The 52197-nt window shown below is 65.3% G+C and carries 66 protein-coding genes and 2 tRNA genes (2 of these 68 running past the window's edge); 38 read left to right on the top strand and 30 right to left on the bottom strand.

Annotated features, from left to right (window positions below; genetic code table 11):
* The 7 genes from C8J40_RS17880 to C8J40_RS17850 form a co-directional block, all read right to left on the bottom strand.
* Positions 1-140, bottom strand: partial view of a hypothetical protein gene (locus C8J40_RS17880; protein ID WP_132898142.1) — the 5' end (the start) only. Its footprint begins 274 nt before the window's first position; 140 of the gene's 414 nt are visible here — the first part of the coding sequence; the start codon lies at positions 138-140; the stop codon falls past the left edge of the window.
* Positions 137-667 (bottom strand): hypothetical protein, encoded by a 531-nt coding sequence (locus tag C8J40_RS17875; protein WP_132898141.1) that lies wholly within the window; start codon positions 665-667, stop codon positions 137-139. The genes C8J40_RS17880 and C8J40_RS17875 overlap by 4 nt, the downstream gene beginning before the upstream one ends.
* Complete coding sequence (locus tag C8J40_RS17870) at positions 657-836, bottom strand: hypothetical protein (RefSeq protein ID WP_132898140.1); 180 nt, start codon at positions 834-836, stop codon at positions 657-659. Before C8J40_RS17870 ends, C8J40_RS17875 begins: the two co-directional genes overlap by 11 nt.
* A 99-nt stretch (positions 837-935) precedes the next feature.
* Complete coding sequence (locus tag C8J40_RS17865; protein WP_132898139.1) at positions 936-1397, bottom strand: hypothetical protein; 462 nt, start codon at positions 1395-1397, stop codon at positions 936-938.
* The gene (locus C8J40_RS17860; protein WP_132898138.1) at positions 1394-1588 is read right to left on the bottom strand and encodes a hypothetical protein; all 195 of its coding nucleotides are present in this window, start codon (positions 1586-1588) and stop codon (positions 1394-1396) included. The genes C8J40_RS17865 and C8J40_RS17860 overlap by 4 nt, the downstream gene beginning before the upstream one ends.
* Positions 1585-1854 (bottom strand): hypothetical protein, encoded by a 270-nt coding sequence (locus C8J40_RS17855; protein WP_132898137.1) that lies wholly within the window; start codon positions 1852-1854, stop codon positions 1585-1587. Before C8J40_RS17855 ends, C8J40_RS17860 begins: the two co-directional genes overlap by 4 nt.
* Positions 1851-2081 (bottom strand): hypothetical protein, encoded by a 231-nt coding sequence (locus C8J40_RS17850; RefSeq protein ID WP_132898136.1) that lies wholly within the window; start codon positions 2079-2081, stop codon positions 1851-1853. Before C8J40_RS17850 ends, C8J40_RS17855 begins: the two co-directional genes overlap by 4 nt.
* A 105-nt stretch (positions 2082-2186) precedes the next feature.
* Here C8J40_RS17850 and C8J40_RS17845 point away from each other — a divergent pair, with 105 nt between their 5' ends.
* The 16 genes from C8J40_RS17845 to C8J40_RS17765 all read left to right on the top strand — a co-directional run bounded on the left by C8J40_RS17845 (position 2187) and on the right by C8J40_RS17765 (position 10448).
* A complete protein-coding gene (locus C8J40_RS17845; protein ID WP_132898135.1) occupies positions 2187-2732 on the top strand; it encodes a hypothetical protein in 546 nt (181 codons plus the stop codon).
* Between the two features lie 105 nt (positions 2733-2837).
* On the top strand, positions 2838-3674 hold the full coding sequence (locus tag C8J40_RS17840; protein WP_132898134.1) for a S24 family peptidase: 837 nt from the start codon (positions 2838-2840) through the stop codon (positions 3672-3674).
* A gap of 322 nt (positions 3675-3996) precedes the next feature.
* On the top strand, positions 3997-4323 hold the full coding sequence (locus C8J40_RS17830; protein WP_132898132.1) for a hypothetical protein: 327 nt from the start codon (positions 3997-3999) through the stop codon (positions 4321-4323).
* Positions 4320-4664 (top strand): DUF968 domain-containing protein, encoded by a 345-nt coding sequence (locus tag C8J40_RS17825; protein WP_132898131.1) that lies wholly within the window; start codon positions 4320-4322, stop codon positions 4662-4664. The genes C8J40_RS17830 and C8J40_RS17825 overlap by 4 nt, the downstream gene beginning before the upstream one ends.
* A complete protein-coding gene (locus tag C8J40_RS17820) occupies positions 4661-5107 on the top strand; it encodes a hypothetical protein (protein ID WP_132898130.1) in 447 nt (148 codons plus the stop codon). The genes C8J40_RS17825 and C8J40_RS17820 overlap by 4 nt, the downstream gene beginning before the upstream one ends.
* Positions 5104-5394, top strand: coding sequence for a hypothetical protein (locus C8J40_RS17815; protein ID WP_132898129.1), 291 nt, complete (start codon positions 5104-5106; stop codon positions 5392-5394). The genes C8J40_RS17820 and C8J40_RS17815 overlap by 4 nt, the downstream gene beginning before the upstream one ends.
* Positions 5384-5692 (top strand): hypothetical protein, encoded by a 309-nt coding sequence (locus tag C8J40_RS17810; protein ID WP_132898128.1) that lies wholly within the window; start codon positions 5384-5386, stop codon positions 5690-5692. The genes C8J40_RS17815 and C8J40_RS17810 overlap by 11 nt, the downstream gene beginning before the upstream one ends.
* Positions 5693-6203: 511 nt before the next feature.
* Positions 6204-6398 carry a hypothetical protein gene (locus tag C8J40_RS17805; RefSeq protein ID WP_132898127.1) on the top strand — a complete coding sequence of 65 codons (195 nt, stop codon included), beginning with the start codon at positions 6204-6206 and terminating at the stop codon, positions 6396-6398.
* Positions 6385-6957: a hypothetical protein gene (locus C8J40_RS17800; protein WP_132898126.1), complete on the top strand. Its 573-nt coding sequence runs from the start codon at positions 6385-6387 to the stop codon at positions 6955-6957. The genes C8J40_RS17805 and C8J40_RS17800 overlap by 14 nt, the downstream gene beginning before the upstream one ends.
* Positions 6954-7319: a hypothetical protein gene (locus C8J40_RS17795; RefSeq protein WP_132898125.1), complete on the top strand. Its 366-nt coding sequence runs from the start codon at positions 6954-6956 to the stop codon at positions 7317-7319. Before C8J40_RS17800 ends, C8J40_RS17795 begins: the two co-directional genes overlap by 4 nt.
* Entirely contained in the window at positions 7316-7882 is a 567-nt protein-coding gene (locus C8J40_RS17790) for a hypothetical protein (protein WP_132898124.1), read from the top strand. The genes C8J40_RS17795 and C8J40_RS17790 overlap by 4 nt, the downstream gene beginning before the upstream one ends.
* A complete protein-coding gene (locus C8J40_RS17785; RefSeq protein ID WP_132898123.1) occupies positions 7879-8172 on the top strand; it encodes a hypothetical protein in 294 nt (97 codons plus the stop codon). Before C8J40_RS17790 ends, C8J40_RS17785 begins: the two co-directional genes overlap by 4 nt.
* Positions 8169-8855 carry a DNA cytosine methyltransferase gene (locus tag C8J40_RS17780; protein ID WP_132898122.1) on the top strand — a complete coding sequence of 229 codons (687 nt, stop codon included), beginning with the start codon at positions 8169-8171 and terminating at the stop codon, positions 8853-8855. The genes C8J40_RS17785 and C8J40_RS17780 overlap by 4 nt, the downstream gene beginning before the upstream one ends.
* Entirely contained in the window at positions 8852-9322 is a 471-nt protein-coding gene (locus tag C8J40_RS17775; protein ID WP_132898121.1) for a hypothetical protein, read from the top strand. Before C8J40_RS17780 ends, C8J40_RS17775 begins: the two co-directional genes overlap by 4 nt.
* Positions 9319-9621, top strand: coding sequence for a helix-turn-helix domain-containing protein (locus tag C8J40_RS20815; protein ID WP_132898120.1), 303 nt, complete (start codon positions 9319-9321; stop codon positions 9619-9621). Before C8J40_RS17775 ends, C8J40_RS20815 begins: the two co-directional genes overlap by 4 nt.
* Positions 9622-9650: 29 nt before the next feature.
* Positions 9651-10448 (top strand): site-specific integrase, encoded by a 798-nt coding sequence (locus C8J40_RS17765; protein WP_243693473.1) that lies wholly within the window; start codon positions 9651-9653, stop codon positions 10446-10448.
* A gap of 54 nt (positions 10449-10502) precedes the next feature.
* Here C8J40_RS17765 and C8J40_RS17760 read toward each other — a convergent pair.
* The 3 genes from C8J40_RS17760 to C8J40_RS17750 all read right to left on the bottom strand — a co-directional run bounded on the left by C8J40_RS17760 (position 10503) and on the right by C8J40_RS17750 (position 11289).
* Positions 10503-10579: transfer RNA gene (locus C8J40_RS17760), tRNA-Arg, on the bottom strand.
* Between the two features lie 198 nt (positions 10580-10777).
* A complete protein-coding gene (locus tag C8J40_RS17755; RefSeq protein WP_031394799.1) occupies positions 10778-11038 on the bottom strand; it encodes an SWIB/MDM2 domain-containing protein in 261 nt (86 codons plus the stop codon).
* A 47-nt stretch (positions 11039-11085) separates the two neighbouring features.
* On the bottom strand, positions 11086-11289 hold the full coding sequence (locus C8J40_RS17750; RefSeq protein ID WP_056048079.1) for a DUF2945 domain-containing protein: 204 nt from the start codon (positions 11287-11289) through the stop codon (positions 11086-11088).
* Positions 11290-11408: 119 nt separating this feature from the next.
* Between C8J40_RS17750 and C8J40_RS17745 the strand changes: the two genes are divergently transcribed.
* Genes C8J40_RS17745 through fghA form a run of 3 tightly spaced genes read left to right on the top strand, consistent with a single transcriptional unit; the run spans position 11409 to position 13742 of the window.
* Positions 11409-12515 (top strand): S-(hydroxymethyl)glutathione dehydrogenase/class III alcohol dehydrogenase, encoded by a 1107-nt coding sequence (locus C8J40_RS17745; protein ID WP_120299953.1) that lies wholly within the window; start codon positions 11409-11411, stop codon positions 12513-12515.
* A gap of 10 nt (positions 12516-12525) precedes the next feature.
* A complete protein-coding gene (locus C8J40_RS17740; RefSeq protein WP_132898118.1) occupies positions 12526-12909 on the top strand; it encodes a VOC family protein in 384 nt (127 codons plus the stop codon).
* Positions 12909-13742: an S-formylglutathione hydrolase gene (gene fghA / locus C8J40_RS17735; protein WP_132898117.1), complete on the top strand. Its 834-nt coding sequence runs from the start codon at positions 12909-12911 to the stop codon at positions 13740-13742. Before C8J40_RS17740 ends, fghA begins: the two co-directional genes overlap by 1 nt.
* Before the next feature lie 213 nt (positions 13743-13955).
* On the opposite strand, the gene C8J40_RS17730 is transcribed toward fghA, so the two are convergent.
* On the bottom strand, positions 13956-16931 hold the full coding sequence (locus C8J40_RS17730; RefSeq protein WP_132898116.1) for a TonB-dependent receptor: 2976 nt from the start codon (positions 16929-16931) through the stop codon (positions 13956-13958).
* 215 nt (positions 16932-17146) lie between these two features.
* Here C8J40_RS17730 and folE point away from each other — a divergent pair, with 215 nt between their 5' ends.
* The 4 genes from folE to C8J40_RS17710 all read left to right on the top strand — a co-directional run bounded on the left by folE (position 17147) and on the right by C8J40_RS17710 (position 19787).
* Positions 17147-17773 (top strand): GTP cyclohydrolase I FolE, encoded by a 627-nt coding sequence (gene folE, locus C8J40_RS17725; protein ID WP_132898196.1) that lies wholly within the window; start codon positions 17147-17149, stop codon positions 17771-17773.
* Positions 17773-18531, top strand: a complete 759-nt coding sequence (locus tag C8J40_RS17720) for an SDR family NAD(P)-dependent oxidoreductase (RefSeq protein ID WP_132898115.1) — start codon at positions 17773-17775, stop codon at positions 18529-18531. Before folE ends, C8J40_RS17720 begins: the two co-directional genes overlap by 1 nt.
* Positions 18524-18880, top strand: a complete 357-nt coding sequence (locus C8J40_RS17715; RefSeq protein ID WP_132898114.1) for a dihydroneopterin aldolase — start codon at positions 18524-18526, stop codon at positions 18878-18880. Before C8J40_RS17720 ends, C8J40_RS17715 begins: the two co-directional genes overlap by 8 nt.
* Before the next feature lie 229 nt (positions 18881-19109).
* On the top strand, positions 19110-19787 hold the full coding sequence (locus tag C8J40_RS17710) for a type 1 glutamine amidotransferase domain-containing protein (protein ID WP_132898113.1): 678 nt from the start codon (positions 19110-19112) through the stop codon (positions 19785-19787).
* Positions 19788-19831: 44 nt separating this feature from the next.
* On the opposite strand, the gene leuA is transcribed toward C8J40_RS17710, so the two are convergent.
* From leuA to miaA, 6 genes are all read right to left on the bottom strand, one after another.
* Positions 19832-21490, bottom strand: coding sequence for a 2-isopropylmalate synthase (leuA, locus tag C8J40_RS17705; RefSeq protein ID WP_132898112.1), 1659 nt, complete (start codon positions 21488-21490; stop codon positions 19832-19834).
* Between the two features lie 194 nt (positions 21491-21684).
* A complete protein-coding gene (locus C8J40_RS17700) occupies positions 21685-22290 on the bottom strand; it encodes a YceI family protein (protein WP_132898111.1) in 606 nt (201 codons plus the stop codon).
* Between the two features lie 467 nt (positions 22291-22757).
* Positions 22758-23777, bottom strand: coding sequence for a ketol-acid reductoisomerase (ilvC, locus tag C8J40_RS17695; RefSeq protein ID WP_132898110.1), 1020 nt, complete (start codon positions 23775-23777; stop codon positions 22758-22760).
* 217 nt (positions 23778-23994) lie between these two features.
* Positions 23995-24510 carry an acetolactate synthase small subunit gene (ilvN, locus tag C8J40_RS17690; RefSeq protein WP_056048113.1) on the bottom strand — a complete coding sequence of 172 codons (516 nt, stop codon included), beginning with the start codon at positions 24508-24510 and terminating at the stop codon, positions 23995-23997.
* A 1-nt stretch (position 24511) separates the two neighbouring features.
* Complete coding sequence (locus tag C8J40_RS17685) at positions 24512-26260, bottom strand: acetolactate synthase 3 large subunit (RefSeq protein ID WP_132898109.1); 1749 nt, start codon at positions 26258-26260, stop codon at positions 24512-24514.
* 82 nt (positions 26261-26342) lie between these two features.
* Positions 26343-27266: a tRNA (adenosine(37)-N6)-dimethylallyltransferase MiaA gene (miaA, locus tag C8J40_RS17680; RefSeq protein ID WP_165911498.1), complete on the bottom strand. Its 924-nt coding sequence runs from the start codon at positions 27264-27266 to the stop codon at positions 26343-26345.
* Between miaA and serB the strand changes: the two genes are divergently transcribed.
* Complete coding sequence (serB, locus tag C8J40_RS17675) at positions 27265-28146, top strand: phosphoserine phosphatase SerB (protein WP_132898108.1); 882 nt, start codon at positions 27265-27267, stop codon at positions 28144-28146. The genes miaA and serB overlap by 2 nt on opposite strands.
* Before the next feature lie 136 nt (positions 28147-28282).
* Here the strand turns inward: serB and C8J40_RS17670 are convergent, their stop codons facing one another.
* The 3 genes from C8J40_RS17670 to C8J40_RS17660 form a co-directional block, all read right to left on the bottom strand.
* Positions 28283-28762, bottom strand: coding sequence for a hypothetical protein (locus tag C8J40_RS17670; protein WP_132898107.1), 480 nt, complete (start codon positions 28760-28762; stop codon positions 28283-28285).
* A gap of 100 nt (positions 28763-28862) precedes the next feature.
* Complete coding sequence (locus C8J40_RS17665; protein ID WP_132741422.1) at positions 28863-29072, bottom strand: hypothetical protein; 210 nt, start codon at positions 29070-29072, stop codon at positions 28863-28865.
* Between the two features lie 57 nt (positions 29073-29129).
* A complete protein-coding gene (locus tag C8J40_RS17660; protein ID WP_132898106.1) occupies positions 29130-30146 on the bottom strand; it encodes an SPOR domain-containing protein in 1017 nt (338 codons plus the stop codon).
* A gap of 177 nt (positions 30147-30323) precedes the next feature.
* On the opposite strand from C8J40_RS17660, the gene C8J40_RS17655 reads away from it, so the two are divergent.
* From C8J40_RS17655 to C8J40_RS17645, 3 genes are read left to right on the top strand one after another with little or no spacing between them, the layout of a single operon-like run.
* Positions 30324-31028: a ParA family protein gene (locus C8J40_RS17655; protein ID WP_132898105.1), complete on the top strand. Its 705-nt coding sequence runs from the start codon at positions 30324-30326 to the stop codon at positions 31026-31028.
* Position 31029: 1 nt separating this feature from the next.
* A complete protein-coding gene (locus tag C8J40_RS17650) occupies positions 31030-31485 on the top strand; it encodes a hypothetical protein (protein ID WP_132898104.1) in 456 nt (151 codons plus the stop codon).
* Between the two features lie 16 nt (positions 31486-31501).
* Entirely contained in the window at positions 31502-32818 is a 1317-nt protein-coding gene (locus C8J40_RS17645) for an SPOR domain-containing protein (RefSeq protein WP_132898103.1), read from the top strand.
* A gap of 218 nt (positions 32819-33036) precedes the next feature.
* Here C8J40_RS17645 and C8J40_RS17640 read toward each other — a convergent pair whose 3' ends face one another.
* Genes C8J40_RS17640 through C8J40_RS17620 form a run of 5 tightly spaced genes read right to left on the bottom strand, consistent with a single transcriptional unit; the run spans position 33037 to position 38431 of the window.
* Positions 33037-34257 (bottom strand): dihydroorotase, encoded by a 1221-nt coding sequence (locus C8J40_RS17640; protein WP_132898102.1) that lies wholly within the window; start codon positions 34255-34257, stop codon positions 33037-33039.
* Positions 34254-35240, bottom strand: coding sequence for an aspartate carbamoyltransferase catalytic subunit (locus tag C8J40_RS17635; protein WP_056048137.1), 987 nt, complete (start codon positions 35238-35240; stop codon positions 34254-34256). The genes C8J40_RS17640 and C8J40_RS17635 overlap by 4 nt, the downstream gene beginning before the upstream one ends.
* A gap of 41 nt (positions 35241-35281) precedes the next feature.
* Positions 35282-36814, bottom strand: coding sequence for a hypothetical protein (locus C8J40_RS17630; protein WP_132898101.1), 1533 nt, complete (start codon positions 36812-36814; stop codon positions 35282-35284).
* 46 nt (positions 36815-36860) lie between these two features.
* Positions 36861-37328 (bottom strand): Holliday junction resolvase RuvX, encoded by a 468-nt coding sequence (ruvX, locus tag C8J40_RS17625; RefSeq protein WP_132898100.1) that lies wholly within the window; start codon positions 37326-37328, stop codon positions 36861-36863.
* Entirely contained in the window at positions 37325-38431 is a 1107-nt protein-coding gene (locus C8J40_RS17620) for a DUF3089 domain-containing protein (RefSeq protein ID WP_132898099.1), read from the bottom strand. The genes ruvX and C8J40_RS17620 overlap by 4 nt, the downstream gene beginning before the upstream one ends.
* Before the next feature lie 244 nt (positions 38432-38675).
* Here C8J40_RS17620 and gatC point away from each other — a divergent pair, with 244 nt between their 5' ends.
* The 3 genes from gatC to gatB are packed head-to-tail and all read left to right on the top strand — an operon-like array spanning position 38676 to position 41945.
* Positions 38676-38978, top strand: coding sequence for an Asp-tRNA(Asn)/Glu-tRNA(Gln) amidotransferase subunit GatC (gatC, locus tag C8J40_RS17615; protein WP_056048145.1), 303 nt, complete (start codon positions 38676-38678; stop codon positions 38976-38978).
* Complete coding sequence (gene gatA, locus C8J40_RS17610; protein ID WP_132898098.1) at positions 38978-40462, top strand: Asp-tRNA(Asn)/Glu-tRNA(Gln) amidotransferase subunit GatA; 1485 nt, start codon at positions 38978-38980, stop codon at positions 40460-40462. The genes gatC and gatA overlap by 1 nt, the downstream gene beginning before the upstream one ends.
* 1 nt (position 40463) lies before the next feature.
* Positions 40464-41945 (top strand): Asp-tRNA(Asn)/Glu-tRNA(Gln) amidotransferase subunit GatB, encoded by a 1482-nt coding sequence (gatB, locus tag C8J40_RS17605; protein ID WP_132898097.1) that lies wholly within the window; start codon positions 40464-40466, stop codon positions 41943-41945.
* 287 nt (positions 41946-42232) lie between these two features.
* On the opposite strand, the gene C8J40_RS17600 is transcribed toward gatB, so the two are convergent.
* On the bottom strand, positions 42233-42892 hold the full coding sequence (locus C8J40_RS17600) for a TIGR02281 family clan AA aspartic protease (RefSeq protein WP_132898096.1): 660 nt from the start codon (positions 42890-42892) through the stop codon (positions 42233-42235).
* A gap of 153 nt (positions 42893-43045) precedes the next feature.
* On the opposite strand from C8J40_RS17600, the gene C8J40_RS17595 reads away from it, so the two are divergent.
* Positions 43046-43678, top strand: coding sequence for a hypothetical protein (locus tag C8J40_RS17595; RefSeq protein WP_132898095.1), 633 nt, complete (start codon positions 43046-43048; stop codon positions 43676-43678).
* A 3-nt stretch (positions 43679-43681) separates the two neighbouring features.
* Here the strand turns inward: C8J40_RS17595 and C8J40_RS17590 are convergent, their stop codons facing one another.
* Positions 43682-43900 (bottom strand): hypothetical protein, encoded by a 219-nt coding sequence (locus tag C8J40_RS17590; protein WP_132898094.1) that lies wholly within the window; start codon positions 43898-43900, stop codon positions 43682-43684.
* Between the two features lie 2 nt (positions 43901-43902).
* Complete coding sequence (locus tag C8J40_RS20435) at positions 43903-44058, bottom strand: hypothetical protein (protein WP_165886596.1); 156 nt, start codon at positions 44056-44058, stop codon at positions 43903-43905.
* 135 nt (positions 44059-44193) lie between these two features.
* Between C8J40_RS20435 and C8J40_RS17585 the strand changes: the two genes are divergently transcribed.
* The 5 genes from C8J40_RS17585 to clpX all read left to right on the top strand — a co-directional run bounded on the left by C8J40_RS17585 (position 44194) and on the right by clpX (position 49466).
* Positions 44194-44278: transfer RNA gene (locus C8J40_RS17585), tRNA-Leu, on the top strand.
* Positions 44279-44348: 70 nt separating this feature from the next.
* Positions 44349-45989, top strand: coding sequence for a trigger factor (tig, locus tag C8J40_RS17580; protein ID WP_132898093.1), 1641 nt, complete (start codon positions 44349-44351; stop codon positions 45987-45989).
* Positions 45990-46225: 236 nt separating this feature from the next.
* Positions 46226-47152 (top strand): glycosyltransferase family 2 protein, encoded by a 927-nt coding sequence (locus C8J40_RS17575; protein WP_060524405.1) that lies wholly within the window; start codon positions 46226-46228, stop codon positions 47150-47152.
* A 235-nt stretch (positions 47153-47387) separates the two neighbouring features.
* Complete coding sequence (locus tag C8J40_RS17570; RefSeq protein WP_056048165.1) at positions 47388-48077, top strand: ATP-dependent Clp protease proteolytic subunit; 690 nt, start codon at positions 47388-47390, stop codon at positions 48075-48077.
* 123 nt (positions 48078-48200) lie between these two features.
* Positions 48201-49466, top strand: a complete 1266-nt coding sequence (gene clpX, locus C8J40_RS17565) for an ATP-dependent Clp protease ATP-binding subunit ClpX (protein ID WP_056048170.1) — start codon at positions 48201-48203, stop codon at positions 49464-49466.
* 389 nt (positions 49467-49855) lie between these two features.
* On the opposite strand, the gene C8J40_RS17560 is transcribed toward clpX, so the two are convergent.
* Complete coding sequence (locus C8J40_RS17560) at positions 49856-50308, bottom strand: hypothetical protein (RefSeq protein ID WP_132898092.1); 453 nt, start codon at positions 50306-50308, stop codon at positions 49856-49858.
* Between the two features lie 100 nt (positions 50309-50408).
* Here C8J40_RS17560 and C8J40_RS17555 point away from each other — a divergent pair, with 100 nt between their 5' ends.
* Both C8J40_RS17555 and C8J40_RS17550 read left to right on the top strand, forming a co-directional pair.
* Positions 50409-51533, top strand: a complete 1125-nt coding sequence (locus tag C8J40_RS17555) for an ionic transporter y4hA (protein WP_132898091.1) — start codon at positions 50409-50411, stop codon at positions 51531-51533.
* Positions 51530-51922 carry a VOC family protein gene (locus C8J40_RS17550; RefSeq protein WP_132898090.1) on the top strand — a complete coding sequence of 131 codons (393 nt, stop codon included), beginning with the start codon at positions 51530-51532 and terminating at the stop codon, positions 51920-51922. The genes C8J40_RS17555 and C8J40_RS17550 overlap by 4 nt, the downstream gene beginning before the upstream one ends.
* 46 nt (positions 51923-51968) lie before the next feature.
* Here C8J40_RS17550 and C8J40_RS17545 read toward each other — a convergent pair whose 3' ends face one another.
* Positions 51969-52197, bottom strand: the 3' portion of a protein-coding gene (locus tag C8J40_RS17545) for a c-type cytochrome (RefSeq protein ID WP_132898089.1). The gene runs 158 nt beyond the window's last position; 229 of the gene's 387 nt are visible here — the last part of the coding sequence; the start codon falls outside the window, past its right edge — the gene reads right to left on this strand; its stop codon occupies positions 51969-51971.

Genomic DNA, 52197 nt, shown 5'->3' with positions numbered 1-52197 from the left:
GTCGACACACTGGTTGCACCGATTAGGCGGCATAGGTCGCTGTTGCTTGGGCATGCTTTGCCGTCGCGTGCGGCCTGCAAGAGCGCACCGTAAATGATCCCCGCGTTGAGCTTGGACCGCTCATGGCTGCCCGTGCTCATGCCGCAAGGGCTCGGCGCAGCTTGCCGGGATCCGCCGCCGGCTTCGGTGCCATGCGGGTGACCTCTCCGGCCTGGTCAATCTCGATCACGACATCGTCGACACCGAAGATCTCAAGCGAGCGCTGCTCGATCTCGACCGACAGGCGACGGATCGCCACCTCTGCATCGGATCCAGATGCCGCAAGCGCCAGCGGTTTGCCGTGCTTGGCGTTATACCCACCCGCGCCGTCCGCGTCCGCAGAGGCGATCAGCAATCCGTCGAGCATCAATTCCCACCGTCCGCGCTTGACCTTCGTCCAAGTCAGGGTGAGCGGCTGAGAAGCGGTCGAGTAGTCGGAGAACGAGATTCCCCAGTCTCGAGCGTAGTCGCGGGCGTAGCTGCGCGGCGCCAAAATTAGCGCGGCGGCCTCGTCCAGCGTCTTGCCGTCCTTCGCCAGATTGGACAGGTAGCAAGCCACCATCGCCTTATCTGTCGTTACGCCAGCCATGGCGGCGACTTGCGAATATAGGCGTCCGTCATTCTGCATGGGAACCTCCATTGCGCTTCACGATCTGGGCGACGCGCTCGGCGGGAAGCGCGTACGATCGCGCGAGCGTTTCGATGTTGAAGGGGCCGGGGTTCTTCGCGACGTGTGACGCAAGCACGCCCTCAGCGAAAAGCTGGGCCTTCTGAGCCTTGGCGTTGGTCGCCCTCATGTCGAAGGCCGCAAGAAACCGTCCGCAGAACCGGGCTCAACCGGCGCTGCGCTATTGAGCGCTGTCATTGATTATCTCCGGTACTGAATAGGTTAGGCGTTAAAACTCGTCTCGAAGGGGCGGCGCGAGCTTGGCGAGAAGGTCGTTGAGCGCGTCACGGGCGTCCTCGATGGCGACGCGGTTGGCGCGCACTTCGCTGGCGTCCACGTCGTCGTCATCTTCGAGCGCCTCGGCGACGGCGAGCGCAGCCTTGAGCAACTTGCAGTGGCGACCGCGGTCGCTGCCGGAAGCTGGGCGGCTGTCGTGACAGAGCCGATCGAGCGCGCCGGTGAACCTGCCGTTCCATTCGCGCTTGGCACGGGCGAACGAGACGAGACCCATGTCAGCCTCGCCGGCGCAATACTTCGCCGCCTGGTCCTCGCTCTTGCCCAGCACCGCGCCGAGGTCGTTGAACGTCAGGCGATCCTGCGACTTGATCAGCGAAAGCTCGGTCGCGACGGCCTCAAGAACGGTAGAGGCGGAAAAGACCGGCCGGTTGCCGTGGATTGCCGGGGAGGTCATCGCGCATTGCCCTTCTCATGAACAGCGACACCCTCAGCACCGCCACGAAGGCCGTCCGACTTGCGATCGCGCGCGCCCTGGTCGAGCATGAACATCTCGTGCCGGCAGCAAAGATCGATGCCCCAGAGAAGCACGGCGCTGCCGATCGCGATGACGACCGCCATCAGGCCGATGGACGCGAACTCGGTCACTGGGGTTCCTCGACGAACGAGGACAGGTCGGCATCGGTGAAGAGGGACTGGATGAACCGCCTGCGGGACCAGTTGGCGTGACCGTGGCCCAGCGCAAAGGCGATGGTGAGACCGGCAACGGTCAGCGCAAAATAGCCGCGGGCGCGTGTGGAGCGCGGCCCGCGACAGGGTGCGTCCGTAGTGAGTGGGTAACCCGATCCAGACAGGCGAAGGTTCTGCTTACCGGTGCCAGGAGTCGAGTCCGAATTTCGTCCCAAAATGGTCATGCGGCCTTCCGATCTCTGGAGGGGCAGTCGGGCGAGAGGCAGGCGCGAACAGCGCCGTCACCGACCTGGTTGCAGCGCTGGCAGTGGCGTACGACCACTGCGGGAATCTCGGCGCACGCGGGATCGCTAACGGTGAAACCGGCGACGCACTTGCCGTTCAGCAGCATGACAACCGTCGGCGCCGCCGCAACGCGCGCGCCCATCTCGAAGGGAAGGGTGAGCAGCATCTATGCCGCCTCCCGCATCAGGAATGAGGCCTTGGGGCGCCGACTTGCGGCCGACGCCCTTCCAGCTATCGTCGTGTTTCCACACACCGACGAAAGCGTGTTCACATGGACGGTCTCGATGTTGAGATCATGGAGTTGCGCGCCCAATTGGATCGCACCACGGCTCTTGCTCAAGAACTCGGCGCCAAGCGCATTGCCGACAGGCTCGCTATCAAGGGCTTTGCGAGTCTGCTCATCCCCAAATGCGCTGATGGAGTTGGATCCGCGATGGCCGATATCTTCGAAAACGCTGCGCGCGATTTTCGGAAGCAGGATGCGTCGAGTGTTGTCGTCGGAATGGTTGCCGATGGCCTCGAAGAATGGGCTGCCGATGTCAGAGCATTCGGTCCCGCGACGCCAAGCGCTGAGATCAAATATCTGCGCCAATCGCTTTACGAACTCGCCGCTAAACAAGCGGCTACGCGCATCATCATGGCTGGGCTCGCCGGCTACGTGGGTCGCGCGGACGGCAACATTAGCGAGATCGCGCGTGAGGTGGAGCAGACCGTCCGCGACGTTCGAGGCGCTGCAACCGGTGGAAATCGCGAAGCGTATTTCCTTATCGCCGACGAAATCGCCAGAATTGCTGACGCCCTGCGGACGCATGAGTGAGCGAGCCACTTACGCGGCCTCCCGCTGGTCAACCGACGCCGAAGCGCGCGAAACGATCACGTCAATGTCGACACCGGGCCTCTCGACTGATGCCAGGAGGCGCAAGTGAGCCAGACGGGAACGGGGTACACCGTTCTTCCGCCAGCTATGGACCGTGGAAAGGGGCGCATCCATCATACGGGACACCGCTGTGCTCCCGCCAAGTGCGTCGATGATCTGGTCAGCTACCGTCTGCATAATCAGCAATATGCGATATCCGCAGACTTTCCACAACAGAAATCTGCGATAATGGTAGTTGCGAATATCGCAGATCGCCGCTTCACCGGCACGATGAGCCCGCAAGAAATCCGCGACGAACTAGAAGCCCTCGGTTTAAAGATCCGGGACCTAGCCGAACTGTCCGGCGTCCCCGAGAATTACCTGACCAAATCGCTCGGTAAAACTGGTCGCGGTATCAAGCATGTCGAGATGGTCGCGATCGAGCGCGCTCTAGCCGCGAAGCGTGCTGAGGTGGAGGGCGACGAGGGTGAGGCGACACTGCCCGCGCTCCCCAAAATACCGCTGCTCGGCGATGTGCCCGCCGGGCCCCCTCAGCAGGCAATTGAGCTCTCGGGTAAGTGGCACCCGGTTTCCGACCCGGACACGCCGCCGCGTGCATACGCCCTCCGAGTAAAGGGTGATTCGATGGACAAGCTCGTTCCAGACGGAGCAACGATCACTATCGACCCGGACGATCGAGACCTGTGGGATGGCGCGCAGTATGTCGTCCGCACTCAGGATGGAGAGGCTACGTTCAAGGAGTACCACGCGAACCCAGCGCGGCTGGTCCCCCTATCGAGCAATCCTGCCCATACCGCGATCAAGCTCGGCGATGAGCCGATAGAGATACTGGGGCGGGTGTGGTCATGGACGGTTCGGGCGAGGCCGCGACCAGCCGCATAAGCGCGTACTGGTGGACCTCCTCGAAGTCCGCTTCACCCGACAGGTAGAAGTCACCCCACTCGTCACGGCTACCCACGCCCAGCGTCTCTGCGTCCCTCTCCGCGCGCTCCTTGCTGGTCCTCCAAGGGGATTGAGGCTTTCCGAAAACCAGCACGCGATAGTGAAGCACCGACGAACTCCCGACTCGTTGTGAGAACGTATAGAGAACACGGCACTAGATCGATGTCAATATCTGCTAATATCGCAGAATAATTGTTGACCTAATTCTGCGAATGTCGCATATTGCTGCCAACAGGCCATCCCGGCTTGTCGGGAGACGATCGTGGCCGAGCAGGCTTCTTCAGACGTATCGGGCGAGCAGTTTTCGGCCGCGGTGCTCGCCGAGATCACGCCGCTGATCACAGATGCAGTAGGGCATATCGCAGATGCGCTGCCCGAATTGCTGGTGCTGGCGCGCGGCGGGAAGAACTTCGAAACCCGTGTTCGCCCGTATCTGAACGAGGCGATCCACTGCCTTGCCAGCGCGCTTGAGGGGTGCCTGATCGCGTCCCACGACGCCGAGCGGGCAGGGATGGGCGCACCGCGGAAAGGCGGGGAGGACGCGGTTGCGATCATCCTGCGCGACTTCCTTGACCGGGCTCGCGCATGATGCGCGTCGATACCCGCCCGCGCCGGCAGAACAGCGGGAAGGCCGCGATCGAGCGCAGCCACCCGTCGCATCTGCAATGGCTTCGCGGCCGGCCCTGCCTGATCGGCGACACGGATTGCGAGGGTCGCATGGAAGCGGCGCACGTCGACCATGCCGGGGGCAAAGGCACGTCGTTGAAGGTCGCCGACTATAAGGCGGTCCCGCTCTGCCAGTGCCACCACGCTGAGCTTCACCAGGGCGCCAAGACGTTCGAGGCGAAGCACCGGATCGATCTGGTCGCTGCAGCTGCCGCCTATGCCGCCAAGTCCCCGCACCGTGGTCGCTGGGCTGACGTCGCATGACCGGCCGCACCATCAAATCCCACGATCCTGACCTTGATCAGACGATCATCGACATGTCGTCCGCATGCCACCGGCTGCGGCTGGCCGAGGATCGGGTGATCTATCTCCGTGGCAAGGAAGAGCACCCCGCGGTGCCCGCCGCGGTAGCGCACGCCGCGGCGATCCGTGACACGCTGGCGATGCGCGCCGGTCGCATGGGCATCAAGCCCGCGTCGGCACTGCGCCTGATTATCGATCAGCACGAGTTCCTTCGCCAGAAGATGGGCCGCCGCCCGAACATGGAGCAGCTGGAGGCGTCCGTCGCTGCCGCTGCCGACGTTCTCGCGCGCCAGGCCGCCGCTGACCAAGCGCTGGCGATCGAGGCAGAAACAATCGCGCGCCGCAGCCGTCATATGGACGGGGCAGGGGTCGCCGCTGTCGCCTACCTGAGGGCCTGCGCATGACGATGGTCTGCACCCCCTCATCGAACTGGCAGGGCACCGAACAGGATGGCTCGCGCTGGACGGTTCAGCAGGTCAGCGTGCTCATGAAGCTGGGCAAGGATCCGCTTGTCGTCCGCACCGCGACGATACTTCGCAATGGCGACGTCGACGCGGTCAATTGGTTCATGGCGCCCCCGAAGGTCGAGGTTGTGCTTCCGTGCCTTGCGATCACCAAAGACGGCAAGCGGGCGAAGGTCGTCCTTCCGTCGGGTTGGACCCAGTGGATGGAGCTTCCCCGTGGCCGATAAGCAGTTGATCGATCGTCTAGTCGAGACCGGCATTGCGCGCGACGCAGCGACATGGGCAGCGGACAAGGTGTTCGCCGCGGTCCGGTCGCTGCTGGTCGACGGAAAGACGGTCGGCATCCCTGACGTGGGCCGGCTGCGCGCACCGTCAAAGGTCACGAAGGTCGGCTTCCCGCCCGACTCCCTGCGCGAACAGCGGAAGGTCGTGCTGATGGCCGCGGCGACGCTCGAGCAGGGCGAGCCGTACCCCGACCCCCGCGCCAAGCCGCGCAAGGTCTCGACCTACGTGGGTGGCTACTGATCCCGCGCCCGCTTCCCCCGGTGCCCGACCTCTGCGGTCGCGTCGACCCTCAGACCCTCACCGAGCTCATGCTCGCAATCCTCAACCGCGGAGATCGTCGATGACGTGGAACCTGTTCATGCACTCGGTCGGGTGCGTTTGCCTGATCGCAATGGCCGGATGCGGCATCTGGTCCCTCTACGATTCCCTAGTCCCGAACTGGTCTCGCATCTGGCCCCGCGCCTGCGGTGCAGTGATCTTCGGCGATGGCCCCGCTTCCCCGACTGCCTCGGTCCTGCCCCTCAGGACTCGTCATACCCCGCTGCCGATCGTCGAGGCCGATCCTCAGCTAACCCGCAAGGCGTCGTAATGGGCAGCCAGTACCGACGGGTCGAGATTGCCCCCGGTCATTCGCTGTTGGCGAACCTGGCACCAGGCTCGCCTACGGATGGCGATCGCGTCTTGGTCTCCGTGCGCGGTCGCGGCCGCATTTACGTGCCGGCCGCTCGCTGGAACGCCGCGGAGGTGCACCGTGGCTGATAACGCGGATCTCGCGAACGAGTTCGTCGATGCGCACCTCGCTCGCAGCATCATCGCCGCGACGTCCGCGCCGTTTGACCCAGGCGTCGAGGGCGAATGCGACAACTGCCTCACCGACAGCAAGCGGATCGTCAACGGTCTCTGCGCGCGGTGCCGTGAACCTAAGAAGGGATATGCCCGTGGTTGATCAAGCTGCGCCGGAGGCTGTGAAGCTGCCCGATCCGAACGACCCGCGTTATGCGGCCGCGCGCGCCAAGATGGCAAACCTGTTTTTCGCGATTGGTCGGGAAGATAGCCGCAACGGTTACGGCGCGATGGCGGATGATCTGATGCGCGGCAACCTCATGCAGGTGCCGACCTGGATCGCGCTCGGCATGCTCGCGGAAGCTGCCTTCCTTCCTTGCAAGTCGGGCGAAGGTGCGCGCGCTGTTCCAGTCGAGCAGCTTCGGGAATGGTACACGGGTGCTTGGGCGACATGGCTTGAAACCATCGGCGACGCTGATGACGACGAGGAACGACCGACTCCCGCGCATCTGAACGAAATGGAAGCATTGCTCTCCGCGTCAGTTCCCGATGCCACCCAGACGCGAGAAGCGGAGGACGCGCGCATTCGCGAGATTGCTGCGGCCATCTATGCCGAGGTGGCTGACGAACCGCTCGGCGATCTTACGCAGCGCCGCCAAGCCGTTCAGGACACGTGGCACGATGCTGTCCGCGCCGCCCTCAACGCCCGAGGTGGGGCATGAGCGGGGCAGTTCTGGCGCTGGCGAGAAGTCGTCACGGCCATAGCAAAGATGACGAACTCGACGCCGACACATGGGCGCGGGAGCTGGCGTCTTTCCCTGACCGTGTGCGGTACGAAGCGGCCAACATGGCGGCGCATAGCTGGGACGTGACGTTGTTTCGCGAGCGCGTGCTGGTGTCGTGCGCTTGGTATCCGGCGAGCTATCTCTTTTGGTATAGCAAAGACGGTAGCAAGGACGCGATCACGCCGGAAGAGTTGGATCAACTCTACCCCCGCACCGACTTCGACCGTCCGAACGCGCGGGCCACTCATGCCGATGGCGTTTGGCGGCTGCGTACGATCCACACGGAGCATCTCGCATGACCCCCAATCCCAATCCGAGCCCCGAGTTGCAGGCGGTGGAAGCGGCGCGTGTTCGCGTTCGCGATAGCCAAATTTCAGCCGGTGGCGACAATGTCGAGGTGAACTTTCGAGCCCTCATGGACTTGTTTGGCGCAATCACCGCCCTCTCCCCGCAGACACTGCCAGCGCCGGGGGAGGTGGAGCGGTCTTTTCGGAATGAGAGTTTGGATCAAGCCGTACGCCGTCTCACCAAGGAAGCTATTGCCGACTCTCTGGCGGTCATTACAAAGTCTTTCGACGATTTGTTCGCGGATCGTGACGAATGGCGGACGCAGCACGAAGCGTTGCTTGAGGTTCGTCAACAAGACCTAGCTTCCCTCGCCACCGTTGCGGCAGCGAATGACGAAGCGTTTGCTCGTGGAGTCGAGGCGTCTGCGAAGGTGCTGGACGCTCGGGTGTCTCGTATCAAATCACTTTATGCAGACGAGATCGGTATGAGTGACATGCGCGTTGCTTGTGAGATGGAAGCCGAAGCTGGCGCAGCCGCCATCCGCCTCTTGTCGCAGGGAGGGGGGAAGGCATGACGCCGATCAAAGCTGGCGACACGGTTCGCTGTGTCGACGCCACCTCGCGGCCTGACTGGGCGGCGTGGTATATGGACAACGGGTACGCCGACGACATGCTTGTGCGCGGCAAGAGCTACCCGGTGCATGCTGTCGCCGAGCGTGATGGGCAGACGGGGTACGATATCGGCGTGCCGACCCCTTGGGGCGACCCGTTCTGGAATGCTGACAGGTTCGAGCGCGCCTTACTGCGCCTGCCTGTCGAAGCGTTCGCCACCTCACGCTCGCAACACGAAGGGGCTTCATCATGAACCGCCCTCGATTGCTGGATATGTTCTGCTGCGCTGGAGGTGCCGCGAAGGGATACCACGACGCCGGCTTTGACGTGGTGGGTGTCGATATCAAGGCCCAACCGCGGTATCCGTTCGAGTTCATCCGCGCAGACATAATGGTCGATCCGGTCGAAAACTTTGTCGCATGGGTGCGCGCCAACGGTTTTGCGGCGATCCACGCGTCGCCGCCATGTCAGGCGCACACCAGCATGAAGACGATGCCCGACGCCCGACCACATCTGGACCTGATACCTGGCACTCGGGAACGCCTGATTGCGACCGGCCTCCATTATGTGATCGAAAACGTCAGCGGCTCGCCGTTGCTGAACCCGGTCAAGCTCTGTGGCTCGATGTTCGGGCTTGGCGCGAAGGGCGCGCAGTTGCGTCGTCACCGCGAGTTTGAGACCAACTGGCTATTGATGGGCGCAGGTCCATGCCAACACACGTCACCGACGATCGGCATCTACGGCGAAGGATGCCGAGACAGCCGACGCAAGTACGACAAGACAATCCCCGAGTTCACGGTTGTAGATGGCCGTGAAGCGATGGGTATGCCCTGGGCATCTCTCGCCGAGATCTGCGAGGCCATCCCCCCAGCATATACCCGCCACATCGGCCAGCAGATGATCGCCCAACTTCAATCGCAAAGACTCGCAGCATGACCATGAACCCGACCACCAACACCGAGGCGGGGGCTGTTGCAGACGTGGCGGCGACGTACGCCATCGTCGATCTGCGGCTGGAGTTCCGGGGCAACCCGTACATCACCCTGTGGCGCCCGAAGAACGCGGGCTATGCGTATCCCCTGCCGTGGGCCGGTCAGTATAGCACCGAGCAACTATCCGCGCAGGCTGGCTACTATGCCAAGCGCCGGTATCGGCACGCCCGCGCGCTTGATCGTTGGCCGGTGCCTTGGTCGGTGGTCGAGCGGCTTGCCGTCCAGCCCGCCCCTGGAATGATCGATGGCGATGCAGGGCCGGTTCTGCGCAACGACGCGCGCACCCGATCAGCACTACGACGCGCGCGATACCTGCCAGTCCGCCACCACCTTGAGCAGGGGGCGACGGCGGGGGAGGTCGCCTCCGGCGCCGCCGACCACACCATCACCGCCAAAGGAGCGCAGCCATGACAGCCGCCGTCTTCAACGTCACGGGCCTCGCCGATCGGTGGGGCTGCGGGACCGACACAATCTACAGCCTGATTCACAGCGGAAATCTGGTTGCCTTCAAGCTGGGCGGAAAGCTGCTCAGGGTCCGCGCCGAAGAGGTGGAGCGTTACGAATGTCAGAATATAGCATCCAACGATACCGAGGCGTCCTCGCCATCGTCTGGTTCGAAGACGGCAAACGACACCGGCACTCGCTTGGAACGACTGATCGATCGTCAGGCGAGTCCGCAGCGCGCGCGTTCTGGCAACGGCGGGCGGTAGGCGGGCAGGCGGACACCGTCGGCGAGGCGGTGCGAGCCTATCTGAAGGCGCGTGCGGGGATGCTGTCGATCAAGCGCGCCGAGGTGGCATGGAAGGCGGCGCAGGAGTTCTGGGATAAGCTGCCGATCGGCCGGGTCGATATCCAGGCGTCCGAGGATTACCGCGCGCGCCGCGCGCACTGCCGCGCGATCACGGTCCGCAACGAGCTCGCAGTGATCCGGGCCGCGCTGAACTGGGCGGCCAAGCACAAGATGATCACGGCCGCGCCATTCATCCAAATGCCCAAGCTGCCCGCGTCTCAGGTCGGACACCTTTCGAAGGCGGACTTTCGCAAGCTGGTCGACGCCGCGGTTCGGCCGCACGTTCAGCTGTTCATGAAGCTGGCGGTCGGCACAGGCGCGCGGTCGAACGCGCTGCTCGATCTCAAATGGGATCAGGTCGACTTCGCGCGCGGGCTGATCACGCTCAACCCTGTCGATCGGGTGCAGACCAGCAAGTACCGCGCGACCGTGCCGATGAACGCCCAGCTGCGCGCCACGCTCGAGGAAGCCAAGGCGGGCGCGCTGTCCGACTATGTGATCGAGCACGGGCTCGAGAAGATCGGGTCGGTGAAGAAGGGGTTCGCCGCGGCTTGCGTTCGCGCGGGCCTGAAGGCCACGCCGCATATGCTCCGGCATAGCGCCGCCGTCTGGATGGCTGAGCAGGCGGTTCCGATGACGCAGATCGCGCAGTTTCTGGGCCACACCGACAGCCGCATAACCGAGAGAGTGTACGCTCGCTTCGCTCCGCAATTCCTATCGACCGCCGCGGATGCGCTCGAATGGTAGGCCCCTATGCTCCTAAGAGCTACAGTTGGAAGGTTCAAGAAATGGCGGAAAAGCTGGTGCCCCCGGCGAGATTTGAACACGCGGCCTACGGTTTAGGAAACCGTCGCTCTATCCGGCTGAGCTACGGGGGCATCCGGTTGCGCAGTACGACGGTCGGATGAGGTGATCAAGCGTCTGGTTCGCGATCTGCCAAGGGGCATTGTGGGGCCGCTAGGGGCCAGGGCGACCAAGTAGCCACCATCAGGTAACAGTAGTCGGGTATAGAGTATCAAGAGGCGACGGGTATCGCTGTCGATGCCCCGTCGCCGCTTGCCGTGCAGTGCTGGCGGTTAGGCCTTGACGTGCTGCGAGATGTACTTGTTCATCTCGAACATCGTGCACTTGTCACGCCCGAAGACCTTCTTCAGCTTCTCGTCAGCCAGAATCTCGCGCTTGTTCTCGGGGTTCTGGAGGTTGTGGGCCTTGATGTAGACCCACACCTTGCTGATCACTTCGCTGCGCGGCAGCTTGTCGTTGCCGACGATCTCGCCGAGCTCGGGAGAGGGCTGGACGGGGGCGTGGATGCCGCCGGTCTTGGGAGCTGTAGCCATAAGCATTCCTTCCTGTTGCGCGCGTGCGTTAGGCACTGCGCGCGTGGTCACGCCTTGGTGAGCGCGTCCGCCTTGTGCGCTGCCTTGCCGCCCTTGTCACTCCTTACGATGAACTGGGGCTCCTCCTTGGACGCCTTGACGGTGTGCCCCTTGATCTTCGTGTCGCTGGTCTGCTTCTTCTCGACCGTGCCGTGCGCCTCGCCGCCGTGCGATTTCCACGTGACCTCGTCGCCCTTCTTCGGATCCTTCACGCTGCCATCTCCTTGATTTGAAAGGATCAAGCGCGGGAACGCGACATTGGTTGCATCGCCTGCGGGTTGCGAAGCCGGGGCTCGGGGGGCATCAGGGCGGTAATCAAGGAGACCGACCGATGAAGACCCGCGCCGCCGTAGCCTTCGAGGCAAAAAAACCGCTCGAGATCGTCGAACTCGACCTCGAAGGACCGAAATTTGGCGAAGTCCTCGTCGAAATCATGGCGACGGGCATCTGCCACACCGACGCGTACACGCTCGACGGGCTTGATTCGGAAGGGTTGTTTCCGAGCGTGCTCGGGCATGAAGGCGCCGGCATCGTCCGCGAAGTGGGCGCGGGCGTGACCAGCGTCGCGGTCGGCGATCACGTCATCCCGCTCTACACGCCTGAATGCCGCCAGTGTAAGTCGTGCCTCAGCCAGAAGACCAACCTGTGCACCGCGATCCGGGCGACGCAGGGCAAGGGGCTGATGCCGGACGGCACGACGCGGTTCAGCTACAAGGGGCAGCCGATCTTCCATTACATGGGCTGCTCGACCTTCTCGAACTTCACAGTTCTGCCGGAGATCGCGGTCGCGAAGATCCGTGAGGACGCGCCGTTCGACACCTCGTGCTATGTCGGCTGCGGCGTGACGACCGGGGTCGGCGCGGTGGTGCACACGGCGAAGGTTCAGCCGGGCGACACGGTCGTCGTGTTCGGGCTCGGCGGGATCGGGCTGAACGTGATCCAGGGCGCGCGGCTTGCCGGCGCGGGGATGATCGTCGGCGTCGACATCAATCCGGACCGCGAGGAATGGGGCCGGCGCTTCGGCATGACGCACTTCGCCAATCCCAAGGATGTCGGCGACATCGTCCAGCACATCGTCGCTTTGACGGACGGCGGCGCGGACTACACCTTCGACGCGACCGGCAACACGACCGTGATGCGGCAGGCGCTCGAGGCCTGCCATCGCGGCTGGGGCACCTCGATCGTGATCGGCGTGGCCGAGGCGGGCAAGGAGATCTCGACGCGGCCGTTCCAGCTCGTCACCGGGCGCAACTGGCGCGGCACCGCGTTCGGCGGCGCGCGCGGACGGACCGATACGCCGAAGATCGTCGACTGGTACATGAACGGCATGATCGAGATCGACCCGATGATCACGCACCGCCTGACGCTCGACGAGATCAACAAGGGCTTCGACCTGATGCACGCCGGCGAGAGCATCCGCTCCGTCGTGATCTACTGAGGGGGGCGGAATGTTCACGCATATCATGATCGGCGCTGACGACGTCGCTGCCTCGAAGGCATTCTACGACGCGGCGCTGGGCGCGCTTGGCGTACCCGAAGGTGTCGTCGATGACTGGGGGCGGGTGGTCTACGCGCATGACGGTAGCCGCTTCCTGCTGACCAAGCCGATCGATGGACAGCCGGCGAGCCATGGCAACGGCAGCACGCTGGGGTTCGCTGCAGCCTCGACTGAGGCGGCCGATGCGTGGCACGCAGCCGGGCTAGCTCATGGCGGTACCGCTTGCGAGAATCCGCCGGGCGTGCGCGAGGCTACCGGGGGGCGGAAGCTGTACCTCGCGTATCTGCGCGATCCGTCGGGTAACAAGATCTGCGCGCTGCACCGGGTCGCGTGATGGAGACCGTCTCCACCAGCAAGGCGTATGGCGGCACACAGGGCGTCTACCGCCACGCCTCGACCGCCACGGGCACCGACATGACCTTCGCGGTCTATGTGCCGCCGCATGACGAGGGCGCGCGGTTGCCGGTGCTGTGGTTCCTATCGGGGCTGACGTGCACGCATGCGAACGTCATGGACAAGGGCGAGTATCGGCGGGCGTGTGCTGAGCTTGGCGTGATCCTGGTTGCGCCGGATACGTCGCCGCGGGGCGACGACGTGCCGGATGGCGATGCGTACGACTTCGGCAAGGGTGCGGGCTTCTACGTCGATGCGACCGAGGAGCCTTGGGCGAAGACCTTCCGGATGCGGTCCTATGTGGAGGATGAACTGCCGGCGCTGATCGCCGCGGAATTTCCGATGGCGGACATGGCGCGGCAGGGGATCTTCGGACACTCGATGGGCGGGCATGGTGCGCTGACGATCGCGTTGCGTAATCCGGAGCGGTTTCGGAGCGTGTCGGCGTTCGCGCCGATCGTGGCGCCGTCGCAGTGTCCCTGGGGCGAGAAGGCGCTTGGCGGGTATCTCGGGGCGGACCGGACGGCGTGGCGGGCGTATGATGCTTGCGCCCTGATCGAGGATGGCGCGCGGGTGGCGGACATCCTGGTCGATCAGGGGGATGCGGATGGCTTCCTCGTGGAGCAGTTGAAGCCGGAGTTGCTGGCGGCCGCGTGCGAGGCGGCGGGGATCGACCTGACGCTGCGGATGCAGCCGGGGTATGATCACAGCTACAACTTCATTTCGACGTTCATGGCAGATCATGTCGCCTGGCACGCGGCGCGGCTACGGTAAATTACCGTTCGCTTTTGGCGGACGGCTCTTCCCAAGCGAAAGACCCCAGCTTTCGCTGGGGTGACGGGCTGACGGGCTGACGGGGGAGTGAGTGGCCAGCACACCAAACTCCCGCCCGTCATCCCAGCGAAAGCTGGGATCTCACCGTGTAGCGAACCACGCTCGCCCCGCACGCGGTCCCGCTTAGACAGAACCGCGCGATAGTCGGCCTCCTCAGAACTTGAACCCCGCCGCGACGCCATATCGCCGCGGTTCGATCGTGAAGATGTTGGTGAACAGCCCGGCCGACTGGTCGGTCACATATTGCCCGGTCGTCGCATCGTTGTTGGTCAGATTCTGAACATAGGCGCGAACGTAGAAGCGATCCTCGCGTGCGTTCAGCTGGACCTGCATGTTGACGACTTCATACCCCTGGATCCGGTCGATCTGGGTGTTGAAGATGCTCCCCGACAGCCCGCCGGTGTAGTTCAGGTCGGCACGCGGCACGAGGCTCATGCCGTTGGCGAAGTCGATCGTGTACTGCGCGCCGACCGACCATTTGTACGTCGGTGCCTGCGGCAGGCGGTTACCGCGGATGTTGGTGGTGACGCCGTCGAGCACCGAGACGCCGCTGGCGGCTGCGTTGGCGCCCAGCGCCGAGCAGATCCCGAACGCGCCGGTCGCCGCGATCGTCGGGATCGCGGTCGGCGCGCGCAGGCCGATCGCGCGATTGACCGCCGCGACATAGCCGTTCGATAGCGCCGCATTGCCCGCCACGTTGGGCACGACGACGCAGTTTGACGCGTTGGTGATGTCCTTGATGATCACCGCATCCGAACGCCCCCCCGACACATCGCGTGGGTTGACCAGGAACTTGTCGCTCGACACCTTCGAATGCAGGTAGCTTGCGTTCATGTTGACGACAAATGCCGGGATCGGGCTCATGATCGCCTCGGCCTCGACGCCGTAGATATCGGCATCGACATTGTCGTTGACCGAGGTCCGCGCGACGATCCGGCTCAGCTGGAGGTTCTTGTACTGATAATAGAAGCCGGTGAGGTTCAGCCTGAGCTGTCCGCCGCCGAAGGTGTTCTTCGAGCCGATCTCGTACGCGTTGACCTGCTCGGGCAGGAAGGTGCTGCTGACGTTGAACATCGGCAGCAGCGGCGGATTGATTCCGCCCGACTTATACCCGCGCGAATAGGACGCGTAGAGCAGGTTGTTCTCGGTGATCCGGTAGTCGAGTACCGCGCGCCCGGTCAGCCGCGAGAAGCTGACCTGTGCATTGGCGAACTCCTGGCGCCCCGGCAGATTGGGGTCGAAATCGACCGTGCCGTAGTTCAGCCCCTGCTCGATTCCCGTCGCGCCGATCGGTGTCAGCACGTTGAGCGCGAGGTTGCGCGCCTCGTCGGTCTTCTTGTCGTGATTGTAGCGCAAGCCGACGGTCAGCTTCAGCTTGTCGGTGAACTTGAAATAGGTCTCGCCGAAGATGCCGTAGGATTTGAGGCGGAACTCGGTATCGCTGTTGCGATAGAAGGGCGTGGCCAGGAAATAGCCGTTGCCGGCGGGCAGCCCGCTCGCTGCAGCGGTCGCCGAGCCGAGGATGCCCGAGGCGTAATCGAGCCCGAACGAATTGACGAAATAGTCGGTGTTGGTCGACTTGCTGTCGACATAGATGCCGCCGAGCAGGAAGTTGAACATCCCGTCGAAATTGCTGTCGAGATGTGCTTCGGCAGAATATTGGCGGTTCTTCTGCCGCGAGCGATCGAAGTCGAGGCTTTGCGCATAACACCCGATCGAATTGCCGCCATAGATGCCGACATTGTTCGGATCCGCCGCCGACTGGCATACGCCTCCCGCCGCGCCGTTGGGGATCAGCGTTTGCCGCACGCCGTTGAGGAACGCGAACGGCGATCCGGTCCGGGCGAGCGCGTTGAGGTTGGCGAGCCCGGCATTGTTGGTCAGCGGGTTCTCGACCGCGAGATTATAGTCGGCGGTGCTGTCGACCACGTTGCGTGTGTAGCCGCCGGTGAAGTTCAGGCTGACCGGGCCGAAATCGTGGAAAATCTTGGCGGTATATTGCTCTTCCTCGGCGAAATAGGTCGGGCTGTAGTCGAGCGACACGGTCCGCACGTCGGCCGGGTTGACGACGCCCGCATAGGTATCCTGGCCGTACAGGCTCTGCAGGCCGAAGCGCGCGAGCGCGGGGTTGTTGACCGCGAAGAACTCGTTCGAGCTGAGTACCGCGGACAGCGTCGAATTGCCGTTCGCGGTCTCGTTGGCGAGCCGGTCGGGCAGGCAGCCCAGGACGCCGGTCGGATCGCGGTGGCACAGCTGCTTCTGCAACCGCGAGCGATCGTCCTTTTCGCGGAAATAATAGCCGATCAGGTCGATCCGGGTGTCGCTGGTCGGCTCCCACGACAGCGTGCCGCGGATCGAATACAGATCGCGCCCGTCGATCTTGCGGCCGTCGTACAGGTTCTTGGTATAGCCGTCGCGGTTGAGATAGGTGCCGGCGACGCGGATGCCGAGCGTGTCGGTGAAGGGCAGGTTGAACATCGCCTTCACGCGCTTCGAATCGTAATTGCCATATTCGAACTCGGCGGCGGAATGGATCGCGGACAGATCGGGCTTGGCGGAGATGAAGTTTACGACGCCCGAGGTGGCGTTGCGGCCGAACAGCGTGCCCTGCGGTCCGCGCAGCACTTCGATCCGCTCGAGATCGAAGAACTCGCTCTCGAACAGGCGGGTCGTCACCAGCGGCATGTCGTTGACATGGATCGCGGTCGCTGTGTCGCAGGTCGCGCCGGTGCACAGATCGCCGATCCCGCGGATCGTGAAGCTCGACGTGGTGAAGTTGGTCTTGGTGAAGGTGACGTTGGGCAGCGTCTGCTGAAGCGCGCTCGGGTTGACGATCTGCTGCTTGCTGAGGTTTTCAGCGGTAAAAGCGCTCACAGCAATCGGAACATCCTGCAAACGCTGCGATTGGCGTTGCGCGGTAATCACGATATCCTGCGACGCATAGGCGCTGGACGGCGTATCGGCTGGGGCGGTCTGCGTCGACGGGGTTTGCGTCGACGGGGCTTCCTGGCCGGGTCCGTTGGTCGGCGCGGTGTTTTCAGCCGATGTGGTGGTGGCGGTCTGCGCCATTGCCGGCGCGATCGACAGGAGTATCATCGCCGATGCGGCGAGCAGTTCGAACTTAGCCATGGCAGTCCTCTCCCCGATCGTGCCGGTCTATGCCGATTCACGATTTAGTTTTTCAGGTATGGTGAGGTAACGACGATTTAAATCAACCGTCAACGCTTTTTCGTCCCCTGAAAACCGGGATTTATGCCAAGTGGCCGAAATGAAACAGTTGCAAAAGAGGACCCATGTTCTGATGTTTGGGTATGCTGACAAAGGGTGTTGCGATGCGGGATGAAATGGGCGGCCCCAAGGGGCCGGCGGCTGCGGAGGACGGGGTTGGTCCCGACGGCAAGCTGAATGTGCCCGAAGACGTAGCGTCGGCGATCCGTACGCTGATCCGCTGGGCAGGCGACGATCCAACCCGTGAGGGGCTGCTCGATACGCCGCGTCGTGTTGCACGTGCGTGGAAGGAATATTGCGCAGGCTATGGCGACGATCCGGCCAAGCACCTCGACCGCGTGTTCGAGGAAGTCGGCGGCTATGACGAGATCGTGCTGCTCAAGGACATCCCGTTCCAGTCGCATTGCGAACATCACATGGCGCCGATCATCGGCAAGGCACACATCGCCTACCTGCCGCGCAACCATGTCGTCGGCATCTCGAAGCTCGCGCGCGTGCTGCACGGGTTCGCGCGGCGGTTGCAGGTGCAGGAGCGGCTGACCGCAGAGGTGGCCGACTGCATCTGGGACAATCTGAAGCCGCAGGGCGTCGCGGTCGTGATCGAGGCGAGCCACGCCTGCATGACCGCGCGTGGCGTCCGCACGCCGGGGGTGACGATGGTCACGAGCCGGATGATGGGCGTGTTCCGCGACGACGAGCGCAGCCGCAAGGAAGTGCTGGCCTTGATGGGGCGTGGCGTTTGATGCGCACCGTCCTGGTGACGGGCGGGGCGAAGCGGCTGGGTGCGGCGATCGTTCGGCGGCTCGCGGCGGACGGGCATGCGGTGATCGTGCACCAAGGGCATTCGCGGGACGAGGCGGAAGCGCGGGTGGCGGAGATCGTCGGTGAGGGCGGGCGTGCTGCTGCGGTGGCGGGCGACCTGAGCGACCTTGGCGCGATCGGCGACCTGTTCGCGAAGGCGCGGGCTGCGATCGGCGGACCGATCGACGGGCTGGTGAACTGCGCCTCGCGGTTCGAGTTCGATCGGCCGCCGAGCGTCGACCCGGTGCTGTTCGCCGAGCTTGGCGCGATCAATTGCGGCGCGCCGGTGCTGCTCGCCTCCGCGCTGGCGGCGCAGGATGATGTCGCGGACGGCGCGGTGGTCAACGTGCTCGACCAGAAGGTGGCGAACCTCAACCCCGATTTCTTCTCGTACAGTTGCGGCAAGATCGCGCTGGAGGGTGCGACGACGATGTTGTCGCAGGCGCTCGGGCCGCGGATCGCGGTGAACGCGGTGTCGCCGGGGCTGACGCTGCCGAGCGGCGACCAGACCGAAGAAGAATTCGCGGCTGTGGCGAGCGACAATTTGCTCCGGCGACCGGTCGGCGCGGAGGCGGTCGCGGACGCGGTCGCGTGGCTGCTGACCGCTAAGGGCGTGACGGGACAGAATGTGTTCGTCGATTGCGGGCAGCGGTTTCTGAGGCGCGATGGCGACGTGATGTTTGAGGGGCGACATGGCTGAATTCACGACGATCCTCGACGGGCTCGAGGTCATGATGCGGCTTGGCATCCATCCGCACGAGGTCGCGCCGCAACGCGTGGTCGTCTCGGTCGAGATGACGGTGGTGTATCCGGGGCCGCTCGACGAGGATGCGATCGAGGAGGTGCTCGATTATGATTTCGTCCGCGCTGGCATCCTGGCGATGGTCGAGGAGCGCCCGTTCAAGTTGCAGGAGACGCTCTGCGAGGCGATCGCTGCGCTCTGCCTGAGCGACGAGCGGGTGAGGCGGGTCGAGATCGAGACGATGAAGACCGACATCTACCCGGACGCCGCGATCGGTTGCCGGATAGTGCGGGAGCGACCGATCTAGCGGCAGATCGATCCAGCGTTTGGGAAAGACGTGTTTCCCCGCGAAGGCGGGGATCCAGGCTGGGCTCCCGCCTTCGCGGGAAAACAGGGGCATGGCGCCGTATGATTGCCGACCGGTCCTGCTCAGGGCGATAGTCCCACGATCGGGCGCATTTCGTTTCACACGCGTAAGGCCCCGATCTTAGAGCCGGATCGTTCTCTCCCCATAATTCCCGATCCGGAGACCAAAGTTGAAGATTCTCATTGTCCTCACCTCGCATGCCGATCTCGGCGATACCGGCCGCAAGACCGGCTTCTGGCTCGAGGAACTCGCCGCGCCCTATTACGTGTTCAAGGACGCGGGCGTGGACATCACGCTCGCATCGCCGGCGGGTGGCCAGCCGCCGCTCGATCCAAGCAGCGCCAAGCCCGACGCACAGACCGATGCGACCCGGCGTTTTGAGGGCGATGCGGAGGCCACTGCGGCACTCGCCGATACGCGCAAGCTCGCCGAGATGCAGATCGCGGACTATGACGCGGTGTTCTATCCCGGTGGGCACGGGCCGCTCTGGGATCTCGCCAACGATCCAGCATCGATCGCGCTGATCGAAACCGCGATCGGCGCAGGCAAGCCCGTCGCGCTGGTCTGCCACGCACCCGGCGTGTTGCGCGACGTGAAGGCTGCCGACGGCACGCCGCTCGTGAAGGGCAAGACGGTCACCGGCTTCACCAACAGCGAGGAGGCCGCGGTCGGGCTCAGCGATGTCGTGCCGTTCCTGGTCGAGGACATGCTGCAGCAGAAGGGCGGCACCTACTCGAAGACCGCCGACTGGGGTGTGTACGTGGTCGAGGACGGTTTGCTGATCACCGGCCAGAACCCCGCCTCGTCGGCAAAGGCGGCACAGGCGTTGCTCGCAAAGCTGGCGTAAGGAGAAACGGCCACCGGTTCAGCCGGTGGCCGTCTTTTCGAGGTTCAGGCGCGGTTGGCGGCGCTCAGGACCGCGCGAACCGAGGCCGTGGCTATGTCGGTATCCATGCCGACGCCGAACACCGTCCGCCCCTCGGCCGTCCGGCATTCGACATACGCCGCTGCCTGCGCATCCGCACCGTGGCCGATCGCGTGCTCGTTGTAATCGACCACGTCCAAAGTCGGCCCAGTCGACTCCGCGATCGCCGCGATTACGCCCGAGATCAGCCCGTTGCCACGCCCGGAGATCGACCGCTCCTCGCCATCGATCGCAACCCGGCCGATGAACACCCGCTGCCCCGACGCACCGCTTTCCTCATAGTCGCGCAGTTCGACCCGGTCGTCCGCCTGCGGCATGTACGTCCGCTCGAACAGACCCCAGATGTCCGCCGCATTCAGCTCGCGGCTGGTCTCGTCGGCATAGGACTGCACATGCCGGCTGAAGTCCGCCTGCAACCGCTTGGGCAGCTTCAGGCCCTTGTCCTGCTCAATCACCCAGGCGACGCCGCCCTTGCCCGACTGCGAGTTGACGCGGATCACAGCCTCGTAGCTGCGGCCGAGATCGGCGGGGTCGATCGGCAGATAGGGCACCTCCCACAACGTGTCGTTCTTCGCCTCCTGCGCCGCGAAGCCCTTCTTGATCGCGTCCTGATGGGAGCCCGAGAATGCGGTGAAGACGAGGTCGCCGGCATAGGGCGTGCGCGGGTGGACGGGGATGTTGGTGCAGTAATTGACCGTGTTCACGACGCCGTCGATGTCCGACAGGTCAAGCTTCGGATCGACGCCCTGCGTGTACATGTTGAGCGCGACGGTCACGAGATCGCAATTGCCGGTGCGCTCGCCATTGCCGAGCAGGCAGCCCTCGACCCGGTCCGCGCCCGCCATCATGCCGAGCTCCGCCGCCGCGACGCCGGTGCCGCGGTCGTTGTGCGTGTGCAGCGAGATCGCCACCGCCTCACGGTTGCGGATGTTGCGCCCGAACCATTCGATCTGGTCGGCATAGATGTTCGGCGTCGCGCACTCGACCGTCGCCGGCAGGTTGAAGATGATCGGGTTGTCGGGCGTCGGCATGAGGACGTCCATCACCGCCTCGCAAACTTCCAGCGAGAAATCGAGCTCGGCGGTCGAGAAGGTCTCGGGGCTGTATTCGAACTGCCAGCGGACGTTCGGCTGCTTGGCGGCTTCGTCGCGCAGCACCTTGGCGCCGTCGATGGCGATCTGCTTCACCTGCGCGCGGTCCATCCCGAACACGATCTTGCGCCAGGCCGGTGAGACGGCGTTGTAGAGATGCACGATCGCGGTCTTCGCGCCGACCAGGCTGGCAAAGCTTGTCTCGATCAGGTCGCGGCGTGACTGGGTCAGCACCTGGATCGACACATCGTCGGGGATGCGGCCGGTCTTCACGAGCCCTGAGATGAAGTCGAACTCGGTCGCACCCGCACTCGGGAATCCGACCTCGATTTCTTTCAAGCCGACCTTGCAGAGCAGGTCGAAGAAGCGCGTCTTCTTTTCCGCATCCATCGGATCGATCAGCGCCTGGTTGCCGTCGCGAAGATCGGTGGAGAGCCAGCGGGGTGGCTTGACGATGGTCTTCGACGGCCATTGGCGGTCGGGCAGGTCGACTTGGGGAAACGGACGGTATTTGGTCGATGGGTCGCGCAGCATGGCTCGTGTCTCTCGTGTCGTCGGGAGCGTTCGGGTCAGCCCTTAGGCGCGAGGCGCGGGGCATGGCCACCGCGCAAACGATCGGCGCGCCTAAGGGCGCGTAAGTCGAAGCAGCAGGAGGCGGCCATACGTCATTGATGGCGTCCTATCGCGCGGACACGTCCCGTGTCCAGCGCGATAGAAATTTTGACAGATTATTGCGCCGAGAACGCCGCGTTGATCGTCAGGTCGACCTTGTCCGACACGACCGGGGCGTAGGCGCCGAGGTTGAAGTCGCTGCGCTTGATCGAGGTCGTCGCGCGGAAGCCGAAGTTGAGCTTCTTGTTCATCGGGTTCGCGCCCGCGCCGATGAAGGTCGCCTGCAGCACGACGGGCTTGGTGACGCCCTTCAGCGTGAGGTCCCCGGTGATCGTCGCCTTGTCGCCGGTCGCGACGACCTTGGTCGAGACGAACTTGGCGGTCGGGTAGGTCGCGGCGTCGAAGAAGTCCTTCGACTTCAGATGACCGGCGAACGGCGCTGCGGTGACCGAAAGCTGGTCGATCGCGAAGTTCACTTCGACCTTGGTCGCGTTCGGCTTGGCGGGATCGATCGTGATGCTGCCGCCCGATGCGCCGAGCTGTCCTTCGAGCATCGAGAAGCCCATGTGGTTGACCTGCCACGTGACCTGCGTGTGGTTCGGATCGACCGCGTAGGTGCCGGCGGCGACGCGTGCCTTGACGGGCGCGCCGGGGATGGCGGCGGTCTGCGCCATGATGGGGGCGGCGGTGAGGGCGAGGATGGTGGCTAGGACTAGGCGCATGCGGGGTCTCCTGTTGATCGCGCGATGCTGGCCGAGTGGGGGAAGCGCGTCAAACGACGTTATGCCAACGCTGTGTTTCGGAATTGGGTCGGTGACGGGAAGTAGGCGAGGACGCCGCTAGCTACTTGTTCCCCCGCGGACGCGGGGGCCCAGCTAAACCACGATCACCGGCCGAGACCCTGGACCCCCGCGTTCGCGAGGGAACAGGGGAGGGGGACTGGCCCCCACCTCACAATACCACCCCGGCGAAGGCCGGGGCCCAGTTGGAAAGGTCGAGGTAACGGAGCGTCGTCTTCCGTTAGCAACGTCCCCCTAGGCCCCGGCCTTCGCCGGGGTGGTAGGGTAGCGGCAGGCTTCACGCTGACCTCAGCACGTTCCCCACGCCAGCCCGTCGGACCCGGCGAAGCCGTGCCCTATGGGCAGGCTCCGTCGTGCCGGCCGCGCTCACGCGCTATCGCGCGCTCGCGTCAGTTCTTAGCCTTGTCGACCAACGCATTCTTCCCGATCCAAGGCATCATCCCACGCAACTCCGACCCGATCTTCTCGATCGGATGTGCCAGCGCCTGCTTCCGCGCCGCCTTCAGTTCCGGCTGCCCCGCACGATTGTCGAGGATGAAGTTCTTCACGAACCGGCCCGACTGGATGTCCGCCAGCACGCGCTTCATCTCGGCTTTGGTCTCCGACGTGATGATCCGCGGGCCCGTGGTGATGTCGCCATACTCGGCGGTGTTCGAGATCGAATAGCGCATGTTGGCGATGCCGCCCTCATACAGCAGGTCGACGATCAGCTTGGTCTCGTGGAGGCACTCGAAATACGCCATTTCGGGCGCGTAGCCGGCTTCGACCAGCGTCTCGAACCCGGCCTGGATCAGGTGGGTGATGCCGCCGCACAGCACGGCCTGCTCGCCGAACAGGTCGGTCTCGCATTCCTCGCGGAAGTTGGTCTCGATGATCCCCGAACGCCCGCCGCCGACGCCCGATGCGTAGGCGAGCGCGATGTCGTGCGCGTTGCCCGACTTGTCCTGGTCGATCGCGATCAGGCAGGGGACGCCGCCGCCGCGGACATATTCGCTGCGCACGGTGTGGCCGGGGCCCTTGGGCGCGATCATGATGACGTCGAGATCGGCGCGCGGCTCGATCAGGCCGAAATGCACGTTGAGGCCGTGGGCGAACGCGATCGTCGCACCCTGCTTGAGGTTGTCGTGCAGGTCGGCGGCATAGATCGCCGCCTGATGCTCGTCGGGTGCGAGGATCATGACGATGTCGGCCCAGGCGGCGGCTTCCTTGTTCGACTTGACCGCGAAGCCTGCCTCGATCGCCTTCTTGGCGGTGGTCGAGCCTTTGCGCAGTGCGATCGCGACGTCCTTGACGCCTGAATCGCGGAGGTTCTGCGCGTGGGCGTGGCCCTGCGAACCGTAGCCGACGATCGCGATCTTCTTGTCGGTGATGAGGTTCAGGTCGGCGTCGCGATCGTAATAGACACGCATTGGAAAGGTCCTTTCTGGAAGAATTGGGTCTTGAAGCGTCGGTGCCCGCAAATCCGCCACGCCAGCGGCAAATCGCGTCATGCCAGCGAAAGCTGGTATTACATGCGGCTCTTGCGGGACAGGAGCCGGGGGAGACCCCAGCTTTCGCTGGGGTGACGGATGGGGGCGGTGACGGGTTTGGTGGAATTGGGTGTTGATGAAGCTTGGGTAGCGAAACTCAGGCCGGCTCTTTGCCGCGGGCGATCGCGACGATGCCGGTTCGGGCGACTTCGATCAGACCGACTTCACCCATAAGTTCGACGAACTTGTCGATCTTGTCGATCCCGCCGGTGACCTCGAACACGAAGCTGGACGTCGTCGCATCGACCACGCGCGCGCGGTAGACGTCGGCGAGCCGCAGCGCCTCGATCCGGTGGTCGCCAGTGCCGCGGACCTTCACTAGCGCGAGCTCGCGTTCGACATGCGCGCCCTGTGCGGTGAGGTCGGTAACCTTGTGCACCGGCACTAGCCGGTCGAGCTGGGCGATGATCTGCTCCATCGTCGCGGGCGAGGCGCTGGTGACGATCGTGATCCGGCTGACCGACTTGTCCGCGGTGATCTCGGACACCGTCAGGCTCTCGATATTATAGCCGCGCGCGGTGAACAGGCCGGCGATCCGGGCGAGGATGCCCGGTTCGTTGTCGACGATGACGGCGAGCGTGTGCCGCTCGGCCTTTTCCTGGGAGATGTGCATCTTAAACCAGCGCCTTCGCTTCGTCGTCCATCGTGCCGGACACTTCGTTCGCCTGCAGGATCATGTCGGTATGCGCCGCCCCCGACGGGATCATCGGGAAGCAGTTCGTCAGCTGCGACACGCGGCAATCGACGATCACCGGGCCGTCATACGCCAGCATCTCCGCGATCCCGCCGTCGAGCTGGTCGCGCGTCTCGATCAGAATGCCCTTCCAGCCATAGGCCTCGCCGAGCTTGACGAAATCGGGCAGCGAATCCGAATAGCTCTCGGCATAGCGGCTCTCATAGGTGAGCTCCTGCCACTGGCGGACCATGCCCATATACTGGTTGTTGAGGATGAAGATCTTCACCGGCAACCGGTATTGCGACGCGGTGGCCAGCTCCTGGATGTTCATCTGGATCGACGCTTCGCCGGCGATGTCGATCACCAGCGCGTTCGGGTTGCCGAGCTGCGCGCCGATCGCGGCGGGCAGGCCATAGCCCATCGTCCCGAGACCACCGCTCGTTAGCCACTTGTTCGGCTTCTCGAACCCGAAATGCTGCGCGGCCCACATCTGGTGCTGGCCGACCTCGGTCGTGATGATCGGCGAGCGCGCGTGCGTCGCGTCGAACAGCGCCCGGATCGCGCGCTGCGGCATGATCTCGTTCGGATCGTTCTCGGGGAAATCGAGACACTTCACCGCGCGCCAGCCGGCGATCCGCCGCTGCCAGTCGGTCGTGTCGGGCTTGGGATGCTGGCGGCTCTTCCAGATCCGCACCATGTCCTCGAGCGCATGGCCGACATCCGCGATGATCCCGAGATCGACGCGCACGGTCTTGTTCACCGACGAGCGATCGATGTCGATATGCACCTTCCGCGAGTTCGGGCTGAACGCGTCGAGCCGCCCGGTCACGCGGTCGTCGAAGCGCGAGCCGAGCGCGACGACGAGGTCGGCCTGGTTCATCGCCATGTTCGCCTCGTACGTGCCGTGCATCCCGAGCATGCCGAGCCACTGCGGCCCGGAGGCTGGATAGGCACCGAGGCCCATCAGCGTCGACGTCACCGGCGCGCCGGTGATGCGGACGAGTTCGCACAGCAACTGGCTCGCGGCCGGACCCGAATTGATGATGCCGCCGCCGGTGTACAGGATCGGACGTTCGGCCGCGGCGAGCATGTCGACCAGCTGCTCGATCTGCGACTGGTCGGCCTTCACCTGCGGGCGATAGGTCTTGTGCTGGATCGGCCCCGGCTTCTTGTAGCGCGCGGTCGCGACCTGCACGTCCTTTGGAATGTCCACGACCACCGGCCCCGGACGCCCCGAGGTGGCGATGTGGAACGCCTCGTGGATCACGTCGCCAAGCTTGGCGGGATCCTTCACGAGGTAATTATGCTTCGAGCAATGGCGCGTGATGCCGACGGTATCGGCCTCCTGGAACGCGTCGGTGCCGATCAGCGCGGTCGGCACCTGGCCGGTGATCACGACCATCGGGATCGAATCCATCAGCGCGTCGGTGATGCCGGTGACGGCATTGGTCGCGCCCGGGCCGGAAGTGACGAGCACCACGCCGGGCTTGCCGGTAGAGCGCGCATAGCCTTCCGCGGCATGCGTAGCAGCCTGCTCGTGGCGCACAAGAATGTGCTTGATCCGACCCGAGCGAAACAACGCGTCGTAGATCGGCAGCACGGCGCCACCCGGATAGCCGAAGACGACCTCCACGCCGAGATCGCACAGCGCCTCGATCAGGATATCGGCTCCACTCTTCTCGGTCATTTCATATCATCCTTTGCGAGAACGCTGCCTTTAGCGTCTCGTGGAGGGGCCGGCTACCGATATAAAAGATGCGTGTCAAACATCATTTGAGCAATATAGTTTCAAATTGCTGCAGGCGCGTTGGTGTGTCGAGCGCTTCGGTGCGGGTCCAGTCGGGAGGCGGCTGGTGCCGGAGCCAAGTATATTGGCGCTTGGCGTAGCGCCGCGTGGCGAGCGATCCGGCTGCGATGGCGTCGGGTTTCGAGGTCTCGCCGCGGACGAGCGCGGCGATCTCGGGCACACCGATCGCGCGGCGGATCGGGGCGTCCTGCGGGATATCGGTGCGGGCGAGCAGCGCGGCGATCTCCTCGCGGCTGGTGTCGGCCATCTTGGCGAAGCGCTGGTCGATGCGCGCGTTGAGCCAGTCGCGGTCGGGGATCAGGATGAGCGCGCGGACGTCGATCGTATCGCCGATGCCGCCGACCTTCTCGGTCTGCCAATCGGCAAGCGCGCGGCCGGTGCCGCGGACGACTTCTAGCGCTCGGGCGACGCGGGTTGTGTCGGCGGCGTTGAGCTTGGCCGCGGCTTGTGGGTCGAGTTGCGCGAGCGCGGCGTGCGCCTCTGCCACGGGTAGGGCGCGCACCTCCTCGCGAAGAGCCGGGTCGATTGCGGGAACGGGCGCGATGCCGTCGAGCAATGTGCGGATATAGAGCCCGGTGCCACCTACCAGGATCGGGAGCTTGTCCTCGGCCAGCGTGTCGAGGATCGCCTGCGTCGCTTCGGCCGCCCAGCGCGCGGCGGAGTAGCTTGCGTCGGCGGCATCGACATGGCCGAACAGGCGGTGCGGGGCGCCGGCTTCTTCCTCCGCCGACGGGCGCGCGGTGAGGATGCGGAGGTCGGCATAGACCTGCGCGGAGTCCGCGTTGATGACGACGCCGTCGTGGCGCGCGGCGATGGCAAGCGCGAGCGCGGACTTGCCGCTCGCGGTCGGCCCTGCGATGAGCGCGACCTTCGGGAGATTATTCATGTTCACGGCAACGCTTATAGCCTCGGGCACGCTGACCGCAGGCGATATTTCGACCGCGATGGACCGCCTGCGTGACGCCGGCTGCGCGCCGGGCGTCAGCGGCTGGATCGACGAGGGCGATGCCGCCGACCTGATCTTCGGCATGGCGCCGGATGCGGCGCGGGTCGCGCTTGAGGGTGCTTTCTCGGGGGCGGACGTGGTCGTGCAGTCGAGCTTGTCGCGGACCAAGACGCTGCTGGTCGCGGACATGGACTCCACCATGATCACCGTCGAATGCATCGACGAACTGGCGGACTATGCCGGGATCAAGCCGCAGATCGCGGAGATCACCGAGCGCGCGATGCGCGGCGAACTCGATTTCGAAGCCGCGCTCGATGCGCGCGTAGCGCTCCTCAAAGGCCTGGCCGAAAGCGACATCGAACGCTGCTTAGCCGAGCGCGTGACGATCATGCCTGGCGCCAAGGCTTTGGTGCGGACGATGCGTGCAAGGGGGGCGCTGGCGGTGCTGGTGTCGGGCGGGTTCACGCGGTTCGCGGAGCCGGTGGCAAAGGAGATCGGCTTCGACCGGGCGATCGCCAACGTGCTGGAGATCGACGGCGGCGTGCTGACGGGGACGGTGACCAAGCCGATCGTAGGCTCGAACACGAAGCTGACGACGTTGCGCGCAGCAATCGCCGAGCGGGGGATCGCGGTCGAGGAGTCGCTTGCGGTCGGTGATGGCGCGAACGATCTGGCGATGATCGAGGCGGCGGGTCTGGGGGTGGCGTATCACGCCAAGCCGATCGTCGCGGCGGCGGCGGCTGCGCGGATCGATCATGGGGATCTAACGGCGCTGCTTTATGCGCAGGGCATTCCGAAACGCGATTGGATTGCAGAGTAACCCAAGTCCGTCATCCTGACGAAAGTCAGGATCCAGAGCCACAGGCGATGTTCCCCTTGGTACTGGATCCTGGGTCAAGCCCAGGATGACGGAATAGGGTGGTCGGCGGCGTGTACGATCGCCGACCTGGATTTGGTTACCCCTTCGCCAACGGTGTGCCGCTCGCTTCACAGACATAGGTTGCCAGTTCTTCACGCAACGGCAGGCCCTTGATCGGCCGCAGCGGGCCGTCATGCGCGACGTTCGTCTCGACCAGAGCGCGGTTGGGGCCGACGCCCAGCACATGGAACAGGCGGTTGGCGCAGTCGGTCTCGGTTCGCGCATAGGCGACCTTGCCGTCATGCTCCTGGCGCAGGATCGCGATGATCGTGCCGCCGACGGCCTTGCGTTCGCGCAGCAGGAAGTGCCGCGAGGTCGGATCGGAGGGGGTAGGGATCAGCCGGCCCTTGACCGTCAGCTGCTCGGGTTTGGGCACGGCCACGTCGGTTTCCGCGAGGTTGCGCAACGACACGCCGTTTTCCGTCATCGTATCGCTATTGGTATTTGCAGGCTGCTCGCCAGAACACGCGGCTAACAGCGTTGCGCCGGCAAATGCCAGCGCCAAGGTCTTAATCATTCATCTAGCTCCCGGTCGATGTCGAAACGAAACGACCGGTCCGGGTAATTGATCCCTGCCGCGCCAGGTCCCGCCCTCGCAACGACGGCACCGCGGTCGATCAATGCGACCGTTTGTCGGCGCCGCGATCCGGGCGTACCACGGCTTTTGCAGGCGTAGCGGGTTCGCACACTCGCCGCGTCGGCTGGCAGGCGATGCCAACCGTCGAACACCCCTTGAGGCTGCCCTCGGTCGGGCACGCGCGGCATTGCTGCTTGATCTCGGTGCAGGTCGATGGCGCCGACAGTAACGCCAGGGTCAGAAAGAACATTCGCATATCCCCGTCATGAGTATCGTCATGCGTATCACCGCGTTTGGGTCCCTCAGATCAGGGCGCGACGATCACGCAGGGCACGCCCGCCGCCGAGCAGGCGCGCGTCGCGTCCGCCTTCGATGCAAAGCCGCCGGCCTGGAGCCGCGTCACGGTGCCCGCCTTCGTGTAGAAAGGCTGCGCGCCACGCAGTTTGCCGCGAACCTTGTTCCACTGCGTCTCGGCATTGCCCTGATCGCGGAACGCACCGAGCTGGACGCGCCAATTGCCCGTAGCCTTGACCGGCGCAGGCTTTGGCGCGGGCTTTGCCGCAACCGCCTTTACCGGCGCGGGTTTCGGCGTCGGCTTGGCCGCGGGTTCACGCGTCGGCGCGGGACCGCGGGCAGGCGGCGAACTCGATGCCGAGCGCGTAGGCCGCGGCGTCTCGGCCACCCGCGACGCCGGTACGTCGTTCCGTGCGCTGGTCGCTCCGACGGTTGATTGCGACGGGGCGGCGGGCGGTGCCTGCAACGCATATTGCTGCGCCAGCGCGGTGCCCTTCTCGCGGTCGGCGGGCGAAATGTACTGGTCCATCTGCGCCAGTGTCTGCGAGGCGGACTGCAACCCGGACGCCGAAGCGCGCGTCATCAGCGCATAGGCGCGGGGGAAATCGCGCGGCACACCATCGCCGTTGAACAGCATCGTGCCGAGCACCAGCTGGGTCCGCGGTTCGCCGCGTGCGACCGACTTTTCGAGCCAGGGCAGCGCATCGGTCTTCTTCCCCGCCTGGAACAGCGCAAGGCCGTAATTGTCGCCGGCCTGGAGATGCCCCTGCAAGGCCGCCTTGCGGAACCAGCTTTCGGCGAGGCCGGGATCGAGCGGCACGCCGCGGCCCAGCTTGTACGCCTGTGCGAGGTTGAACTGCGCGTCGGCATCGCCGGCGATCGCGAGCGGTCGCCACTCGCCGACGGCCCGCGCGTAATCGCCCTTGCCCCAGGCGTCGACGCCGGCCTTCACATCGGCATAGGCGGGGACGGCGGCGAACACGCCGCTCAGTGCGATCGCACCCACCAAAAGCTTACGCCCAACCGTCATCGCTCTACCCCATATCGACTCATCGCTACCATGCCGCCGTTCGCCGCGTTAGGCAAAGGGCGTACGGGTGATTTCCGACCGATTTCGCTCGGATCAACCCCATTATGACGCGCTGTTAACCGCTTCTTGACCCGCGCCTGCCATGCCGGCTGCGACTATCGGGGGATCAGGCAGATTATGCGCGTTCTGGCGTTCGCATCGCAGAAAGGGGGATCGGGGAAGACGACCTTGACGGGTCATCTCGCCGTCCAGGCGGAGCGTGCGGGCCATGGTCCGGTGGTGCTGATCGACATCGACCCGCAGGGCTCGCTGTCCGACTGGTGGAACGAACGCACCGCCGAGGAGCCTGCCTTCGCGCAGACCACCGTCGCGCGGCTCGCCGCCGATCTCGAAATTCTCCGCCAGCAGGGCTTCAAGCTGGCGATGATCGATACGCCGCCGGCGATCACGATGGCGATCCAGAGCGTGATCCAGGTCGCCGAGCTGATCGTCGTGCCGACGCGGCCGAGCCCGCACGATCTGCGCGCGGTCGGTGCGACCGTCGACATGTGCGCGCGCGCCGGCAAGCCGCTGATCTTCGTCGTCAACGCGGCCACGCCGAAAGCGCGGATCACCGCCGACGCGACGCTGGCGCTGTCGCAGCACGGCACCGTCGCGCCGGTCATCGTCCACCAGCGCACCGACTTCGCGGTCTCGATGATCGACGGGCGGACGGTGATGGAACTCGACGCGAACACCCGCTCGACCGCCGAGATCGAGGCGCTGTGGACCTATGTCTGCGACCGGCTCGAGAAGAATTTCCGCCGCACCGTGTTCAGCGTGCCGGCCGCCGCGGGGCAGCGTCCCGTCGCAGGCGGCTTCGGCCGTCGGGGCGTCGGCTGAGATGGCCCAGCCCAAACCACGCGCCGCGCTGTCGTCGTCGCTGTTGGCGCGCAAGGGCGACGCGCGTCCGGCGATGCGGCCGCAGGATCTGAATGCGCCTTCTGATGACGCGGGCGACGATCTCGGCTGGAACGACATGGGCTCGACCGTGCCGTCGGTGCTGGTCGCGCGCGAGGCGTTGAAGGTCGAGATCGAGCGTCCGGTTGCGGTCGCGTCGGTCTCGAACGCCACCGCCGCGCGGATCGGTCGCGAGACTCGTGCCAAGACGAAGGGCGCGAAGGCCGCGTTCACGTTGCGGCTCGATACCGATCGACACCTCCGGCTGCGGTTGGCGAGTGCGGTCACCGGATCGTCGTCGCAACATCTCGTCACGCTCGCTCTCGATGCCTTTCTCCAGACCTTGCCGGAAGTGGATGCGCTCGTCGCGCAGCTGCCGCCGGCCACGCCAAAACGTTGAAACAGGGATTATCCCGATGACCACGCGCGCACTTCTCCTCGGCAGCATCTCCGCCCTCATGCTCGGCGGCACCATGGTCGGCTGCGCGGCCAATGGTAGCGGCATAGCCTCGGCCAGCGATCGCAGCACGGCGCTCGCGTCGAAAGGCGCGGCGACGGATGCGGGCAGGGCGCAGACCGCGCTCGCCAAGCGTGACGGCGCGGCGGCGATCGGCTTTGCGGAGGGTGCGGTGGCGCTGATGCCGCAATCGGCTGACTACCGTATGCTGCTCGGCCAGAGCTATCTGCAGGGCGGGCGGTTCGCGTCGGCGTCGCAGGCGTTCGCGGATACGCTGCAGCTGTCGCCGACCAACGGCAAGGCCGCGCTCAACCTCGCGCTGGCGCAGGTCGCGACGGGCGACTGGCAGGCGGCACGGCAGACGCTGGCGACGCATGCAGCGAACATTCCGGCGGCCGATCGCGGGCTGGCACTGTCGTTGGCGGGCGATACGGCGGGCGGGATCGCGCTGCTGACCGAAACCGCACGGTCGCCCGAGACGAGCGCGAAGGTACGGCAGAATCTGGCGCTGAGTTTCGCGCTGGCGGGGCGCTGGCAGGAAGCGCGCGTCGTCGCGGCGGCGGACATGGCGCCGGCCGACGTCGATCCGCGGCTCGAACAATGGGCGGCGTTCGCGAAGCCTGCCAACGCGTCGGACCAGGTGGCGAGCCTGCTCGGCGTGCGGGCGGTGGCGGATGCGGGCCAGCCGGTCGCGCTCGCACTGAACGCGCCTGCGCCCGTGGTGCCGGGTGAGCCTGTACAGGCGCTCGCAGCGGCTGATCCGGTTGCGGCTCAAGCCCCGGTCGAGGTTGCTGCCGTTCCAACCACAGCGCCGGTCGGTTTTTCGAAGGTGTCGTTCGGGCCGCGGCAGGAGGTCGTCCAGGCGTTGCCCGCGATGATGCTCCGTCCGGCGGGCGGTCCGATCAAGGTCGCCTCCGCGCCTGCCGCAACGGGCCGGGGGATGGCGAGCGCGGCGTATCAGGTGAAGACGCCTGCCACCGGCCATTGGTATGTGCAGCTTGGCGCGTTCGACAGCGCCGGCGTCGCGCGCGATGCGTGGGGGCGTGCCGCCAAGCGGTTCGCGGTGCTCGCCGGCTACACGCCCAACGGCATGACTTTCAAAGCGGATGGCGAGGATTTCTACCGGCTGTCGGTCGGCGGGTTCAGCCGGCCTGCGGCGGATTCGATGTGCCGGCAGTACCGCGCCAAGGGCGGGGCGTGCTTCGTCCGGATGGGCGCGGGCGATGCGATGGCGCAGTGGTTGCGCAAGCCTGGGATGCAGTTGGCTTCGCGGTAAGGGGGGGCGCCTACCACTCACATCATAAACGCCACCCCGGCGGAATAAGCGCCACCCCGGCGGAGGCCGGGGCCCAGTTGGAAAGGTCGGCGTAACGGAGGGCATCGCTCAGTTGGCGACGTTCCCCAATTGGGCCCCGGCCTTCGCCGGGGTGGCGTCGGTGGGTTCGGGGTGGTGTTGGGGGTTCGGGGTGGTGTTGGTCGGGTGTCGCCCGCGCCTCACCGAACCTCGCGGCCACCCTTCCACAATCGCAGCACGCGGCCCTGCACCGGCAGCCCGTCGAACGGCGTATTCCCCGCCTCGGCCTTGAACGCCTCCCCGACAATCTGCCACGGGGCCTGGCCATCGAACAGCATCAGGTCGGCAGGCTTGCCCACCTCGAGCGTACCCGTATCGAGCCCCAGCACCCGCGCCGGGTTACGCGCCAGCAACGCAAACAACCGTTCCAGCGTGAGATGCTCGTCACGCACCAGCATCAGCGCGAGCGGCAGCAACGTCTCCGCGCCCGCCATCCCGCTGCTCGAATCGGTGAACGGCAGCCGCTTCTCCTCCGGTCCGCGCGGTTCGTGACCCGAGCACAGCACGTCGATTGTCCCGTCCGCGATCGCCGCCAGCGCCGCCTGTCGGTCGCTCTCCGCGCGAAGTGGCGGTGAGAGCAGCGCGAACGATCGGAAATCGCTGACCGCGATCTCCGACAGATGCAGATGCGCCGGCGTGATCCCGCACGTCACCGACACACCGCGACGCTTCGCCGCGCGGATCAGGTCGAACCCGGCCGCCGTCGTCACCTGGCGGATGTGGAGACGCGCGCCGGTATCCTCGGCGAGCATCAGGTCGCGTGCGATCGCCAGCGCCTCGGCAACAGCCGGCGCGGCGGGCAGGCCAAGCCGCGTGGCAGTCTCGCCTTCGGTCGCGACTGCGCCGGCGGTGAGGCCGCCATCCTCGGCATGCGCGATCACCGTCACGTCGAGATCGCGCGCATAGGCCAGCACGCGCCGCATCACGCCGCTGTCCGCAATCCAGTGCTTCCCCGTGCCGACCGCTTTTGCGCCCGCCGAGAGGCAGATCGCCATCTCGGCGAGGTCATGGCCTTCGAGTCCGCGCGTGGCGGCGGCGATCGGATGGATCCACAGGTCGGGCTTGCCGATCAGCGCAGCGCGCTGGACGATGCCGGGATCGTCGAGCACCGGCGACTGGTCGGGCATGAGGCCGATCCGGACGATCCCGCCGGCGCGGAACGCGGCACGGTCGACCTTGGCCACGCCGAGATCGACGATCCCAGGGGCCACGGTCTTGCCCGCGCAGTCGACGATGTCCGCATCCGAGGGAATGTCGACGATCCCGGTAGCAACGATCACGCCGTCGCGGACCAGCACATTTCCCTTCGTCACGCCGCCGACGGGGCAGGCGAGCGTCGCGTTGGTAAGGGCCAGGATCATGCCCAACCCTCCACGCCGCGCGCTCTTCGGGTCAGCACGTCGAGGCAGGCCATGCGGACGGCGACCCCCATCTCGACCTGTTCGGTAATCGCAGAGCGCGCATGATCCGCGACCGCCGAGTCGATCTCGACGCCGCGGTTCATCGGGCCGGGGTGCATGACCAGCGCATCGGGCGCCGCCTTCGCCAGCCGGTCGAGCGTCAGCCCGTAGCGCAGCCGATATTCGCGCGTCGACGGCACGTACGCACCGTCCATCCGCTCGTTCTGGAGCCGGAGCATCATCACCACGTCCGCACCCTCCAGCGCCTTGTCGAAATCGGTAAACGCGGTCACGCCCATCCGTTCGATCATCGGCGGCATCAGCGTCGACGGCGCACACACGCGAACTTCGGCGGCGAGCGCGGTGAGCGCGAGGATGTTCGAGCGCGCAACGCGACTGTGCAGCAGGTCCCCGCAGATCACGACGCGCTGCCCTGCGATCGAGCCCTTCCGCCGCCGGATCGTCAGCGCATCGAGCAGCGCCTGCGTGGGATGCTCGTGCCGCCCATCGCCAGCGTTCAGGACGGGGCAATCGACCTTGTCCGCGATCAGCCGCACCGCGCCCGACGACATATGCCGGATCACGATCACGTCGGCGCGCATCGCGTTCAACGTCATCGCCGTATCGATCAGCGTCTCGCCCTTCTTCACGCTCGACTGCGCGGCGTGCATGTTGACGACATCCGCCCCCAGCCGCTTGCCGGCGATCTCGAACGACAGCAGCGTGCGCGTCGAGTTCTCGAAGAACGCGTTGATCTGGGTAAGACCCGCGAGCCGCTTGTCGGGCGTCGCATGCGTCCGGTTCGCGCCGACCCACGTCTCCGCCTCGTCGAGCAGGAACGCGATCTCGTGCGGCTGGAGCCCGTCGATACCGGTGAGATGCCGGTGCGGGAAGACGGCGCCACCTTCGATGAGGGCGGCGGGGCGGTGATCTGAAGTGCGCATTAAAGCCGCGGGATAGTGGCCGCGGGGGCGGGGGGCAAGGCTCAGATGGGCATGCGCGTGATCCGGTACAGTGCGCCGCGGTTGCCCGACCATATCCGATGCAGGCCGCGATCGTTCGGCCAGGCTGTGCTTGACGTATCGATCAGCCAGACGAAGTCGAACGCCGCCCTCGGCATCGTCGCGAGGGCGCGGGGAAGGTCGTACTGCGCATCGTACCGGCATCCGGCGGGGAATAGCGTCTGGCTGCCGGCATAGACGAAGCCGGTGGCGTCGGGTCGGTGCACCGTCAGTTGCGACGACGGCATGTCCCACACGCCGTTGGCGAACGCGTCGCGGCGGACGATCGCCATCAGCCCGAGATGATCCATCCGGTGACTGCTCCACGCCGATTCGCAGGGGAGCGTGACGAGCACGAACACGCGGCTGCCGCGCGGGATGTGGTCGAGCGCGGCGATCTGTTCCTGTTGCAGCGTCGCGGTGCGCGCCCAGCCGATCGTCTGGACCGCGAGCCGCAGCCCGAGAAACGCCAACGCGGCGATGGCCAGCAGATTGAGGTTACGCTGCGCCATGCTGGTCGGCGACAGCGACAGGATCGCCAGCGCCAGCGCGCAGGGCAGCACGCGCATGTCGGCGAGCGCGGAGCCCATGATCATGCCGGGCATGACGAGGAACGCCGCGAACACCGCCGCCGCCGCGCAGGCGAGGCGTGGCTCCATGCGGAAACCCAGCCCGCGCAGGCCGAACACGACGAGCGCGTAGAGCAGCACGGCGCTGGCGATATCGAACACGGCGTTCTGATCGCGCAGCACGGCTAGGACGAAGAACAGCTTCAGCGAGCCGTCGAACCAGTGCGAGAGGCCGATCGTCGACGATCCGCCCGGCTGGAGCAGCAGGAGCGCGAGCGGTGCGGCGAGCGGCAGGCAGGCGATGACCGCACGCCAGTAAGGGGCGCCATCGCGTCGCGCGGTCGCCAGTTCGATCGCGAACAGGACGAGGCAGAGCAATCCCCAGCCGGCGAGGTGCGTGATCCAGATCGCCAGGCCGATCGGCACGAAGAGCGCGGCGCGAACGATACCGCGATCCCGCCGCAACCCCAGCCGCAACCAAAGCGCGATCGCGGGGAACACCAGCGCTATCGACAGGCTGTAATTGAGGAAGCCGTAGTGGAACGGCATGCCGAACACGAGCGGCAACGCGAACGGTGCGGTCGGGGGGAGGCGGCCATGCGCCGCGCGCGCGACGAGCAGCATGCCGCCGCCGGTCAGCACCGCGGCCGCGATCATGGTGATCTTGGTGACGAGGACGATGCCGAACGCCGGACCGAAGGCGGCCGCGATCAGGTCGACGCCCAGATTGCCCGAGAGTTGCCAGTGCGTCGCGAACCACTGGTGCAGATATGGCGATGTGCCGATCCGTTCGACGATCGTGTAGCGCGCCAGATGGCCGAAGATGTCGGTCAGCGGCGGGATTGCCGGCCACAGCAGCGGGACCGCGAGCAGCAGGCTGACCAGCATGATATAGCGGCGCGTGGCCCACCATGGCTTCGGCCTGTCCTGGTCGGTCGCGTGCGGCATGAGCGGGCCATCGCATGCCATCCGGCAAGGGACGGTTAACAGCGTGCTAGATCTGTGCGGTGACCAGCGCGTCGATCGCGCCCTGGAGGATGTAGGCGGCGGCCATCTTGTCGACGAGTTCGGCGCGTTTGGCGCGGCTGGCGTCCTGTTCGATCAGCGTACGGGTGACCGCGACGGTCGACCAGCGTTCGTCCTGAAGGAGGATCGGCAGCCCCATGTCCTTGAGGTTCTGCGCGAACGCGCGCGTCGATTGCGAGCGCGGGCTTTCGCTGCCGTCGAGGTTGATCGGCAGGCCGATGACGAGACCGACGACCGCTTGAGCCTTGATGATCTCGGCGAGTGCGGTCTTGTCCTTCTGGAATTTGGTGCGGCGGATCAGGAGCGCGGGGCTGGCGAACGACCAGCCTGCGTCGCAGAGTGCGGTGCCGATCGTCTTGGTGCCGACATCGAGGCCGATCAGCCGGCCGCCGTTCGGGAGCGCGTCGCGGAACTGCGCGGCGGAGAGCGTGATCATTTGAAAGCCTTCAGGCGGCGATTGGCGTCGGCGCGGATGTTCGCCCAGAACAGGCTGTAGTCGTAGACGTGGTAGTTGTTGCCGGGCAGCACGTACGGTCCGAGGTTGGGGCCTTCGCCGATCAGCAGGAAACCGCGGTCGGCACAGCGTGCGGGGACGCTGCCGATCGCAATCGTCGCCGTCTTGAGGTCGGCGGAGGGTACGAGTGTGCCGAGATTGGCGGTGGCGGGCGCTGCAGCGTCGGCGGTGCCGGTCAGCGGGTTGGTGCAGACCATCGGCGTGGCTTTCCGCGGCTGTCCGTCGAAACCGGTGGTCTGGTCGTAGGTGTCGACGATCAACGACGGATCTGCGGGCTCGGCAAAGCTTTCCCACGACAGGATGCAGCCGGTCTGGTCCGCCGTGCGACATTCGGCGAGACCCATCTTCGGCAGGTCCGTCGTGCGCGAGACGGGCCAACCGACCACGTACGCCGCGACGATCCGCGCCTTCAGCTTCGGGTCGGTGGCGATCCGGTCGCGGAGCAGGCGGGTGAGGTGAAGCGCGCCCTGGCTATGCCCGGCGAGGATGATCGGGCGAGTCGGGCCGGCTTCCTTGAGGAACCGGTCGAACGCCGCCGACACGTCGCTATAGGCCAAGGCCAGCGCGCGTTCGCTTTCGGCGGCGCTGGTGAGGAATGCGCCGAACGTCGCCTGGCGATAGCGCGGCGCCCAGATGTCGCCTGCTTCGTTGAATGCGCTGGCTTGGCCGCGGAGGAAGAGTTCCGCCCGCGCATTGGTCTCGGGATCGTCGATCGGCGCGTTCCAGTGGTCGCGGTTTATGTACGAGGTCGGGTGAATGAAGAAGATCGCCGCGCCGGTGCCGGGCTGGCCGGGGGTGAAGCCGGGCGGCGCCCAGAGCGCGGGGTTGCCCGGCGCGTCGGGGCGGGCGAGCCACATGATCTTTCGCGCATAGATGTTGCGCGGAGCCTCGCGTTGCGCCTGAAACGTCTCGCGCGGGACCATCGCGATCCGGATCAACTCCGTCCCGTAGAGGCGATAGGCGAGCAATGCGGCGATCGCGAGGACGATCATCGCGGCGACGAAATAAAGAAACTTGCGGGCCAAGCGGGACCTTCCGTGCAGGCGGTGTCGCTCCCGTGCCGTATGCGGGGGAAGGTTGCAACGGGCGCCTTCTCGTTGGGGAAACCGGCGGCGGCCCGGAACTGGCTCGTTCCCCCGCGGAGGCGGGGGCCCAGGATCTCGGGCGGCATCCTCTGTAATCCTGGGCCCCGCCTCCGCGGGGGAACAAGAAGGGCCGCGAGCTAGAAGGGTGTTGCGCGCTCGCGCCACGCGGTGCTAGCCGCAGGCCATGTCCGTAGATACTGCAACTGTGAAGCGGATCGCGAGCCTTGCGCGCATCGCGATCACCGACGAGGACGCCGCCCGCATGGCGCCGGAACTCGGAAACATCCTTGGCTGGATCGAGATGCTCGAAGAGGTCGACACGACCGGTATCGAGCCGATGACCGCCGTCATCCCCAACACGCTGCGGCTGCGCGACGACGTCGTCAACGCCGACCCGCTGACCGGCGGCGGGATCCGTGAGCAGGTGCTGGCGAACGCGCCCGTTGCAGAGCATGGCTTCTTCGCCGTGCCGAAGGTGATCGAATAATGAGCGAACTTACCGATCTGGGCATTGCCGGCATCCGCGACGGCGTCCGCGATGGTTCCTTCAAGGCGCGCGAAGTCGCCGATGCGTTCATCGTAAAGGTGAGCCAGGCCAAGGCGTTGAACGCGTTTCTTGTCGAGACGCCAGACCACGCGATCGCCGCCGCCACCGCTGCCGATACCGCGCGCGAGGCGGGCGAGACGCTGAAGCCGCTCGCCGGCGTGCCGATCGGCATGAAGGACCTGTTCTGCACCAAGGGCGTCACGACGACCGCGGCGAGCCACATCCTCGAAGGCTTTACGCCGACCTATGAGTCGACCGTCTCGCAGAATTTGTGGGACGCGGGCGCGGGGATGCTCGGCAAGCTGAACATGGACCAGTTCGCGATGGGCTCGTCGAACGAGACCTCGGCGTTCGGCAACGTGATCTCGCCGTGGAAGCGCAACGATGGCGGTAACGCCTCGCTGGCTCCCGGCGGCTCGTCGGGTGGTTCGTCGTCGGCAGTGGCTGCTCGGCTATGCCCCGGCGCGACCGGCACCGATACCGGCGGTTCGATCCGCCAGCCCGCCGCGTTCACGGGCATCAGCGGCATCAAGCCGACTTATGGCCGCTGCTCGCGCTGGGGGACGATCGCGTTCGCCTCGTCGCTCGACCAGGCGGGGCCGATGGCACGCGACGTTCGCGATTGCGCGATCCTGCTCGAGGCGATGGCCGGGTTCGATGCGAAGGACGGCACCTCGCTGCAGCTCGACGTTCCCAAATGGGAAGCGGGTTTGTCCGGCAATCTCAACGGCCTGCGCGTCGGCATTCCCAAGGAATATCGCGTCGACGGAATGCCCGAGGAGATCGAGGCGCTCTGGCAGCAGGGCATCGACTGGCTGAAGGATGCCGGCGCGACGATCGTCGAGGTCTCGCTCCCGCACACCAAATACGCGCTGCCCGCCTATTACATCATCGCGCCCGCCGAAGCGTCGTCGAACCTCGCGCGCTATGACGGCGTCCGCTACGGTATCCGCGACCTGCCGACCGGCGCCGGCTTGCAGGACATGTACGCCGCGACGCGTGCGGATGGCTTCGGCCCCGAGGTGAAGCGCCGCATCATGATTGGCACCTACGTCCTCTCGGCCGGCTTCTACGACGCGTATTACACGCAGGCGCAGAAGGTCCGGACGCTGATCGCGCGCGATTTCGAGCGGGCTTGGGAGACGTGCGACGTGCTGCTGACCCCAACCGCACCGTCGGCGGCGTTCGCACTCGGCGAGAAGTCGGCCGACCCGATCGCGATGTATTTGAACGACGTCTTCACCGTGCCGTCGAGCCTCGCAGGCCTGCCGGCGATGTCGGTGCCGGGTGGTCTCGACAAGCAGGGTCTGCCGCTCGGGCTTCAGATCATCGGCAAGCCGCTCGACGAGCAGGGCGTGCTGAACGCAGGGCTCGCGATCGAACAGCGGGCAGGATTTACCGCGCGACCAGAGGCTTGGTGGTAACATGAGCGATTACAGGATCCAGGGCGAAACCGGCGAATGGGAGGTCATGATCGGCCTCGAAGTGCACGCGCAGGTGACGTCGAACGCCAAGCTCTTCTCGGGTGCGGCGACCGCGTTCGGCGCGGAACCCAACACGCAGGTGAGCCTCGTCGATGCGGCGATGCCGGGCATGCTGCCGGTGCCGAATCGTGAGTGCATCCGCCAGGCGGTCCGCACGGGTATGGCGATCGAGGCGCAGATCAACAAATGGTCGCGGTTCGACCGGAAGAACTATTTCTACGCCGATCTGCCGCAGGGCTATCAGATCAGCCAGCTCTATCATCCGATCGTCGGTGAGGGCGCGATCGACATCAGCCTCGACGAGAAGAATCCGGATGCCGCGGGCAAGCGGATCGGTGTCGAGCGCATCCATGTCGAGCAGGACGCCGGCAAGCTGATGCACGACCAGCATCCGACCCAGTCGTACGTCGATCTCAACCGGTCGGGCGTCGCGCTGATGGAGATCGTGTCGAAGCCCGATCTGGCATCGCCAGCGGAAACAGGGGCTTACCTGCGGAAGCTGCGTTCGATCTTGCGCTATGTCGGGTCGTGCGACGGCAATATGGAAGAGGGCTCGATGCGCGCCGACGTCAACGTCAGCGTGCGCAAGCCCGGCGACGAGCTGGGCACGCGGACCGAGACGAAGAACGTCAATTCGGTGCGCTTCGTGATGGCGGTGGTCGAGCAGGAGGCCAAGCGTCAGGTCGAGGTGCTCGAAGCCGGCGGCAAGATCCAGCAGGAGACGCGCCTGTACGATCCCGATCGCAACGAGACTCGCTCGATGCGGTCGAAGGAAGACGCGCATGATTACCGCTACTTCCCCGATCCCGATCTGTTGCCGCTGGTGCTCGACGATGCGTTCCTCGCCGAATGCCGGGCGTCGTTGCCCGAACTGCCGGACGCAAAGCGCGCGCGGTACGAGGCGCTCGGGATCACCTCGTATCAGGCGACGGTGCTGACCGCCGAGGTCGAGGCGGCGCGTTGGTTCGATGCGTTGCTCGACGCTGGCGTGAAGCCGGCGGCGGCGGCGAACTGGACGACCTCGGAGCTGTTCGGGGCGCTGAACCGGACGGGCAAGGATATCGAGAACTCACCGGTTTCGCCTGCTCAGGCGGCGGAATTGCTGGGGCTGATCGCGGACGGCACGCTGTCGGGGAGTCTTGCCAAGCAGGTGTTCGAGGTGATGCTCGAGACCGGCGACGGCGCGGCGAAGGTGGTCGAGGATCGCGGGTTGAAGCAGACCAGCGATACCGGGGCGATCGAGGCTGTGATCGCTGACGTGATGGCGGCGAATGCTGACAAGGTCGCGGATTATCGTGGCGGCAAGGACAAGCTGTTCGGATTCTTCGTGGGCCAGACGATGAAGGCGATGGGGGGGAAGGCTAACCCTGCTGTTGTTAATGAGGTGTTGAAGGGGATGCTTGCGGAGTCGGTGGCTTCGTAAGCTACCGACTTTCGCGCTCTCCCGCACCTACCGGTTTCCCGCCCATGTCCGTTCTCCCGCGAAGGCGGGATTCCAGGGTAACGAAACGCGGCGCTGCTTGATTCCTGGGCCCCCGCGTTCGCGAGGGAACTAGCAGAAGTGTGGTTCGTCCGCTCTCGACAGGCACCACCCCGGCGAAGGCCGGGGCCCAATTGGGGGACGGTGATAACGGCGGGCAGCGCTTCGTTACCGCAACCTTTCCAATTGGGCCCCGGCCTTCGCCCGGGTGGTTGTGTACGGAGGCGGCCTTACCCACCCACCTTCTGCGGATGATGGGGCACGAGGATCAGCGTGTTCTCTTCCACCCGCCACGACGCGAGGCGCGACAGGAAGTTCATCCCCAGCACGTTGGTCTCGCCAAACGCCGGCGACACCACCACCCGCAAGTCCCGCGCGACGATCGCGCCGAGCCGCAAGTTCGCGATCGTCCCCGTCTTCGCCGCTATCGAGCCATTGGCGGTCTGCAACACGATCGGCACCACCCCGACCCGCGCCTCGATCCCCGCCGCCTCTGCCGTCTTCTCCGAAATCGCGGTGATCGTCGCGCCGCTGTCGATCAGCAACCGCTGGCTCACCCCGTCGATCGTCGCGCGCGCCCAGAAATGGCCGTCCGGCGACATCCGGATACGAACCTCGCCGCCGACCACCTGCTGGTCCTCGATCTTCAGGAACCGGGCGATCTTGCCGACATACGGGTCGAACTGGCGCCGCTGGTCGACCGCGACGAACAGCAAGCCGACCAGCACGAGCGTCATGCCGATATTGACCAGCGTCCGCACGATCGGAATGCGCTGTGCGACGACAAACACGACGACGATGATGCCGAGGGCAACATAGAGCGCGGACGACGGGCTGGGGTTGGGCAGCGTGAAGATCGACGGGTCCTGAAGCAGAGGTGAATGCAGCATCTTAGCGTAGTTGCGGCAACCTGTATCGAGGCTGACCGGCGCGTGGGCGAACGGCGCTCGTGAAAGGGACCGATCCGAAACCGGCCGGATTGCCGTTCCTCGGGATTGCGCACGCCCTTCAGACTCGCTTCACTGAGCCCCGGAGGGCGGCAGATGGCGATCAGATGGACAATCACGGTCGCGATCCAGATGCTCGCCTTCGCTCAGCCGCCGGCCGCCCCAAGCCAGTCCAGCGATGCGCAGCGTCTCGCCGCCATGACGCCGTCGCAGTTCCTGGCGCGCACGACACTGCACGACGACGATCTGGACACCTTTGCGACGATCACGACCGTGAACGGATTCGTCGCGCGAAGGCCACTGCTGGGAATAGTGTCCGATGACGTCTTTCTCCGCGCGTTCATCGACAAGCGCTCGGGCCGGACCGCGTATCAGGTCTACGCCACGGTGCGGTATCGCGATTATGGCTGGGCGGACTGGCAAGCGGCGAATTACGCAACGCCGACCGGGCCACGATCGATCGCCACGCAGAGGATTGCGCGTGTCCGGGCATCGTGCGCGAGGGGCCTTGCCTGTGCCCGGTCGGAAACTGTCGGATTTACGATTGGGGAGGCGCTGCTCAAGATCAATGCAGCGCTCTATGCGACCGATCAGAGTACGGCGTGGCGCTTCAAAATCATGGCGCGCAGTGGTGCCGAGCGTCCCTTGCTGCTCACCGCAGCGGAAATATCGGGTCTGCTGATGGCGGTCGACGCTTATCGCACCGACCGCCATCTGCCGAAGTCATGACGCTTACTGCGCGTCGCCGTCCTGATTCTTGGTCACGCCACCGGTGCCGCCGACACCGTCGGGCAGGCCGCTATCGGTGAACGTCTCGGGCTCGTCGCCACCTTCACCGCGCTCGACCGCGTCGGAGCGCGATTCGACGGCCTGTTCGATGTCGCTACGCGTGTCCTCGTCGCGGTCTTCGGGCAGCGTCTCGGGGTTCGTGCCGGAATGCGGATCGGCCATGCTCAAAACTCCGGCTGCACTGGCGCGGGATCGGTCGAGGGCGCGCCCGGATCGGGATAATCGACGTCCGGCGCGGGCGGGTTGAACTCGGGTGGCGGCGTGGTCGGCTGCGCCGGCTGGCTCGGGGTAGGGAATTCTGCTGGGGGTTGGGTAGCCATGATGCTCTCTCCTTCAGCCGCATCAACGCGTGCAATCGCCCCGGGTTTCCTACCTGAGATTCCTGGTAGTTGCCTTGCGTGCTTGCCCCGACGTGCAACGTTGGTATAGACGCGCCCGCTACGGCGATGTCCTGTGCGGGCGTGGCGGAACTGGTAGACGCAGCAGGTTTAGGTCCTGCCATCGCAAGATGTGGGGGTTCGAGTCCCTTCGCCCGCACCACTCCGCCGCTCGGGCGGGGCGACAGCCAACACGAATTTATCCCGAATGCTCTTTTAGACAAAGGCCGGACATGCAGACTGTCGAGACGTTGAACGAGGGCCTCAAGCGCGCCTACACGCTCACCATCACCGCGAAGGATATCGATGCCAAGGTCGATGTCGAGCTGAAGCGCCTCGCGCCGCAGATGAAGATGCCGGGCTTCCGTCCGGGCAAGGTGCCGGCGAACCTCATCCGCAAGATGCATGGCCCCGCGCTGACTCAGGACGCGGTCAACGCCGCGATCCAGGAGGGCGTCCAGACGCTCGTCGCCGAGAAGCAGCTTCGCCCGGCGATGCAGCCTTCGGTCGAGCTCGAGGACGGCTATGACATCGGCAAGGACGCCGTGGTCAAGGTCGAGATGGAGGTCCTCCCGCAGGTCCCGGCGCCGGCGATCGACGGCATCAAGCTCGAGCGCCTGACCGTGCCCGTCGCCGACGACGCGGTCACCGAGCAGCTCCAGAAGTTCGCCGACCAGCAGAAGAAGTGGGACGACGCAGCCGACGATTATGTCGCGGCGATGGGCGATCTCGTCACCGTCGATTTCGTCGGCAAGACCGCCGACGGCGTTGCGTTCGAGGGCGGCACCGGCGCTGACATGGGCGTCGAGCTCGGCGCGGGTCGTCTGATCCCGGGCTTCGAGGATCAGCTCGTCGGCGTAAAGACCGGCGACGACAAGGTCCTCAACGTGACCTTCCCCGAGGAGTATCAGGAGAAGTCGCTTGCGGGCCAGCCGGCGACGTTCGACATCACCGTCAAGTCGGTGAAGACCGCGGGCGAGAGCAAGATCGACGAGGATCTGGCGAAGTCGCTGGGTCTCGAGAGCCTCGAGCAGCTCACGGGCCTGCTCAAGGGTCAGATCGAGCAGGAGCATAACGGTCTCACGCGCACGCACATGAAGCGCAAGCTGCTCGACCAGCTCGCCGAGGGGCACGACTTCGAAGTGCCGCCGTCGATGGTCGAGGCCGAGTTCAACCAGATCTGGTCGCAGCTCCAGCACGAAGCCACGCATGAGGCCGATCCTGAGGCCGCGATGGCCGAGATGGAAGGCGAGCGCGACGATTACCGCAAGATCGCCGAGCGTCGCGTGCGCCTTGGCCTGCTCCTGTCCGAGATCGGCCAGGCGAACGGCGTCGAGGTTTCCAACCAGGAAATGCAGCGTCTGCTCGCGCAGGCAGCTCAGCAGTATCCTGCCGAGCAGCGCCAGCAGTTCATGCAGTACATCCAGCAGGAGCCGATGGCGGCCGCCCAGCTGCGTGCGCCGCTGTACGAGGACAAGGTCGTCGACTTCCTGTTCGAGAAGGCCGAGATCACCGACCGCGAAGCCACGCGCGAGGAGCTCGAGGCAGCAATCGAGAGCGAGGACGGTTTCGCGAGCGGCACGCACACGCATGATCACGACAATCACAAGCCTAAGAAGAAGGCCGCGGCCAAGAAGGCCAAGCCAGCTTCGGACGAGGCTGTGACGGAAGAAGCACCGGCTTCGGACGCAGCGGACGAGGCCAAGCCTGCGAAGAAGGCAGCTGCAAAGAAGAAGGCGGCTCCGGTCGAAGCAGAGACCGCTGTGACGGAGTCGTCGCCGGTTGCTGCCGAGAACGCAGAGGGCACCGAAGCTGCCGACGCACCGGCGAAGAAGCCGCGCGCGAAGAAGGCTCCGACCAAGACCGAGGCGTAATCGTCGTGCGAGCGCCTCAGGGTTGAGGCGCTCGACCCATAATCGGGTCACTTCCCCGGCGGAGGCCGGGGCCCAGTTGGAAAGGTAGCTGTAACGGCGCGCAAAGCTCCGGTATGGACCTCCCCCAACTGGGCCCCGGCCTTCGCCGGGGAAGTGCGTTTTGGGATGGTTCGGTGACTGACGTTTTGCCTGCTGCTCGATCTCCGATCCCGTCTATCAACTTCGCAGGACAGGCCATGACCGAACCGAGAATCGCCGTCCTGCTCCCGTGCTACAACGAGGACGCTGCGATCGCGCAGACGATCGCGGGCTTCCGGGACGCGCTGCCGGGCGCCACGATCTACGTCTACGATAACAACAGCGCCGATCGCACGATCGAGGTCGCGCGCGCTGCGGGCGCGGTCGTGCGAACCGAGCGCATCCAGGGCAAGGGCGCGGTCGTCCGCCGCATGTTCGCCGACATCGACGCCGACATCTACGTCATGGCCGATGGGGACGCGACCTACGACGCCGCCTCCGCCCCGAATCTGGTCGCTCGCGTCCTCGACGAGCAGCTCGACATGGTCGTCGGCTCGCGCATCAGCCAGGTCCAGGAAAGCTATCGCCGCGGGCACCGCTTCGGCAACGCGCTGCTCACCGGTATGCTCGCCCGCCTGTTCGGCCGCAGCTTCACCGACATCCTCTCAGGGTATCGCGTCTTCTCCCGCCGGTTCGTGAAGAGCTTCCCTTCGCTGTCCGCCGGGTTCGAGATCGAGACCGAGATCAGCGTCCACGCGCTCGAACTCAAGATGCCGATCGGCGAGGTCGAGACGCCCTATTACGCGCGTCCCGAAGGCTCCGAATCGAAGCTCAGCACCTACGGCGACGGCTGGCGCATCCTCCGCACGATCATGACGCTGTACCGGATCGAGCGCCCGCTCTGGTTCTTCGGCGCGATCGGCAGCGTGTTCGGCCTGCTCGCGCTGATCCTCGGCATCCCGCTGGTGCTGACGTACATCGAGATCCACCAGGTCCCACGCTTCCCGACCGCGATCCTGATCACCGGCCTCGGCATCTTCGCCGCGCTGAACGTCTTCACCGGCCTGATTCTAGACACGGTCGTAAGAGGCCGCCGCGAAGTCCGTCGCCTAGCCTACCTGGCCTACCCCGCCCCAGGCATCTAACTCCCTCGCCCCTTCGGGGAGAGGGAAGGAGGAGCCGCTTTGGCGACGGGAGGGTGAGGGGAGGTTGGCGGATCCCAACATCCCCTCACCCTCCCACCCGCAAGTGCGTGCGGGCCCCTCCCTCTCCCCGGAGGGGCGAGGGTAAGCAGTCCCCGCGCCGACGGGCAGGCAGGGCTTGAACTCCCCTCCCGGACCGCCGATGTTAGCGGTTCACTGGGGCATAAGAGAGATTTCCATGCACAATCCGTTCGAGACCGGCGATTTCGCGAGCCCGTTGGCCAGCGCCGGGCTCGGCCTGCAGCAGACGCAAGCAGGCCTGGTTCCCATCGTCATCGAGCAGTCGAACCGCGGCGAGCGTTCGTTCGACATCTTCTCGCGCCTGCTCCGCGAGCGCATCATCTTCGTGACCGGTGGCGTCGAGGACGGCATGGCCTCGCTGATCACCGCACAGCTGCTCTTCCTCGAGTCCGAGAACCCGAAGAAGGACATCTTCATGTACATCAACTCGCCGGGCGGTGTCGTCACGGCGGGCATGGCGATTCACGACACGATGCGGTACATCCGTCCGCGCGTCGGCACCGTCTGCATCGGCCAGGCCGCGTCGATGGGCAGCTTCCTGCTCGCGAGCGGCGAGCCCGGCATGCGCGTCGCAATGACCAACGCGCGCATCATGATCCATCAGCCATCGGGTGGTGCACAGGGCATGGCCAGCGACATCGAGATCCAGGCACGCGAGATCCTGCGCATCCGCAAGCGCATGAACGAGCTGTATTCGCAGTATACCGGTCAGCCGATCGAAGAGATCGAACGCCGGATGGACCGCGATACGTTCCTCGAAGCGAACGAAGCGAAGGATTTCGGGCTGATCGACGAAGTGTTCGACAAGCGTCCGGCGGTATCCGAGGATGCCCCGAAACCCGCTTGAACGAGACGGGCATGGGGTGAATCGTAAACCCCGCCGGTTTATTTGATTGTAGGAACTCCGGGGTGCGTTACGGTAGCGGCCCCGGAAACGGCACGTGCACCGACATGCGCGAGAGGTGATTGAATGACGAAGCTGAGCGGTGGCGACTCGAAGAGCACCCTCTATTGCTCGTTCTGCGGGAAGTCGCAGCACGAGGTCCGCAAGTTGATCGCCGGGCCGACGGTCTTCATCTGCGACGAGTGCGTCGAGCTATGCAACGACATCATCCGTGAGGAGACGAAGTCTGCGCTGGTGTCCAAGAAGGACGGCGGCGTGCCGACTCCGCAGGAGATCTGCGACGTCCTCGACGATTACGTGATCGGCCAGAAGCGCGCCAAGCGCGTGCTGTCGGTGGCGGTGCACAATCACTACAAGCGGCTCAACCACGGCGCCAAGGGTGCCGATGTCGAGCTGTCGAAGTCGAACATCCTGCTCGTCGGGCCGACCGGGTGCGGCAAGACGCTGCTCGCGCAGACGCTCGCCCGCATCCTCGACGTACCGTTCACGATGGCCGATGCGACGACGCTCACCGAGGCGGGGTATGTCGGCGAGGATGTCGAGAACATCATCCTCAAGCTGCTCCAGGCGTCGGACTACAACGTCGAACGGGCGCAGCGCGGGATCGTCTATATCGACGAGATCGACAAGATTTCGCGCAAGGCCGAGAACCCGTCGATCACGCGCGATGTGTCGGGCGAAGGCGTGCAGCAGGCGTTGCTCAAGCTGATGGAAGGCACCACCGCCTCGGTTCCTCCGCAGGGTGGCCGGAAGCATCCGCAGCAGGAATTCCTGCAGGTGGATACGACCAACATCTTGTTTATCTGCGGCGGTGCGTTCTCGGGTCTCGAGAAGATCATCGGCGATCGCCTCCAGGGCAAGTCGATCGGTTTCGGCGCGTATGTCGCCGGACCGGATGAGCGCAAGACCGGCGAGACGCTGAAGTCGGTCGAGCCCGAGGATCTGCTGAAGTTCGGGCTGATCCCCGAGTTCGTCGGCCGCTTGCCGGTGATCGCGACGCTCGAGGATCTCGATGTCGACGCGCTGGTGAAGATCCTCAAGGAGCCGAAGAACGCGCTGGTCAAGCAGTACCAGAAGCTGTTCGAGATGGAGGACGTCGCGCTCGGCTTTACCGACGATGCGCTGGTGTCGGTCGCCAAGAAGGGCATCGAACGCAAGACCGGCGCACGCGGGCTTCGCTCGATCCTGGAGAGCATCCTGCTCGACACGATGTTCGACCTGCCCGGCATGGACGGCGTCGACGAGGTGATGATCGACAAGGACGTGATCGAAGGCCGCAAGGAACCGATCCGGGTTTATGCGGAGAAGAAGAAGACCGGCGACGCCGCTTAAGCGCTGGGTTGGTTCGAGATACGGGAGAGGGCGTCGAGCGATCGGCGCCCTTTTTCGTTTGGGGCAGACGCGCCCGAAAACCCCCGTCCGTCATCCTGACGAAAGTCAGGATCCAGAGACACAAAGACCAGCCCGTTTTACCCTGGATCCTGACTTTCGTAAGGATGACGGGTGGCAGCAGCCGGGCTGAGATCACTTCGTTCCTCCCCTGCAAGGGGAGGTGGCGCGAAGCGACGGAGGGGTGATGGCCTATCGCGAGCGGGTCACCCCTCCGTCAGCGCCCTGCGCTGCAACCTGCCCTTGCAGGGGAGAATTTCTCGGCGGGCCTGATCGACCTCTCGGTCGTCACCCATCGTCAGGGGAACGGTGAGAGCGGCTCCGATGCTATCTTAAGAAGCCAAAAGCCGAACCCGCTCCAGATCCTTTGGGCGCCCGAACAGCCTGAGCATTCCGGCTAGCTCCTCTCGCTCAGGCACGAAAACGACGGCCCCCTCGACAAGGAGAGGCACGCGCATGCTCGGCAAAACCTCCGTCCACTTACCTGCTGTCTCAACATGAAACCCCGCCATGATCTCGACGACCAGAGGTGGCGTCTCCCACCGTCCGAACAGCGTCGACCGAAATAGCGAACTCGCGCCGTCCTCGATCGGTGTGATGCCTAGCGCATCCATCAGTCGCCGGGCATCGCCCACGCTCATAACAACATCGACATCGCCAACCTCGATCGGCGTCACCCCGTGAAGCGCCACCGCCGCGCTGGAAATGACCCACCACGGGTCCCGCGCATCCCGCATCGCCTCCGCCACCATCACCAGCGATTTGCGAAGATCGGGCGCCAGCATCGCCGCAACCTACCCGATGCTGACCGCCCCGCAATCGCTCCGACTCGGACCCTTATCGCCCCTCACGCATTCGTTATCCAAGTGGAACGAGGGAGCATGCATGACGATCGAAGTGGCCGACCGACCGAACGAACACGTGGTAGAAACAATGCCGGACCGCATGGCCCTTCCGATCTGGACGCTGATCGCCCCGGTTCTTGGCCTCGTCGCCGTCCTCGTCGGCCTCGCCAAGATGGGCACGCTCGGCACCGCCACCGCGATCATCGTGCTGATCGGCAGCGTGCTCGCCGCCGTGCATCACGCGGAAGTCATCGCGCACAAGGTCGGCGAGCCGTTCGGGACGCTCGTCCTCGCGATCGCGGTCACCGTGATCGAGGTGTCGCTGATCGTCTCGCTGATGCTGTCCAACGCGGGCGACGCGACCACGCTCGCGCGCGACACGGTGTTCGCGGCGATCATGATCATCCTCAACTTCATCATCGGCATCTGTCTGCTCGCAGGCGCGGTGCGGCATCACGAACAGCGCTTTACGTTGAAGGGCATGACCGCGGCGCTCGGCGTGCTGGCGGCGATGGCGGTGCTGTCGCTCGTGCTGCCCAACTACACGTCGTCGACGTCGGGGCCGACCTACGCGGCGTCGCAGTTGATGTTCGTCGCGGTCGTATCGCTGATCCTCTACGGCACGTTCGTGCTGGTGCAGACTGTGCGTCATCGCGATTATTTCCTGCCGTCGACAGACGACAAAGACGATCATGCCGCGCCGCCATCGGGTCGCGCGACGGGGATCGCGTTTGCGGCATTGCTGGTGGCGCTGGTCTCGGTGGTGTTGCTCGCCAAGACGCTGTCGCCGACGATCGAGGCGGCGGTGATCGGCGCCGGCTTGCCACTGACCGTGGTCGGCGTCGTGATCGCCGCGCTGGTGCTCGCACCAGAAAGCCTGGCCGCGTACAAATCGGCGCGGCGCAACCGGTTGCAGACGAGCCTCAACCTCGCGCTCGGCTCAGCGCTGGCGACGATCGGGCTGACGATCCCCAGCGTCGCGATCGTGTCGCTGGTGCTCGACCTCCCGATCGCGCTCGGCATAGATGCGAAGAGCATGACTCTGCTCGCGCTGTCGCTGTTTGTGGCGACGCTGTCGCTGGGGACTGGGCGGACGACGGTGTTGCAGGGCGTCGTCCACCTCGTGATCTTCGCAGCGTATCTGTTCACGACGGTGGTGCCATGACCATCATGCGCATCGATTCGATCGACCATTTCGTCCTGACGGTGCTCGACATCGATACCACGGTCGCGTTCTACCGGCGGGTTCTCGGTATGGAGGCGGAGGAGATGGCGTCGGGGCGATGGGCGTTGCGAATCGGCCGGCAGAAGATCAATCTCCAGCAACTGCACCTGAGCGTCGATCCGAACACCCGCCACCCGACGCGCGGTGCCGGCGATTTCTGCCTGTTGACCGACGTTCCGATCGACGCTGTAGTCGCCCATCTGCAGCGGGAGAAGATACCGATCGTCGCGGGTCCGGTGCAGCGGACCGGGGCCGCCGGGCCGATCCTGTCGGTGTATGTCTACGATCCCGACGAGAATCTGGTCGAGGTCAGCAACCAGATCGCGTGAGCCGTCGGCTCGGCGTCTATCTGTTCACGACGGTGGTGCCGTAAGCTCAGGGACCTTGTGTCGATAGGTAGGCGATAACGTCGGCGCGGTCCTTCGAATCGGGAAGGCCGGCGAACGCCATCGTCGTGCCGGGCACCATCTTGCGCGGGTTGGTGAGCCAGGCGTCCATGCGCTTGGCATCCCAGTTGCCGCCGAGTGCTTTCAGCCCGGCGGTATAGGAAAAGCGTGGGCGTCGTTCGCCGATCGGGTTGCCCATGACCGCGTAGAGGTTCGGA

It is taken from the genome of Sphingomonas sp. PP-CC-3A-396 (assembly GCF_004343105.1).
Lineage (GTDB): Bacteria > Pseudomonadota > Alphaproteobacteria > Sphingomonadales > Sphingomonadaceae > Sphingomonas.
This window is presented reverse-complemented; position numbering and strand designations above follow the sequence as displayed.

Excerpts from the sequence above, each read along its gene's own strand:
- C8J40_RS17875 (WP_132898141.1), bottom strand. The coding sequence starts at position 667 with ATGCAGAATGACGGACGCCTATATTCGCAAGTCGCCGCCATGGCTGGC.
- C8J40_RS17870 (WP_132898140.1), bottom strand. The coding sequence starts at position 836 with ATGAGGGCGACCAACGCCAAGGCTCAGAAGGCCCAGCTTTTCGCTGAG.
- C8J40_RS17865 (WP_132898139.1), bottom strand. The coding sequence starts at position 1,397 with ATGACCTCCCCGGCAATCCACGGCAACCGGCCGGTCTTTTCCGCCTCT.
- C8J40_RS17855 (WP_132898137.1), bottom strand. The coding sequence starts at position 1,854 with ATGACCATTTTGGGACGAAATTCGGACTCGACTCCTGGCACCGGTAAG.
- C8J40_RS17850 (WP_132898136.1), bottom strand. The coding sequence starts at position 2,081 with ATGCTGCTCACCCTTCCCTTCGAGATGGGCGCGCGCGTTGCGGCGGCG.
- C8J40_RS17845 (WP_132898135.1), top strand. The coding sequence starts at position 2,187 with ATGGACGGTCTCGATGTTGAGATCATGGAGTTGCGCGCCCAATTGGAT.
- C8J40_RS17825 (WP_132898131.1), top strand. The coding sequence starts at position 4,320 with ATGATGCGCGTCGATACCCGCCCGCGCCGGCAGAACAGCGGGAAGGCC.
- C8J40_RS17820 (WP_132898130.1), top strand. The coding sequence starts at position 4,661 with ATGACCGGCCGCACCATCAAATCCCACGATCCTGACCTTGATCAGACG.
- C8J40_RS17815 (WP_132898129.1), top strand. The coding sequence starts at position 5,104 with ATGACGATGGTCTGCACCCCCTCATCGAACTGGCAGGGCACCGAACAG.
- C8J40_RS17800 (WP_132898126.1), top strand. The coding sequence starts at position 6,385 with ATGCCCGTGGTTGATCAAGCTGCGCCGGAGGCTGTGAAGCTGCCCGAT.
- C8J40_RS17795 (WP_132898125.1), top strand. The coding sequence starts at position 6,954 with ATGAGCGGGGCAGTTCTGGCGCTGGCGAGAAGTCGTCACGGCCATAGC.
- C8J40_RS17790 (WP_132898124.1), top strand. The coding sequence starts at position 7,316 with ATGACCCCCAATCCCAATCCGAGCCCCGAGTTGCAGGCGGTGGAAGCG.
- C8J40_RS17785 (WP_132898123.1), top strand. The coding sequence starts at position 7,879 with ATGACGCCGATCAAAGCTGGCGACACGGTTCGCTGTGTCGACGCCACC.
- C8J40_RS17780 (WP_132898122.1), top strand. The coding sequence starts at position 8,169 with ATGAACCGCCCTCGATTGCTGGATATGTTCTGCTGCGCTGGAGGTGCC.
- C8J40_RS17775 (WP_132898121.1), top strand. The coding sequence starts at position 8,852 with ATGACCATGAACCCGACCACCAACACCGAGGCGGGGGCTGTTGCAGAC.
- C8J40_RS20815 (WP_132898120.1), top strand. The coding sequence starts at position 9,319 with ATGACAGCCGCCGTCTTCAACGTCACGGGCCTCGCCGATCGGTGGGGC.
- C8J40_RS17755 (WP_031394799.1), bottom strand. The coding sequence starts at position 11,038 with ATGGCTACAGCTCCCAAGACCGGCGGCATCCACGCCCCCGTCCAGCCC.
- C8J40_RS17745 (WP_120299953.1), top strand. The coding sequence starts at position 11,409 with ATGAAGACCCGCGCCGCCGTAGCCTTCGAGGCAAAAAAACCGCTCGAG.
- C8J40_RS17740 (WP_132898118.1), top strand. The coding sequence starts at position 12,526 with ATGTTCACGCATATCATGATCGGCGCTGACGACGTCGCTGCCTCGAAG.
- fghA (WP_132898117.1), top strand. The coding sequence starts at position 12,909 with ATGGAGACCGTCTCCACCAGCAAGGCGTATGGCGGCACACAGGGCGTC.
- C8J40_RS17730 (WP_132898116.1), bottom strand. The coding sequence starts at position 16,931 with ATGGCTAAGTTCGAACTGCTCGCCGCATCGGCGATGATACTCCTGTCG.
- folE (WP_132898196.1), top strand. The coding sequence starts at position 17,147 with ATGGGCGGCCCCAAGGGGCCGGCGGCTGCGGAGGACGGGGTTGGTCCC.
- C8J40_RS17720 (WP_132898115.1), top strand. The coding sequence starts at position 17,773 with ATGCGCACCGTCCTGGTGACGGGCGGGGCGAAGCGGCTGGGTGCGGCG.
- C8J40_RS17715 (WP_132898114.1), top strand. The coding sequence starts at position 18,524 with ATGGCTGAATTCACGACGATCCTCGACGGGCTCGAGGTCATGATGCGG.
- leuA (WP_132898112.1), bottom strand. The coding sequence starts at position 21,490 with ATGCTGCGCGACCCATCGACCAAATACCGTCCGTTTCCCCAAGTCGAC.
- C8J40_RS17700 (WP_132898111.1), bottom strand. The coding sequence starts at position 22,290 with ATGCGCCTAGTCCTAGCCACCATCCTCGCCCTCACCGCCGCCCCCATC.
- ilvC (WP_132898110.1), bottom strand. The coding sequence starts at position 23,777 with ATGCGTGTCTATTACGATCGCGACGCCGACCTGAACCTCATCACCGAC.
- ilvN (WP_056048113.1), bottom strand. The coding sequence starts at position 24,510 with ATGCACATCTCCCAGGAAAAGGCCGAGCGGCACACGCTCGCCGTCATC.
- C8J40_RS17685 (WP_132898109.1), bottom strand. The coding sequence starts at position 26,260 with ATGACCGAGAAGAGTGGAGCCGATATCCTGATCGAGGCGCTGTGCGAT.
- serB (WP_132898108.1), top strand. The coding sequence starts at position 27,265 with ATGTTCACGGCAACGCTTATAGCCTCGGGCACGCTGACCGCAGGCGAT.
- miaA (WP_165911498.1), bottom strand. The coding sequence starts at position 27,266 with ATGAATAATCTCCCGAAGGTCGCGCTCATCGCAGGGCCGACCGCGAGC.
- C8J40_RS17670 (WP_132898107.1), bottom strand. The coding sequence starts at position 28,762 with ATGATTAAGACCTTGGCGCTGGCATTTGCCGGCGCAACGCTGTTAGCC.
- C8J40_RS17665 (WP_132741422.1), bottom strand. The coding sequence starts at position 29,072 with ATGTTCTTTCTGACCCTGGCGTTACTGTCGGCGCCATCGACCTGCACC.
- C8J40_RS17660 (WP_132898106.1), bottom strand. The coding sequence starts at position 30,146 with ATGACGGTTGGGCGTAAGCTTTTGGTGGGTGCGATCGCACTGAGCGGC.
- C8J40_RS17655 (WP_132898105.1), top strand. The coding sequence starts at position 30,324 with ATGCGCGTTCTGGCGTTCGCATCGCAGAAAGGGGGATCGGGGAAGACG.
- C8J40_RS17650 (WP_132898104.1), top strand. The coding sequence starts at position 31,030 with ATGGCCCAGCCCAAACCACGCGCCGCGCTGTCGTCGTCGCTGTTGGCG.
- C8J40_RS17645 (WP_132898103.1), top strand. The coding sequence starts at position 31,502 with ATGACCACGCGCGCACTTCTCCTCGGCAGCATCTCCGCCCTCATGCTC.
- C8J40_RS17640 (WP_132898102.1), bottom strand. The coding sequence starts at position 34,257 with ATGATCCTGGCCCTTACCAACGCGACGCTCGCCTGCCCCGTCGGCGGC.
- C8J40_RS17635 (WP_056048137.1), bottom strand. The coding sequence starts at position 35,240 with ATGCGCACTTCAGATCACCGCCCCGCCGCCCTCATCGAAGGTGGCGCC.
- C8J40_RS17630 (WP_132898101.1), bottom strand. The coding sequence starts at position 36,814 with ATGCCGCACGCGACCGACCAGGACAGGCCGAAGCCATGGTGGGCCACG.
- ruvX (WP_132898100.1), bottom strand. The coding sequence starts at position 37,328 with ATGATCACGCTCTCCGCCGCGCAGTTCCGCGACGCGCTCCCGAACGGC.
- gatC (WP_056048145.1), top strand. The coding sequence starts at position 38,676 with ATGTCCGTAGATACTGCAACTGTGAAGCGGATCGCGAGCCTTGCGCGC.
- gatA (WP_132898098.1), top strand. The coding sequence starts at position 38,978 with ATGAGCGAACTTACCGATCTGGGCATTGCCGGCATCCGCGACGGCGTC.
- gatB (WP_132898097.1), top strand. The coding sequence starts at position 40,464 with ATGAGCGATTACAGGATCCAGGGCGAAACCGGCGAATGGGAGGTCATG.
- C8J40_RS17600 (WP_132898096.1), bottom strand. The coding sequence starts at position 42,892 with ATGCTGCATTCACCTCTGCTTCAGGACCCGTCGATCTTCACGCTGCCC.
- C8J40_RS17595 (WP_132898095.1), top strand. The coding sequence starts at position 43,046 with ATGGCGATCAGATGGACAATCACGGTCGCGATCCAGATGCTCGCCTTC.
- C8J40_RS17590 (WP_132898094.1), bottom strand. The coding sequence starts at position 43,900 with ATGGCCGATCCGCATTCCGGCACGAACCCCGAGACGCTGCCCGAAGAC.
- C8J40_RS20435 (WP_165886596.1), bottom strand. The coding sequence starts at position 44,058 with ATGGCTACCCAACCCCCAGCAGAATTCCCTACCCCGAGCCAGCCGGCG.
- tig (WP_132898093.1), top strand. The coding sequence starts at position 44,349 with ATGCAGACTGTCGAGACGTTGAACGAGGGCCTCAAGCGCGCCTACACG.
- C8J40_RS17575 (WP_060524405.1), top strand. The coding sequence starts at position 46,226 with ATGACCGAACCGAGAATCGCCGTCCTGCTCCCGTGCTACAACGAGGAC.
- C8J40_RS17570 (WP_056048165.1), top strand. The coding sequence starts at position 47,388 with ATGCACAATCCGTTCGAGACCGGCGATTTCGCGAGCCCGTTGGCCAGC.
- clpX (WP_056048170.1), top strand. The coding sequence starts at position 48,201 with ATGACGAAGCTGAGCGGTGGCGACTCGAAGAGCACCCTCTATTGCTCG.
- C8J40_RS17560 (WP_132898092.1), bottom strand. The coding sequence starts at position 50,308 with ATGCTGGCGCCCGATCTTCGCAAATCGCTGGTGATGGTGGCGGAGGCG.
- C8J40_RS17555 (WP_132898091.1), top strand. The coding sequence starts at position 50,409 with ATGACGATCGAAGTGGCCGACCGACCGAACGAACACGTGGTAGAAACA.
- C8J40_RS17550 (WP_132898090.1), top strand. The coding sequence starts at position 51,530 with ATGACCATCATGCGCATCGATTCGATCGACCATTTCGTCCTGACGGTG.